Genomic DNA, 57,671 nt, shown 5'->3' with positions numbered 1-57,671 from the left:
CATAAAAAACTCCTTTGATGCTTGTTAATACATATATTACCAAGTATAACACAAAAATAAAAGGAAGGCTGAAAATAAATCATAGTATTTGAGTAGGAAAACTTGACAAGAAGGCTCAATTATTCTACTATGAAAGCCAAAGAGATTGGAGGAGAATATATGGAATCAATGATAAATACTAAAATTACAGACGCTACCAGTACGGTAGCAGCTGTTAAAGAATTACAAAAAGAATATGAAAAAGATATTATTGCTTGGCGTCGCTATTTGCATCAATATCCAGAAGTGAGTTTTGAAGAGCAAGAGACGACAAAATACTTAGCTGGTGAATTGGATAAATTAGGCATTCCGTATGAAATTAACCCTGAAAAAAATACAGGGTTAGTAGCTTGGATTGAAGGACCTAAGCCAGGTAAAACAATTATGTTGCGTGCTGATATTGACGCACTTAATGTAACGGAAGAAACTGGTTGTGATTTTACATCACAGCATGCTGGTAAAATGCATGCTTGTGGCCACGATGGTCATATGGCGATTTTATTAGGTGCGGCTAAAATGCTTAAAACATTGCAACATGAAATTGAAGGCAAGGTATATCTTGTATTCCAACCTGCAGAAGAAAGCGCTGAAGGGGCTGAATTTATGAAGAAATTTGGTACCTGGTTTGCTGAAACAGACAGCGTATTTGGCGGGCATATTTGGATTGATTTGCCAGCTGGCAAAGTATCTGTAGAAGCTGGTGAGCGCATGGCAGCAGCACTTGAGATTAATATTGAAGTAGAAGGGAAAGCCGGCCATGGTGCACAACCTCATTTAACTGTGGATGCAACGGTAGTAGCCTCTGCCATTGTTATGAATTTGCAGACTATTGTTTCTCGTCATTTTAGTCCATTAGACTCTGTAGTTGTTACAATTGGTAAAATGACAAGTGGTGATCGTTATAATGTCATTTCAGGCCGTGCTAAGTTGGAAGGAACTGCTCGTTATTTCAAACCGGCCATAGGTGAAGAGTTAAAGAAAGCCATGGGACAAATGGCTGAAGAAACCGCAAAAGCGTATGGAGCGACGGCCAAAGCTTCATTCCGTCAGATGGTACCTCCTACTATTAATGAACCTGCTTGTTCTGAATTGGCTCATCGAGTGGGCGCTGATTTATTCGGTGAAGAGAATGTAGTTCTTATGGAAAAAACTATGGGTGGCGAAGATTTTGCTTATTATTTAGAAGAAAAACCGGGTTGTTTTGCCTTCTTTGGTATTGCTAACCCTGACCTTGATGCGGTTCATTCTCACCATAGTAATTTCTTCAAAATTGATGAGTCCGCTTTGCCAATGGGGGCGGCTATGTATGCTCAGTACGCTTTGCAGTGGTTGAAAGAAAATAAATAAAGTTAGCCGATAAGTAAAAAGTTAAAAAGCAATTTAATAAAATAAATTAAATAAGATAATAAAAAAGACAAGCTATAGAAAATTATTTAGTAGTTTCTAGCTTGTCTTTTTATTTATATAATTATGTGTTATCGTTAGCTTTTGCTGTTTCGTTGGCTACTTTCTCTTTATCGCGATTTTCTTGTTCTTTCTTTTCTTCATCTTGGAGTAGCTCATCTAATTGATGGTCAATAGCTTCTTTTTTTAGGTCGCTGTCTAAATCTCTATTGCGAATAATTTCAGCACTAATAAGAATGGTTTGAACCGATAAGTTAATCCAAATAAAGAGGATCATAATGCCTACGAGAGGCCCGTAAGTGGCAGAGCCACCCGCGAAATTTGTGATGTAAAAACGATAGCCTACTGTTAATAGTAGCCATAAAACCGTAGCTAATAAGCCTCCTGCAAAGGAACGTTTCCAGCTGATAACATTTCCTTTTTTATGGCGTGGTGCATAGTGATAAAATAAGGTTAAGGACAGAGTAAAAGATACTAGTGGCAATAAGGTTGTAAAGGCAGCTGCCAAATTGATTACGTCTTTGGAGATGCCGAAGAAATTGCCAAATAATTGTAGGAAGGATTGGCCGTACACGGAGAGAATAAGGCCTAAGAAACCTGTAATAGCCCCAATCAAGGTAAAGAATAAGGCTTTGCTATACATTTTAACAATGCCTTCTTCAATATGATCCAGTCCCAGCATTGTGTTAAGGGCATTAATTAAAGATCGTGTACTGGCTGATAAAGTCCAAAAGGCAGTGATAATACCCACTGAAAAGAGGGTGGTACTTTGATTCTGTGTCAAATCATCAATTAATTCTGTTAAGGTATGTTGAGAATCCGGTGGCAATAAATCTACTAATTGATTGAGTACATCCGTGTTATGGTTGAGAAATACGGTAATACCAGTTAAGACAATGATTAGAAATGGTACTATCGATAAAATAATATAATACGTTGTTTCAGCTGATAACCGTGAAATATTGTGACGGCTATAGTCTTTTAAAATAATATTGACCCAATTAATCATAGACTTCATAGTCGAAAACTCCTTAGTTATTTGAAAACAATAAAAATGAATACAATTCTTTATATCATACTTTTGCGACTTTGTAAAAAGATGTGAAGCATGTATTCTTAAAATTTAGTCTTATTATGAGAAAATAGGTTTTGACAAAGGGGAAAAATCGTTGTTTAATAAATATAAGGAATATATAGTTGGTGTTAAATTAGAAATATTTATTAAAAAGCAAGTGTAATTTATAAATTATAGGACCTATAAAACTGATATCTTTGTAGGTGTAGTAGAAGGGTTCACAGGTTGATTTATATTGTTAGAATTTCTATAAATATTTCTAAAGTAGCAACTATGTATAAATAGGTATAATGGTATTTTGTATGAGGGGGTTCTCATGAGCGAAGACGTTAAAAAGGCTGTTCATCCCGTCGATGAAATGTTGCCTACATCGCAGTTGTTTGCCTATGGCTTGCAACATGTATTAGCCATGTATGCAGGGGCGGTGGCCGTGCCAATCATCGTAGCACAGGCTATGCATTTGTCTGCAGAGCAGCTAATTCATTTGATTAATGCAGATTTATTTACTTGTGGTATTGCTACATTAATTCAAACCCTAGGTTTTTGGAAAGTAGGGGCTAGAATTCCTATGATCCAAGGGGTCACCTTTGCTTCGGTAACACCTATGATAGTTATTGGCTCTCAAGGAGGGATGACCGCCATTTATGGTGCCATTATAGTGGCGGGGTTGTTTACCTTTTTAGTAGCTCCGTATTTTAGTCGATTGATACGCTTATTCCCACCAGTGGTAACTGGTACTATTATTACCATTATAGGGATTACCTTATTGCCAGTTTCTGTTCGTTGGATTACCGGCTATGCGAAGCCTACATCACCTGAATTTGCAAGTCCCATGAGTTTGTTTTTAGCATTTTTAACTTTGACTATGGTTATTCTGGTATATCGATTCTGTAAAGGCTTTTTAAGTAATATTTCTGTATTAGTAGGCCTAATTGGTGGTACTATTGTTGCCACTCTTCTAGGGGTAGCTGATTTTAGTGAAGTGGCGACGGCTGATTGGATTGGTTTCATTACACCATTCTCTTTTGGCTATCCTACCTTCGATGTAGGGGCCATTATTTCTATGATTATTGTAATGATTGTAGTTATGGTGGAAACTACGGGCGACTGTGTAGCGATTGGTGAAATTGTAGGTAAGCCAATGGGTCGTAAAGGTCTGGCTAAATGTTTGCGTGCCGATGGTTTATCCACTATGTTGGGCGGTATTTTTAATAGCTTCCCATACACTGCATTTGCGCAAAACGTAGGTTTGTTAGCGGTAACTCGTGTAAAAAGTCGTTTTGTAGTCGCTATGTCTGGTTTAATTCTTGTAGTATTAGGTCTTGTACCTAAAATGGCGGCCATTGTAGCGTGCATTCCAAACTCTGTATTAGGTGGGGCAGGTATTGCTATGTTTGGTATGATTATTGCTAGTGGTATTCGCGCTTTATCTAAGGTTAATTTTGAAGGTAACTACAATCTAATGTTAGTTGCTGTAAGTATTGGGATGAGTATGGTTACCTTAACAGAGCCTAATTTCTATCATAATTTCCCAAGCTGGACTTCTGTTATTTTACATAGTGGCATTACACTTGGTAGTTTGACCGCAGTTGTGCTTAATTTAATCTTCAATGGTTTCGGTAAAGAGGAGCCTGTTGAAGAAGACGATTAACATAATAAAATTGGTTACTTTTAAGGCCGCTCTCTAACTGTTTTAGTTAACAGGCGAGAGTGGCCTTTTATTTTTGATTGTAGTTTATTTGGATATATCTAAGTATATAGGGATGCATTGAAGATTTTAGAAATAGATTTTGCTTATAGTAGATTGAAATAATTAACTGTTTGTCTTATATCTTGTTTAGGGATATCATGTATGCATAAAGAGGAATTATAGCTTGGGTGAAAGGGGCTGTGTGTAGTTAATTACAAAATCTACAAATGTTTTTACGGCTGATAATTGTTCATAGGAATGGCGATAGTACATCCACGTTTTTCTTAACAAAAAGTTTCCTTCAAGATCAATTAATGGTTCCGCTATAACGTCAGGGGTATCCTGACCACAGCTTTGGGATAGGAAGGTATAGCCTAGATTTTGTTGCACTAATTTTAAAGCTGTATCCATAGCATCTACTTCAATGGCCGTTTTAGGGGGTTTTTGAAAATGAGCATACCACCAATCATCTAGGACGGATTGTAAGAGGGAGTCCGTTTGATAATGAATATAAGGTAGCTTGGGCAAATCCTCGATAGAAATAGGTGTTTTATTAAAGACACATAGTGGTTCTTGCCAAAGCAGTTTTTTATGTTCTGTCCAATTGTGATCACCACGGACGATGCAAACGTGAAGATCTCCTTCAAGAAAGTCACGATAGCGATTGTGACTGTAGCCACTTTTCATTTGAATATCTATGGCTGGATATGTTTGCTTGAATTCGTGAAGTAATTTGGGCATATGGTATTTAGAAAAAACATTGGAACAACCTATGCGAATGAGACCTTTGGCAATATGATCTTTGGAAGCTAAGAACTCCTTGGTAGCTTCATAGGAGTTAAGGGCTTTCATAAAATAATGATATAAATATTCGCCTTCGGTAGTAAACTCGATTCCGCGAGGACGACGGATTAAAATAGTGCAGTTAAATTCCTTTTCTAAACGTCGTAGCCTATCACTTAAGGCTGGTTGCGATAGGAACATTCGCCGAGCTGTATGGGTAATATTTTTTTCTTCATATAAGGTTTTTAGTAATAATAAATCTTTATCATCCATAGTTTTCTCCTATTGATATAAGTAGTTAAGTATAAGTATAACATATATCTAAGGGATAGATAATAGGTGATATAGGTATAGTTGTAAATTGGTTTTAGTGAATTATAAAATGAGTTACATTGTAAAATGGAGGGATAAACATGGTTTCGTTACAAAATGGTATGTATTTAATTAATGGTCAACTAATGACCGAAGAGATGGTACAGCAGCAGGGCCTTTCAGTGAATAAGGAAGATGCTCGTCGTGGTACCATAGCGTATTCAATTTTGGAATCCCATCAGCAGGCGGAAGGCATGAATGATTTACGCATTAAATTTGATGCATTAGCATCTCATGATATTACCTATGTGGGTATTATTCAAACGGCGATTGCCAGTGGCTTAGATAAATTTCCAATTCCGTATGTATTAACTAACTGTCATAATAGTTTAGCCGCTGTAGGTGGCACGATTAATGAAGATGATCATGTATTTGGTCTATCCGCAGTTAAACGGTTTGGTGGCATTTATGTACCACCTCATTTAGCTGTTATTCATCAATATATGCGTGAAATGATGGCCGGTGGTGGCAAAATGATTTTAGGTTCAGATAGCCACACTCGTTATGGAGCCTTAGGAACCATGGCTATTGGCGAAGGCGGTCCTGAATTAGTAAAACAATTGTTAGGGCGTACTTATGATATTAAACGACCTGAAGTTATTGCTATTTATTTAAAAGGCAAACCAAAACATGGTATAGGGCCACAAGACGTTGCCTTAGCAATTGAAAAAGCTGTATTTGCTACGGGCTTAGTTAAAAATAAAGTTATGGAATTTATCGGACCTGGGGTAGCATCCTTGTCTATGGACTTTAGAAATGGCATTGACGTTATGAGTACGGAAACTACCTGCTTGTCCACAATTTGGCAGACTGACACTGTAGTGAAAGACTTCTTAACAATCCATGGACGTCCAGAAGCATATCGTGAAATGAAACCAGCCGATGTAACGTATTATGATGGTGTTGTTATGGTTGACTTAGATGCGATTGAATCTATGATTGCTATGCCGTTCCACCCTAGTAATGTGTATACGATTAAAGAGATTAATGAAGGCGGTATTGACTTATTACGCACTATCGAAGAGAATGCGATTGCTCAATTAGATAATAAATCATTGTCTTTAGGTCTTACTAATAAATACTATGATGGTAAATTACATTCCGACCAAGGGATTATTGTAGGTTGCTCTGGTGGTTTATATGAAAACTTGGTGGCAGCGGCTAATATTGTTGGTGGTAAAAGTGTAGGTAATGGCCGCTTCGCATTTAGCGTATATCCTTCCAGTCAGCCAATTTATCTAGAACTTATGAAAAACGGGGCCTTGGTTGATTTAGTGGAAGCAGGGGCTATTGTACGTACTGCATTCTGTGGGCCTTGCTTTGGTGCAGGGGATACGCCAAATAATGAAGGTTTTAGCGTGCGCCATGCAACTCGTAACTTCCCTAGTCGTGAAGGTTCGAAACCTGGTAATGGTCAGATTTCATCTGTGGCCCTTATGGATGCTCGCTCGGTAGCCGCTACCGCAATTCATGGAGGCGCATTAACACCGGCTACTGAAATTGATTATGATGATTCTGTGCCAGAATTCCATTATGATGCTAAGCCATATGAAAATAAAGTGTATGCAGGATTTGGTGAAGGCAACAAAGAAGAACAGTTAATTTATGCACCATCCATTAAAGCTTGGCCAAAAATTGAGCCACTACAGGAAAATTTACTTCTTAAAGTAGCAGCATATATTGATGATCCAGTGACAACGACTGACGAATTAATTCCATCAGGGGAAACATCTTCCTACCGTTCAGATCCATATGCCTTATCTGAATTTGCTTTAAGTAGAAAAGTACCTGAATACGTGGGTCGTGCAAAAGCTGTTAGAGATATTGAAAAAGCTCGTCAAGATGGAGAAAATAGTCCAGAATTAGTTAAATTATATGAAGTGGTTAAAGACGCTGTTTCATACACTGGAGATGTAGCTGAGTTTGTGAATAGTACGTCAATTGGTAGTGTTATTTATGCTAATAAACCAGGTGATGGTTCGGCTCGTGAACAAGCAGCATCTTGTCAACGTGTACTTGGTGGGGCCGCTAATATTGCACAAGAATATGCGACTAAACGCTATCGTAGTAATGTAATGAACTGGGGTATGTTACCATTTTTAATTAATGAAGATGATGCTAAGAAAATTACAGTGCATGATCTTGTTTGGGTACCAAAAGTACGTGATATCCTATTGAGTGATGATACTACATTTACTGGTTATGTAATTGGTGAAAGTGGTGTACAAAAGATTACCTTAACACTTGGTGATATTGAGCAGGATGAAAAGGATATTATTGCAGCCGGTTGCTTAATTAATTATTATGCGAATAATTAATTAGCATAAAGAATAATTAATTAGCATAAAGTTTGATTAAAAAGTAAGGGTATGAATAGTAAAATAGTGAAGCACTACATTATGTGTAATTAAATACGTTGCATTATGTGTAATTACATACGCTGCACTATATTAAATCTGGCATGACTTAGAATTTAGGTCATGTCAGATTTTTTTGTAAAATTAACAAGTAAACATGTTTAAGTTACCTATATCGTGTTATAATAGCTATTATATAGAAATCAATCTATACAGTGTTGCCAGAGCAACATACAAAGTGATTGATACAGTGGCATACTAAGCGTAGTAGCATGCAGCCGTAAATTTGCTAGGTATTTGTATCATCGGAGTATTTAGGGCTATGTACAGCTAAGACTTAGTAGGTCATAGAAAGGAACTAATATATATTATGGCAAAGGTTATTGCGATCTCCATTAGCGAAAAAAAAGGACAGAAGAAACATAATATTCCAGAAGCCAAGTTAATTACTGACTTTGGCATGGAAGGGGATGCACATGCTGGTAAATGGCATCGCCAAATTAGTTTGTTAGGCATTCAAAGTATTGATTTAATGCGAGCTAAGGGGGCGGATGTAAACCCTGGTGATTTTGCTGAAAACATTACAATTGAAGGCGTTGTTTTATATGAATTACCTGTCGGTACGCGTTTATTTGTAGGTGACGATGTACTGTTAGAAGTGACTCAGATTGGCAAGGAATGTCATTCTGGCTGTGAAATCCAAAAGCAAGTGGGTTCTTGTATTATGCCAACCCAGGGAATTTTTGCTAAAGTGTTAAGCGGTGGCACGATTAAAGTTGGCGATACTGTTGTGGTAGAAGAAGTGGCTAATTAAATAGCCCATAGGAGCGTTCGGATGGTACAAGATAGTTGGCAACGAACAATTGAATATGTGCGTGTATCACTAACGGAAGCCTGCAATTTTTGCTGTCCTTACTGCCGGCCAGAAGCCATTACCCCAGAGAGTCAAACCAATTTGCTAACACCTGATGAGTGGCTTGTTATTTTAGAAGCCTTTCATGAATTGGGGATACGCGCGTTGCGTTTGACAGGGGGTGAGCCATTACTATATCCGCAACTTGATACCTTGTTAGCTAAGTTGCAAGAACGTCAATGGTTTGAGGATATATCGATGACTACGAACGGCAGTTTGTTGGCTAACCGAGCGGATAGTCTATGCAAACTTGGTTTACAGCGGGTCAATATTAGCTTAGATGCTGTCGATGAAAAAACATTTGATGAGCGTACTGGCCGTACAGGGCAGTTACAAGCCGTTATTGATGGAATTGAAGCCTCCTTGCAGGCAGGGTTTAAAACAGTAAAAATTAATACTGTATTGATGGAAACATTGTCCGATGATATGGTGCGCTCTTTATTAGCCTATATGAAAAAATGGCCTGTAATCTGGCGATTTATCGAATACATGCCATTTCAAGGCGAGAAATTTAGAGGACCTACGTTTGATATGTGGCAGCAACAGCTGGAACGATTATGTGGTGGTAAACTAGTTCCTGTAGGACCAGCGCCTAAGACGCAGGACGTGACAGGCTTTGGCCCGGCCACGTATTATCGTCTGCCACAAGGTAATTTAGTGGGCTTTATTTTCCCTATGAGCCATAGTTATTGTGACTCATGTAATCGAGTGCGTTTAACGTCTGATGGTCGTTTACGCCTTTGTTTGCTTCGTGATGATGAAGCTGATTTAGTAGGTTTAGTTCGTCAAGGTAAAACAGCGCAAGAATTGGCACAGTATATTGTTGAAGTTTTACAATTGCGTAAAGAGCAACATGATGGCGCTGATATGGATGTACCTAAACGTGCTATGTGGCGCATCGGCGGTTGATGAGGTGACACAATGAAGCGGTATGATTGGGGTAAGACAAAAAAAGGTGAGGCTGTCAAGCTATATGAATTAGAAACGGAACAATTAATAGTTCGGATTTTAAATCGTGGCGCCACTATTGTAGATTTTATTGTAAAACCTTTGAAACGAAACATTGTGCTAGGTTATGATACGTTTCGTGGCTATGAACAAGGTGATGCCTACTTAGGCGCTACTGTAGGGCGCGTAGCTAATCGCATTGGCGGTGCTCGCTGTGAAATTGATGATAAAACCTATTCGTGGACACCTAATAATGGGCCTAATTTATTGCATAGCGGTGAATGTAGTTTAAGTTTTGCTCTTTGGCAATTGGTACCTAATAGTGAACGCAAAGAAGTCAATTATGAAAAAATAGTGCTCGCTACTACCTTACGAGGTCAAGATGATGGATTTTCTGGCGATTTGCGGGTTCAGCTATTGGTGGAAGTAGATGGAGCTGAGTTACGATTAACGTATCAATACATGACTTCAGAAAATTCAGTAGTCAATATTACAGGTCATAGTTATTTTAACTTGAATGGTACAGCCGCTCTACCTCATGTCAATGGGGCTATGGTTGCCGCTGATCAAGGCTTAATAACAAACCATGAAGTTCAATTGAATGCATCCCAATATTTACCATTTGGCGATAATCAAATTCCAACTGGTGAGATTGTTTCCGTGGAAGGAAGTCCTTTTGATTTTCGTGCATGGCAATCTATAGGTGACGCCTTGCGTCAGTATCAAGCACCATTAGCGGCTTATCGTGGCTACGATCATCATTATGTGTTGCGAGCGCCCAATACATTGGCGTTGTCTGATAATGGTATGATGAGTCATTCGCCGGTGGAAGTACAACGTTGCGGTTCGTTTCGGGTAGCGGATTTGACATTACATGTTTTATCAGATGCACCGGGCTTCCAACTATATACAGGTAACTGGCTAGCTGATGAAGGTCGTCAAGGTGAAGTCTATGAACAATACAGTGGAATTTGTATTGAACCACAATTCGCACCTAATGATGTGAATATGGCGACGTTTCAGGAATCGTTGACAAAAGCCAATGAAATGTACGAACGACGTATTACATATGCTGTGGAACTTCATTAAGATAAATCATATATTGGAATAGACATACAGCTATTGAAATAGACATGCAGCGAAAGAAATATTGAGAAAAATAATAAAATGTTTCGTTGTATCTATAGCTAATTTACGTTACAATTAAGATAATAAAACAGGAACCGGTTGTGCCACGCATGACCGGTTTACTGCATATGGATATGAATATAAAGGAGGTCCCTATGGACGCATTTACTTTTTATAACCCAACGAAGATTGTATTTGGCAAAGATTGTGTAAGTCAACTTAGTGAGGAATTAGCTCGCTATGGCAAAACGGTGTTACTCACCTATGGCGGTGGTAGCATTAAAAAGAACGGTATTTATGATGCCGTTAAGGCTCAATTACAAGCTGCTGGTAAAACTGTCGTTGAATTAAGCGGTATTATGTCTAATCCTCGCATGGAAAAAGTGCAGGAAGGTGCTGATTTGTGCCGTAAACATAATGTTGACTTTGTCTTGGCTGTTGGTGGTGGTTCCGTTATTGACTGCTCTAAATTTATTGCTGGTGTAGCGAAAACAGCGCCTGATTTTGATTGGTGGGAGCATATGTTTATGAAACGTGAAAACGTAACAGAAGCTTTGCCTATTGGGGTTGTTTTAACGATGTCGGCTACAGGCAGTGAAATGAATAACCGTGGTGTAGTTACTAATTGGGAGCTACAGAAGAAAATGGGCGGTTTTGGCGATGCTCTATTCCCACAATTTTCTTATCTAGATCCTACATATACATATACAATGCCACAAGAACAGCTAGTAAATGGTATTTGTGATATGTTATCCCATTTGATGGAGCAGTATTTCTCCTTGCCTGAAACGAATAATTTAAGTGACGCTATGATTGAAGCAGCCTTTAAGAATATTATGGAAAATGCTGATATTGCAGTTAAGAATCCAACAGATTATGAAGCTCGTTCCAATTTGATGTGGGGGGCTACGATTGCTCTTAATGGTATTATGGGCTTAGGTAAAAAACAGGACTGGATGGCCCATCAGATTGAACATTCCTTATCTGCGTTCCATGATATTGCTCATGGGGCTGGCCTTGCTATTGTTCACCCTATGCTACTTCGCTACATTTATAAAGATCATGTGGCACGCTTTGTGCGCTTTGCTACCAATGTGTGGGGCTTAAAGCGGAGTGACTACGACAGTGATGAGGCATTAGCCTTAGCGGGCATTGAAGCATTACGGGCTTATTTCAAGAGCCTTGGTGCACCAACAACCTTGACTGAAGTAGGGATTCCCGCAGAAGATTTACCAGCCATTGCGGAAAAATCAAACCGCTACCCAACATCATATACAAACTTTACAACAGAAGATATTTTGAACATCTATAAGAGCGCATTGTAATTTTATTTAAAGTATTAAAGCCGTTAGGCTACACTATTTCAATCGTGCCCTTAGATTCCAAAAAATAAAAATAAGCCGTAACAAGATGAAGAACTATAACTTACATTTTGTTATGGCTTTTTAGTTTATGAGTAGTTTTTCATTTCTTTTTGACAAACTTTATTTCCGTTGATAGCCCGATTTGTTCCATTCATAGAAAATTCGTTTACCAGATGTTTAAAATAACATACAATGCTATCAGATGAAGATGAGATGACAAGGTAACTTGTGAGCGGACAATCTATCACAAGAGAATCTCAGCTTACCATTGCACTTATTTTATTTTAGGAGGTTCCTACAGATGGAAATGAACGGGCTTTATTTAGTTATTGTATCGGCCCTAGTGCTTGCGATCGCATATCGCTTGTACGGGTCCTTCATAGCTGCCAAAGTATTGACGGTTAACCAATATCGGACAACACCAGCGGTAGCTATTAATGATGGGGTTGACTATGTACCTACCAATAAATGGGTAACCTTTGGTCAACATTTTGCTGCCATTGCTGGGGCAGGTCCTTTAGTGGGACCAGTTATTGCAGCACAATTTGGTTATTTACCAGGCGTGCTTTGGATTTTGATTGGTTCCGTATTAGCTGGGGCTGTTCACGATTTCGTGTTATTATTTGCTTCCGTACGTTATAATGGTAAATCCATTGCGGATATTGCGAAATCTGAAATTTCTAGCTTAGCTGGTATGGGCACTTTACTAGCGACTCTATTCTTGCTTATTATTACCATGGCAGGGATGGCAGCAGTAGTAGCTAACTCTCTTGAAAACTCTCCTTGGGGCTTTTTTACAGTGAGTGCTACGATTCCAATTGCTGTATTCATTGGTGTGTATCTTCGTTGGATTCGCCCTGGTAAAATTCGTGAAGCCACTGTTATTGGTGTTGCTTTGATTATGGCCGCTGTTATTTATGGGCCAGACATTGCACATTCCTCATTAGCACCTTATTTCACTTGGGATCGTCATTCCATTCAAATTATGTTAGCTGTATATAGCTTCTTTGCAGCAGCATTGCCAGTTTGGTTGTTATTAGCACCTCGTGGTTATTTATCTACTTACATGAAAGTAGGGACTATCGGCGCATTAGCACTTGGTATTATTATCGTAATGCCTGTTCTTCAAATGCCAGCTTTCTCTGATTATGTATATGGTGGTGGCCCTGTACTTAGTGGCTCTGCTATTCCATTCGTATTCATTACGATTGCTTGTGGTGCCTTATCTGGGTTCCATGCTACCGTTTCCACAGGTACAACCCCTAAAATGATTACCAATGAAAAAGAAATGTTACCAATTGGTTATGGCGCTATGCTTACTGAAGCATTTATCGCTATGATGGCGTTGATTGCAGCTACTAGCTTACATCCAAGTGACTATTTCGCAATTAACTCTACAACTGAAACATTTAATGCGTTAGGACTTCAAGTTCATGAATTGCCAGCTTTATCCGCTATGGTAGGGGAAGACTTAATGCATCGTCCAGGTGGTGCAGTGTCCTTGGCTGTTGGTATGGCTCATATCTTCTCTCAAATTCCAAGCATGGCTCACCTTATGAGTTACTGGTACCATTTCTGTATCATGTTCGAAGCTTTGTTCATCTTGACATTAATCGATACTGGTACACGCGTAAGCCGTTATATGGTACAAGAATTATTAGGTATGGCATTCCCTAAAATGAAAGATGCTCATTGGTTACCAGGCGTTTATATTGCGTCATTCCTTGTATGTTTCACTTGGGGTTACCTCGTATTACAAGGCAATATCGGAACCATTTGGCCATTATTTGGTGTATCTAATCAGTTGTTAGCTACTATGGGGCTTGCCATCGGTACTACTGTTATTATGCACCTTGGTCACAAACGTTACGCTTGGGTAACATTGATTCCTTGTATCTTTATCGCAGTTATTACAGTTATGGCGGACTATGAAAATATCGTCTATAACTATATTCCAGAAGGTCAGTGGATGCTTGTCGGTGTAAGTATTCTTATGCTTATCCTCGTTGCTATCGTTATGGTTGAAGCCGTTCGCAGTTGGATTCGCTTGGCAAAACAACCACAAGACTTTAGAACCGAAGCAGATATTGAAGCGGAAGAAGTAACTAATATGGAAACAGAAAATGCATAAGTCAATACCATTTTCTGTAGCCTAACATTCATCTAACATTAGAATCTCATTACAACTACTTACAATAAAATTAGGAGACTCCTCTAGCCTAATCTGAAACGTGATGGCTACTAGAGTCTCCTCGTTTTTTTGCTATCTTTCTACCTCTCACTAAAAGAGCTTGCTAGGGATTAACCTGATATAGGTTTGAATAGAAATTACATAAAGTACAGAGGATAAGCAAAGCGAGAGGCCTCGCGTAGCGACCATTGCTATCTTTCCTAGCTGGTCGTGAGGGAGACCTCTCGCTTTACTTTTATCAATACTTTATGTAGTTTTTTTAGCCAAACTTAGTTAATCCCTAGCAACTCTTTTATCAACTTCACTTGTGCTTTACTTACAGGAATGTCTACCAGTTCTTGTCCTTTAGCCGTTTGCTGTGGCAAGCGAAGCCAATAGGTGCCTTTAAACCATGGTACGACTTCACGCACTTTGTTAAGGTTCACAATATAGCTACGGTGCACGCGGTAAAGTGAAGTGCCACGAAGGCGCTCTTGTAACTCTGTCAACGTTTTGTTAGAGCCATATTTCCCAGAATCCGTATGGACTTCTAATCGTCCTGATTCTCCTGTAATATAGGCGATACTGTCTAAGTCAATCAAGAGAATGTGTGCACCATCATCTACCGCTAGTTTATTAGTACGTACCGTTGGCGTGTTATCAGCGGAAGCGGTAGGGGGCGTGGCCGTAATTGCAATATCCTCTTGTATAGATGCATTTTTTTCACTAGGTAGACCTTGCGGATATAAAGCTTTGATTACATGTTGGATAGCCTTGGATAAGCGATTTTCTTCAATGGGTTTTACTACATAGTCTAAGGCTTGTAGCTCAAATGCTTTAAGGGCATATTCATCGTAAGCCGTGGCAAAGATAATACGACTGTCTGGCGAAATATCACGAATGACCTCTGCCAATTCTAGGCCAGATAGACCACGCATGTGAATATCTAAAAAGATTAATTGTGGTTTTTCACGAGTAATTAGTGAAATTGCAGAAGTGGCATTGTCGGCTTCTCCAATGATATCAATGGTGGTACTGTGGTTCGTAGTGAGTAGATAGCGTAGCTCGTCGCGCGCTGGTGCTTCGTCATCAATTAGAATGGTGCGAATCATAGGACCTCCTTTTCAGGTTCTGGTTGAATTTTGGGAAGGCGAATAGTTACAGTTGTGCCTTCTTCAGGAATTGAAGAAATGGTGAGACCATATGGAGCGCCATACAGCCCTTGAAGGCGATGATGTACATTGCTCAAACCAATGTGACCTTCTGGTGGTTGCTCCAAATAATAATTAGGATCTCCCTGAAAGCCGACACCATCATCGGTAACAGTTATAATAATATCTGTTTCTGTCATCGTGCCTTCAATGGCAATAGAGCCCCCCACTTCACGTGGCTGTAAGCCATGCTTAATGGAATTTTCAATAATCGGTTGTAAGGTAAGGGATGGAATGCCAAAGCTGAAAATGGCAGGAGCAATATTATGGGTCACAAAGAGTTTATCTCCATGGCGGGCCAGTGAAATTTCTAAAAAGCCACTTACTTGGTCCCATTCCTTTGCAAAGGAAATAACACGCCCTGTATATTGCAAGGTGAAACGAAACATTTGGGAAAATTTGATGAGTAAACGTCGTGCTAATTCTGGGTTAGTTCGTATTAAGGACGAAATTGTATTTAAAGTATTAAATAAGAAATGGGGATTGATTTGCGTGTGGAGCGCTTGCATTTTAGCGGCCTCTGTTAATTGACGCTGTTGATCAATCTCTGTTAATTCTAGCTGGGGAGAAAATAAATCGGCTAGCCCTTGAGCAAAGGCTACATCGGATGAATCGGGATAATGAGTTGTGTCCGTATAGTACATTTTAAGCGAGCCGATGATACGCCCGTTAATACTTAAAGGAACGACAATGGCACTGTTTAAGGTGCAATGAGGATCTGTACAGCCAATTTCATCATGTGAATAGGCAATATGGATAGTGCCCGACGTGAGAGAATGAATGGTTACATTTGTTAAATGGTCAGCTACCCCAGGGGCATGATGATTAGCTTCAGCTCCGATATAAGCTAGTACGTGCGTCGTGTCAGTAATAGAAACGGCATCATAAGAACTGTGCTTTTTGATAATTTGTACGACTGCATTAGCAGATTCAGGCGTTAAGCCTTTGCGGAAATAACGAACCGTTTCACGAGCAATAGACAAAATATTTTGACTTTGATTGGCCTTTTGCGTTTCCCGTTGGTGTAAGCCATCTTTGATGATTTTCATGAAAAGAGCAAGACCAAGAGAGTTAGCAATGGTCATAGGTACGGCAATGTCACCGACGAGAGCGGCTGCCATATGATAGGGTTCGGCTACTAATAAGATGATGAGCATTTGGATAATTTCGCCAAAGAAGCCGATACCTAGGGCTATGGGCCAAGGTATTAATTTGCGTTTATAAAACTTTTGAAACAGACCGGCTAACAGGCCTTCGGTAATAGAAGAAATGGCACAGGCCAGAGCGGTAAAACCGCCTAATGAATAGCGATGTAAGCCTGAAACAAGACCAACGGCACCGCCTAAAAAAGGGCCCCCTACTAGACCGGCCGCCATGATACCAATCATGCGAGAATTTGCTAGGGCATCATTGATGGGAATACCGCCATAAGTACCTAAAATAGCAATACTTGAAAAAATAAGAATAAAAATAAAACGATCGAACCAAGATAAACGATTAGCCATGAGCCGATCAAAGAGTTTTAAACGAGAAATGACAAGACCGAGCACAATGGCCGTGCTAATTCGCTTAATCATTTCAAATAGTAAAATATCAGTCATAGGAAAGTCCTTTCAGAGGTATAGGACTGAAATCGTCGTTAGCGTCTATTCCTATACATATAATAGAATATGGTATTGGTTTCATTATATCATATGCACAATTGGTATACATAGCATGCTTTTGAGGTTGAGAAATGAAGCTGAATTTAGTAGAATAATAACAGTTATATCTTGAAAAACTGAAAAAATTAGAGAATTATTTATCATACAGTGTGATTGGAGGTTTTGGTATGTGTTGGTGCGATATTGTTTATAAATCTGGCGTTTCTCGCCTTGGACAAGGCTTAGAAGGAACACTTCATTTTTTAGCCTTTTGGGTATTGACACTTAGCTTTATTCGCTTAGGTGTATCTTGGATTTTTGGCATTTAAAAAGTCACCCGTGTTTGACGAGTGACGGTGGAGTAGGTATAATAGAAAGAGAGATAGCTAAGTATTGCAACGCTCGGCTCATCTCGTAACTTTAACAAAGTATTTGAGAAATGGCCTTGACGTTACTTCGACGTTAAGGTTATTTTAGTATAAGCATATTTTCTTGCTAATCTGATTAAATAGTGTTAATATTAAATTAACCTTATAGGTTAATTTATTTGTGGGAGAAGGTGCAAAAAACTGGATGTTACTTATAGAACTAAGAAGTTAGAAAAAGTGTGTACAGAAGGTAAAGAGGCAAAGAAAACATATGGGGAAGAAATGTCCGCAAAAATCTTTCAGCGTATTAAAGAGTTAAAACATAGTGATAATGTTGAAACTTTAATAAAGTTTTCCGTGGGAAGATGTCATTCATTAAAAGGTCAGCTTGAAGGACATTATGCAATGGATTTAATTCACCCGTATAGATTAGTATTTAGAAAACATGAAGAAAAATTAGATGTAGTAATAATTATTAGCATAGAAGATTACCATAAATAATCAAAGGAGGGTTTACAGATGTATAGCAGTAAGAATTATATAGCAATTCCTCCAGGTGCTACCATAAAAGAACAATTAGAATATAGAGGAATGTCTCAAAAAGAATTTGCTCAAAGAATGAACTTTAGTGAAAAACATATTAGTAATTTGATTAATGGAAAAGTAGAACTTAGTGCTGATGTAGCTTTACGGTTAGAGAATGTCCTGGGCTTGCCCATGAAGTTTTGGCAGGGTTTAGAGGCCGAGTATAGAGAAGATTTGGCAAGAGTAAAAGCTGAATTGGAAATGGAACGAGAGATTGAATTAGTTAGGAAAATTCCTTATGCTAAAATAGCTAGCCTTGGATGGGTAGAGAAGACACGAGTTGCGATAAAAAAAGTTGAAAATTTACGACGTTTTTTTGAAGTTTCTAAATTAGAAATTATAGATTCTTTAAAAATACCAGGAATTGCATTTCGTGTGAATGGGGAATCAAATAAAAGTAATTATGCACTTGCGGTATGGGCGCAACAAGCAAAACTGTTGGCAAGACAACGTGTAGTTTCGGATATTAACATTGAAAAATTAAAAGAAAGTATTCCTAAAATACGAAGGCTAACGACACAAGAGCCTGACGAATTTTGTCAAACTTTGAAAGAATTATTAAGTGAGTGTGGAATTGTTATAGTTTTTTTACCTCATTTAGAGGGATCTTTTTTACATGGAGCATCATTTATTGATGGGAAAAAAATTGTATTAGCCCTTACGGTTAGAGGTAAAACGGCGGACATATTTTGGTTTAGTTTATTCCATGAAATGTATCATATTATTGAAGGTCATATTTATAATCAGCGAATGACAACTGAGTGTGAAGAAATTGAAGCTGATTCTTTTGCTGCAGAGACGCTAATCCCTAAAAATGAGTATGAAACATTTTTAAAAACATACACAGGTGATAAAGAGTCTATTTGCCAATTTGCGTATAAAATGGATATAGCTCCAGGAATTGTGTTAGGCAGATTACAGAAAGACAATATTTTAGGTTATCAATTGTATCAAGAATTGAAGGTTAAATATCAAATTGTATAGTTGCGTTATCGATGAGGCTTGTACCTAGCAAAATTACAATGCCAATTTTATTGCACTGTATTCGAGCTGTGAATCCAACAATCGACATTATTATTTTAGTGTCTATTTACAGGTAATGATACTTGAAACGCCCTAATCTGGAAAATCGGATTAGGGCGTTTTTGTATGTAAAAAAGGTCTTGCATTAGCAAGACCTTGGTATGGTGGACCACCAGGGGATCGAACCCTGGACACCCTGATTAAGAGTCAGGTGCTCTGCCAGCTGAGCTAGTGGTCCATGACAACATAGATATTATATACCCATTGATTTAAAATGTAAACTATTAATTTGAAAAAGGGAGTGAAATAATACAAGCTTCTCGAGGTGTATATTAGGCTATCAAGAGGGGTATATAAAATATAATGTCAATAATCATGAATTTACTATGAATTAATGTTTTGAAAGTTGATAAAACATAATAACCTATCAATAAAGTGTGTATTAAATGATAAATGTTATATAAGAAATATAGATTTAGATTTTTACAATATATATCAGAACTTTTTATATATGTTGCTGTAATTGATAAACTTGAAAAAGTTAGAATTTAATGAAAGGTTAGTGAAAAATATGATGAGAAAACTGTTAAAATTTATTGACAGATATAGGCCGTAAAAGATAAAATAATTAAGCAAAAGAGAGATAATAGTTTGCGTGGTGTGACGCGCCTAGCAACTTTATTAATGTGAATTAATGTGTGGGGTGATATGAGATAGTTTAAGCGTCCTTACTTTTATTGAATATGTTTTTGGTTTGGTGTAATCATATATTTTACAGTTAAAATGACTAACTAGTATTATGGGAGGTTGAGTCAATGAATAAGCATTATAAAGTTATTTGGAGCAAGGTTAAGAACAGCTATGTAGTTGTTTCTGAACTTGCTAAACAAGCTGGTAAAACAGCAACAACAAAATCTCAGACAGGTCAGCGTATTGGTGTGACTTTGGCTGTATTGGCGTTAAGCGCAGGAATTAGTGGTAGTGTTTGGGCTGCTGATGCTACTGACACGACTATTGTTGAAGGTAAAGTATCATATAATGGTTCTGAAGGAACTTTAATTTTAACAGATAGTAATGCTGAAACTATTGAAATTGCTGGGTTGAAAAATCTTGATACAACAAGTGTTACTCTAGAAGGAGACACTCTAACATTTAAGCGTAATGATGACTCTACTTATGCTGTAAGTGGGATAGCTACTACTTCTGATGTAACCAATAATAAGACACATTACTACAGTGTAAAAGGCCCTCAAACTCCAGGTGGCAACTACAACAATGATGGTGCTACAGGTGACAATGCCTTAGCTGCTGGTGTAGGGGCTAGTGCAGTAGCTCACAATAGTATTGCCATTGGTCATAAAGCTTGGATTTTGGATAGTAATGGTGGTAAAGGCAGTGGCGACATTGCTATTGGTAATGGTGCTAAAGTTGAAAATTATGCCGACCAAAGTGCTGGTATTTCTCTAGGTCAAAATGCCTACGTAGAAAACATGGCTGGTAAACAAGAAGCTATCTTTGCCCTTGGTCAAACTACATTTAGCGGTAACTTCTTATCTACGGCACGTATTCCTGCAGATCCATCCAAATTGGCAGCAGGCATAGCTATTGGTGAAAACTCTTATGTTCGTTCTGGTAGTTTAATGGTGGGCACTCATAAATACATTGGCCAATTAGGTGATGTAAAGGTAGATACGTCTACTGAAGCAGGCCGAAGAGCTACTGGTGTGGGGGTTAATGCAACTACAATTGGTACTAATAGCTTTAACCATGGTACTTTCTCTACAATTACTGGTGCCTACTCTATTGCTACTAGTAATTATGCCGGTGGTCGTGACTCTGTTGATGCAGGTAAAAACTTTGGTGCCGTTATTATGGGTTCCATGAATAGCATGGAGTCAGCTACTGCTGAAAACTCTAGTTCTGGTGTAGCTAGTAGTATTGTAGGTTTGGCCAATAAAGTAGCCAATGCAAATGGGGCTTTAATCTTTGGTGCAGGGAATGAAATTACTAACTCTGTAACAAGTATTTCTATTCCTGGTACAGGCCTATTAGCTAGTTCTTCAGCAGCAAATTCAGCTAAAGAATTGCAAGTAAAAATGCTAGACATTATACGTAATACTGATAGTGGCGGGTCTACTTTGGCTATTGGTGGCAGTAACAAAGCTGATTACACTCGTGCATCTTCTATCATTGGTGTAAAAAACACCCTAACTGGTACAGCTGCAGACATTAGTCAATATAACTCCATTATGGGTTATAACAATAAAGCAGAAAATGTAGATGATGTAACTTTAGCAGGTATTAATAATACAGTTAAAGATACTAAGACTGCCGTTGTATTTGGTGATAATCGAAAAGTAACTGGTGCTAACAATAGTATCGTACTAGGTTCTGTTGATGAAGAAACTGAGCTAACTGCAACTGATGCGGTTGTAATTGGTCATAACGCAAATGTGGAAACAGTAGGTGGCGTGGCTCTTGGTTTTGATTCTATTGCCACTGTAGATAAAGGTGTTGTTGGTTATGACCCAGTTACAGATACAGCATCCACAAAAACTAATGCTACTTGGAAATCTACACTAGCTGCTGTATCTGTTGGTGCAAACGGTAAAACGCGTCAGATTACAAATGTAGCCGCTGGTACAGCTGATACTGATGCAGTTAACGTAGCACAATTGAGAACAGTAGCATCAGCTATTGGTGATGTTAAGAACCTTGTAATAAATGGCTCAAACGTACAAGAAGGAAAAAATATTACTGTAGCAGCTGGCAATAAAGTAAATCTTAATGATAATATCACTCTAGGACATGAATCTGATACGGCTAAGCAGGTTAATATTAATGGTGAAGCTGCTAAAGTAACTGCTGGTACAGGTGAAAACCAAGTGGTGGCTGATGGTTCAAAAGGTCAAGTAACTATTGGTGTAGATAATGGTAATCCTGAAGACCAAATTATCATGGGTAACCAAGAAGTTAGTCCTATTAAGGCCCCTGATACTCCGTTAGGTACAAAAGAAAATGGTCAATTCATTACAGGACTTGATAATACAACTTGGGATCCAGAGACTAATGGCTATGTAGAGCACCGAGCAGCGACTGAAGGCCAATTACATGATTTAGCTGAAAAAATTGGCAATATTGATACAGCTGTAAAAGATTCTAGTCGTGTATTTGCTGGTGATGATGGCGTAAAAGTAACTGTTAAGAATGGTGAAACCTTAAATCTTAAAGGTGGCGCTGATGCAAGCAACTTATCAGATGGTAATATTGGCGTAGTGGCCAATGGTCAAGGCTTAGATATTAAATTATCTAAAGATATAACAGGCTTAAATTCCGTAACAACTGGCAACACAACTATTAACAATGATGGTTTAACTGTTAAAGGCGCTGAAGGAAATACAGTTGTAGTAAGTGGCGATAATGTTAGCATGGGTGACAATGTGATTCACAATGTTGGCGCAGGCGAAGCTCCAACTGATGCAGTAAATCGTGGTCAGTTAGATGCTGTAAGCGATCGTGTAGATGGTTTAGCTGGTGATTTCGGTAATTTAAATGGCCGTGTAAATAAATTGAACAATCGTGTTAACGAAGTAGGTGCTGGTGCGGCTGCATTAGCTGCATTGAGTCCATTAGACTTTAATCCAGATGACAAATGGAATTTTGCCGTAGGTTATGGTAATTACAAAAATGCCGATGCATTTGCGATTGGTGCTTACTATCAGCCAAATGAAGACACTCGTTTCAGCATTGGTAGCACCTTAGGTAATGGCGATGAAATGTTTAATGCAGGTGTAAGTATCCGCTTTGGTCAATCCAATGGTGTATCTACATCGCGTGTAGCTCTTGCTAAAGACGTAGAATCCTTGAAACGTATTGTTCAACAGTTAGTAGCTGAAAATGAACAATTACGTCGTGGTGGTAATGGTATGGCTTCTGGTTACTCAGATATTTCTACTCGGGAGTTCCCAGATGTGCCTAAGAACCATTGGGCTTATGAATATGTGGATACTATTGCTAAGAAAGGCTTCACAATTGGTTATCCTGATGGTGAATTCAAAGGCGATCGTACACTTACTCGATATGAGTTTGCTGCTGTTATATATCGTGCGCTTAAGAATGGTGCTGAAATCGATGCAGGCATGGCGCGTGCTATCGATGAATTTGGCCCTGAATTAACTCGCCTTGAAGGTCTTGATCACAGTCGTGTTGACCGCATTGCTGGTGAAGATAATGATCGTTACAAAATCGAACGTGTTCGTGTAAATAATAAAGATAACGAAGAAAAAGGTGATTACCGCGACATTTTTGGTGGTAAAATCAAAAAAGAAGAAGTAGCTCAATAATTGAATAGTGAGTTTTAAAAACGACTGCATAGAAGTAATTTCTATACAGTCGTTTTCTTTATCTATTCCTGAATGGAATAGGGATTCTTGACAACATCTAATTTTATAGAACAATGATAGAAATAATTTGTAGCTATAGGTTAAAAGTGGAGTAATATATTAAATTAATTATTACTGACAAAATTAGTCTCTTTTTGTTTCGGCAAATTTATTCATTCTTACAATCTAAATTAGTATAATATAGACTTTAAGATATTTTAAATTCATATAAAATTTATATGAAATTTATATGAAATTTATATGAGGTTGTGAAATATAGATTAAATCGATTTTTCTTATGACTGAATTAGAGGGATTTTGCATTGAGTTAATAAGTTCAGTTATGGAAAAATTTAATTAGCAGAATTGATGGAATAAAAAATATATTAAAATCTTGAAAAACACTTAATTAAAATGAAGTTAAAATGAAATTAATGCAGCCAGAATGCGTATTTTGAAATTGACAGAGTATTATTATAAGGCTAGAATGAACACAAATGAAGTCTATTTGTTTTTTGGGAGGGGGATATGCCTTACGGCTTTATTAATATGAATTAATGTGTGAGGTGATATAGGAGATTTGTAATAGCTTTATTTGTGAATATAGTTTTTATTTAGTGAAATGATAAAATTTACTGTTATTTGACTAGTTGATGTTAAGGGAGGATGGGTTAATGAATAAACAGTATAAAGTTATTTGGAGTAAGGTGAAGCATAGCTATGTAGTAGTATCAGAATTGGCTAAAAATAGTGGTAAAGCAGCATCTACTCATATTCAGTCAGGCCGGACATTAGGTGTGGCTCTATCTGTGTTGGCATTGTGTGCAGGGGGACAGTAGGGGTTCAGGCAGCTGATGGAACAACACTGGTACCATATTATAGCGCGATGCCAACACCATATGGTCCTTTTGCTAAGTGGAATGCTGACGGTCAAGGGGCTCTAGGTATAGGTACTGTTGTTGCAGGCGGAAGTCGAATTGTTAATGCTGGAGGGACTTATCTAGGTGCTATGGCAACTATTGCAGGCTCTGGTAATGAAATTAGAACGAATGCTAGTAATGCATATGATGGTGTAGCTAATGCAATTGTGGGGGCTGTTAATAGAACAGAAAATGCTAATGCAGCATTGATTTTTGGTGCAGGTAATACAGTAACTAATTCATATGGAAATATAGAAGATGTTGATCCGTTTAATTTAGCTGGGTCAGTAAAAGACAGTGGTGGTCAAGTGCTTGTCATAGGTGGGGCTAACAGTGTTGATTTTGGTAAGTACTCTTCTGTTACAGGCGTATCAAATGTGATAAAAGGTAAAGGTGCATTAGATACTAGTGACTACAACTTTATTTCAGGCGCTAGAAATAAAGTTACTACAACTGATCATGCGTATGTAATTGGTACAGATAATGAAGTAACAAATGGTACTGGTAATACTCTAATTGGTGACAATCGTATCTTAACAGGTGTTACTAATTCAGTGATTTTAGGCTCCGGTGTAAAAAGTGATAATAAATTAGGCGCTAATAATGTTTCTAATGTAGTTGTAGCTGGTTATAAGGCAAATGCTACTGCAGCTGATGGTGTAGCTATTGGCTCTAATTCTGTAGCAAGTGTAGCAGCTGGCGAGATAGGCGCATCTCCAACTAATACTACTGTAAGTGATGCTGATAAGAAAAACTCTACTTGGACATCTACCTTAGGCGCTGTATCTGTAGGGTATGCTGCAACTGGAAATGATTCTGCAGGCACTCGCCAAATTACAAATGTAGCAGCTGGTACACAAGACACTGATGCAGTTAACTTAGCACAGTTGAATAAAGTAGCTAGCTTAATAAGCAACAGTGCTGGTAGTGGTGTTGAGTATGTTTCTATAAAAGCGGCTAATGATACTGACACGAATAAAGATAATAAGGGTGCAACAGGTTATGGTAGTATTGCTATTGGCCCTAATGCACTGACTAAAGGCGCATATTCAGTAGCTCTAGGTTATAAAGCCCAGATTGATTCTAATAGCTCCAATCAAATTGCTATTGGTAGCGAGGCTACAGCGAAGAATAATGATAGTATAGCGATTGGCAATAAAGCAAATGCTACGGATGGTGTTGCTATTGGGCGTGAGGCAAATAGTAATACCTCTACAAGTGTTGCTATGGGCTTATATAGTAAGGCCAATAAACAAGGCAGTGTATCTATTGGGTATAATACGGTATCTAACGATAACGGAACTGCGCTTGGTTATCGGTCTGAATCTTATAATGGGGATTCAGCTGCTTTTGGTAGCCATGCTCGCGCGTACGAAAAACAATCTTTGGCTAGTGGCTATAAAGCAACAACATATTCTGAGCAGTCTATTGCTATTGGTAGCCAGGCAGTTGTTTATGCTGATAAAGGCGTAGCTCTTACTAAAGCGGAATATGATGCTATTACCGACGAAAAAGTGAAAGCAAATTATGCACTAGATCCATTGACTATGGACCAAGGGGGACCAAAATACTATAAAACAGGTAAATCTGGTTATGGTACGGCTATTGGCTATAATGCTGAAGTATTCGCACAAAGTGGCCTAGCGTTGGGACATCAAGCAAGTAGTTCAGAAAAAGCAGGTGTCGCTTTAGGTAAGAGTGCATCGGCTAGTGCAGAAAATGGCATTGCTTTAGGTAGTAATTCAAGAGTAACAAAAAATGATGGTGTTGCCTTAGGTTCTAATTCAAAAGCATCGAGAACGGCTGGTAATGCAGGATATGATCCTAGTACTAATAGTACAAGTAGTCAAAGTATTCCTGCTTGGAAATCTACAATGGGTGCTGTAGCAGTAGGTTATGCAGCGGATGGAAATATTCCAGCAGGAACTCGCCAAATTACAAACTTAGCTGCTGGTACATATGCTACTGATGCCGTAAACGTGGCACAGTTAAAAGCGGCTCGTGTAAAAGTGCAAGCAGCTACAGGTGATGCCAATTCTGTAACTGTAAGTTCAAGTACAGCCACTGATGGCTCTACAATTTACACAATTAGTGGCCTTAATACTGATACAGACACAAAAGTAACAGGCGGTACAGCTACATATAATCAAGCTACCGGTGCTGGTACTATTACAGTAACTGATTCTTCTGGCGATACAACTAACCCTATTACTATTGAAGGCTTACAAGATACATATGTAACGGGTGTGACTCTTGAAGATGGTACTTTAACCTTAACTCGTAATGCTGGTGCTGATTTAACGGTTAATAATATTGCAACGAAAGCTGATTTAGCAGCAATAAAACCGATTGAATATTTCTCCGTAAATTCCACTGCAACAGGTAATAAAGATAATAAAGGCGCTACAGGCACTAATGCTGTTGCTATTGGTCCTAATGCAACGGCTAATGGTGAAGGTAGTGTAGCTATTGGTAATAATGTAAGAACAAGTGGTGCTGGGACAGTTGTCATTGGTGATGGTGCTCATGTAACTGCTAATATTACATTAGATGGTCATATTGCAATTGGTAAGAATGCTCGTGTATTTGCTGGTGGTGGTGAACAGGAAGCAAAACTTGGTTTTGATCCAACTATCTGGCCTAAGGGCGGTGTTGGCGGTTATGATAAGCCAACTGACCTCAGCCGTGTAGCAACGGGGATTGCTATGGGCGTTAATTCAAACGCTCGTACAGGTTCCATCGACATTGGTGGGCGTACCTACAATGGTCTCATGGGTGGTAAACAAGTATCTGGTAATGATGCTATTGGTTTCCATGTAAATCAAACAGCCTTAGGCACCAATACCTATGCTAAAGGCTTGTTCTCCACGATGCTTGGTTCTTACTCCATTGCAACAGGCGGCTCTGATGGTTCTGGTGGAGGAAACACCATGGCCTATGGCGGTCAAAATTTTGGCGCCACTGTAGTAGGTTCTTTAAATAGTATTCGTTCAAATGAGGAGATTCAATTTATTGAACTCTTCGGAAAAGAAACTCCGGTAGGGGTTTCTTCTCAAGGGGTTGCTAATACTATTACAGGTGTAGCTAATATTACAGAAAATACTAATGGATCTCTTATTTATGGTGCTGGTAATAAGATTAGTAACTCCATTACATCAATTAATCCACCAACTACTGGTGCTGCTTCTGTAGACGCTATGGTTGACAGCTTACAAACTGCTATTAGAAATAGTAAGAGCGGTGGAGCTACTATGGCTTTTGGTGGTGGCAACGTAGCAGATTATACTCGAAAATCTGCTATCATTGGTGTTAATAATACACTAATTGGCACAGCTGCGGATCCTAAATCTGGTGCTAAAGAATATATCAGTGAATTCAATGCTATTACTGGCTTTGAAAATACAGCGACTAATGTAAGCCATGTAACCGCTACAGGTAGTAATAATAAAATTACAGACACTGATAACACAATTCTATTTGGTGATAACCGTACGTTAACAGGTGCTAATAATAGTGTTGTAATGGGCGCAGCATCTAAAGAAACTGTATTAAACGTTACTGATGCAACTGTAATTGGTTATAATGCCAATGTAACAGTAAAAGATGGCGTAGCTCTTGGCTCTGGCTCTATTGCTAATACTGCTGCTGGTAAATTAGGTTACATTCCTGCAGGAAAAGATTTGACAGATGCAGATAAGGCTACTGCGACTTGGACTTCTAAATTAGCTGCTGTATCTGTTGGTGATGTGGCTACTGGTAAAACTCGTCAAATCACAGGCGTAGCTGCTGGTACAGCTGCTACTGATGCAGTTAACGTTGCACAATTGCAGGCAGTAGCGGAAATTGCAGAAAATGCTACTACAGCAGCTGGTAAACATACAGTGGTAAGTGTTAACGGTGGCGAGAAAGCTACAAATACAACGTATGTTGGAGAGGGCAATTTACAGATTAACGTTACAAATAAAGATGGGCAAAACACATACGATATTAAGTTAAAAGATAATCTTACCATTGGTACTAAAGGTGAACCAGGTAAAGATGGACAGCCAGGCACTAAGGGTGAAGTAGGTAGTATTACTATTATTGGTGAAAATGGTAAAGATGCTGAAGGTAAAGAGCTTCCAGAAGGCAACAATACAAGTGCTAATATTTCCGTAAAAGATGGAGCAAAAGGTCTTGATGGTAAAGATGGCGTAACTCGTATTGTTTACACTGATGAAAATAAGACACCACATGAAGTAGCAACTATGGATGATGGTCTCAAGTTCGCCGGTGACGATGGTACTACCAAGGTTGTATCTAAAAAGCTTAATGAACAGTTAGATATTAAGGGTGGGGCAACTGATTTCACTGAAAATAATATTGCTGTTGTAGCTGATGTTGATGCGCAAGGTAATGCCACTGGTTTACATGTGAAATTGGCTAAGAATATTAATTTAGCTGATGGTAGTATCAAATTTAATGAAACTGTAAAAGACGCTGACGGCAATTCCTTAGTTAAAGGTGAAGATGGCAAATGGTACATCGATTTAACTGGAGCTGTATATGATAAAGACACTAATACATATACTAAGGATGGTAATACATTACAACCAGTTACACCTAGTACAAAAGGTTCTGTTGAATTATCTGAAAACGGCTTAGATAACGGTGGTAATAAAATTACTAATGTTGGTGAGGGCACAGATAAGACAGATGCTGTTAACAAAGGTCAGTTAGATAAGGCGATTGAAGATCTTGGCGATAAAGTTGGTGATGCTCACACAGCAATTACTTTAAATGGTAAAGAAGTAACACCAGGTACCGATAAGTTAGGTGCTCCAGTACAAGATAATAACTTGGAACTTGCTGCTAAAATTGTAAACGGTAAGACTACCTATGACATTAAGATGAGTAAAGATTTAGTTCTTGGTACTAAGGGTGAACCAGGCAAAGATGGTGAAGATGGTCAACCAGGAACTCCAGGTAAAGCTGGTAAACCAGGTAGTATCACTATTATTGGTGAAAATGGTAAAGATGCTCAAGGCAATGAACTTCCAGAAGGCAACAATACAAGTGCTAACATTTCTGTAAAAGATGGTGCCAAAGGTCTTGATGGTAAAGATGGCGTAACTCGTATTGTTTACACTGATGAAAATAAGACACCACATCAAGTAGCGACTATGGATGATGGTCTAAACTTTGCTGGTGATGATGCTAAACCTATTCCTAAAAAGCTTAATGAACAGTTAGATATTAAAGGTGGAGCTGACACTGAGAAATTAAGTGATAATAATATTGGTGTTGTTAGCGAAACTAAAGATGGAAAAACATATTTAAGTGTTAAATTAGCTAAAGATTTAACTGGCCTTACTAGCATCAATGTAGGTGGTATAAAAGGGGCTGACGGAAATTATACTGGTGGCATCACAATCAATAATGGTGGTATCAACATGGGTGGTAAGAAAATTACCAACGTAGGATCTGGTATTGTTGAAGGAGATAATAAGAATAACACGAATGTAGCCAATATTAATGATGTCCTTCAACTTGTAGGTAAAGAAGTTGAAGCAGCAAAGGTAACTGCTGGTGATAATATTTCTGTAGAAAATAATAAAGTATCTCTTAAAGAAGATATTACGCTTGGTAAAGATGAGACTAAACAAGTAGAAATTAAAGGTTCCGATGGTACGATTACTGCTGGCTCCGGTGCTAACCAAGTTGCAATTGATGGTAAAGATGCATCTGTTAAAGCTGGCGCGGGTGAAAATCAAGTCGCTCTTGATGGTGCGAATGGCCAAGTAACGATTGGTCAAGCTGGCGACCAAATTATCATGGGCAACCAAGAAGTAAGCCCTATTAAACCAAACGGTGATCAATTAGGTACAAAAGAAAATGGTCAATTCATTACAGGTCTTGATAATACAACTTGGGAACCTGAAACTAAAGGCTATGTTCCTGACCGTGCTGCTACTGAAGGTCAATTAAAAGATATTGCTGATAAGATCAATAATATTGATACATCAGTAAAAGAGTCTAGCCGTGTATTTGCTGGCGACGAAGGCGAAGGTAAAAAAGTAACTGTTAAGAGTGGTGAAACTTTACATCTCAATGGTGGAGCTGCTGTTGATAATTTATCAGATGGCAATATTGGTGTAGTGACACAAAAAGATGACAAGGGTAATCCTACTAATGGCTTAGATATTAAATTATCTAAAGACCTTAAAGGCTTAAACTCTGTAACGACTAAAGAATTAACTGTTACTGAAAAAGCTAATATTGGTGATGTGACCATTGAAGGCGATACTATTACAGTAGGCAAAGGTGATAGCCAAACTATCATTAATGGTGAAGGTATTAGTATTCCAGGCAAAGATGGAAAAGACGGCGTTAACATCTCTGGCGAAGGCATTGATATGGGTGGCAAGCCAATAACTAATGTTGGTGAAGCTGTAAATCCTGGCGATGCTATCAACAAAGGCCAATTTGATAAAACAATTAACGATATTGGTAATGGCATGAATCATATGTCTAACCGCATTAGCAAATTGGATCGTCGGGTAGACCGTGTTGGTGCTGGTGCTGCGGCTCTTGCTGCTTTACATCCATTAGAATTCAGCCCAGAAGCTAAGTGGGAAGTGTCTGCTGGTGTAGGTAACTACAAAGGCGCAAATGCCTTAGCACTTGGTGCATTCTATCGTCCAAATGGTGACACTATGTTTAGCATTGGTACCTCCTTAGGTGGCGGTGAAAACATGGTTAACGCTGGTGTAACATTACGTGTTGGTGATGGCGAAACTGAAAATTATCCAGCTCGTAAGGTAATGGCACAACAGATTAAAGATTTACAATACGTTGTGAATACACAAAACGAAAAGATTGAGCAATTAACTCAATTGGTTAATACTTTAGTTGGTGCTAATCAACAGATTCAGCCAATCGTAAGTGCGCCACAGGCACAAGCTGATGCTGAAACTGAAACAGCACAACAGGCTTAATAAGTGTAAATGTAAGGTGTACAAAGGGCGAATGACTTTGTATGAGCTAATTAAGCAACATAATTGCATATTTCGGTTTGTTTGTGACACACCTTCCTAACCAAGGCTGGGGCCGTTTCAGAAATGAGACGGCCTCAGTCTTTTGCTGTTTCACGGGTAGCAAAAATCACGTATTTTCGGTATAATTAATTGAAATACAGTAATAGTTTATTAAATGAGACGAATCAATCAAAGTTAGAGAATGCAAGTTCGTTTCAGATAAAAAATGTAAAAATTAACAGAAGTATGAGGGTAGAGAGATGAAATACAGAAGTACGAGAAGTGAAGAAACAGTAAATGAGATGTATGCATTATTACATGGCTTGGCCAGTGATGGGGGCCTCTATGTGCCAGCCAAATTTCCAGAACGAACGATTACCTATGATATGCTAGCAGACAAATCGTATCAGGATATTGCTTATATTGTATTAGCCCACTTTTTCCCTACATTTAGTGAGGCTGCGTTAAAGGAAATGATTAATGCGGCCTACAGTAAGGCTAATTTTAGCACTGCTGATATTGCACCGCTTCATTCCGTGTTAGAGCGGTTATCTGTACTCGAATTATTTCATGGGCGGACGCAAGCCTTTAAAGATATGGCATTATCTTTATTTCCTTATTTGTTGGTTGCGGCCAAAGAGGCTGAAGGGGAAACAGATGAAGTGCTTATTTTAACAGCTACGTCTGGTGATACGGGCAAAGCCGCTTTGGAAGGTTTTAAAGATGTAGCGGGCACACATATTCAGATTTTTTACCCTACTGATGGCGTTAGTCCTATGCAACAGGAGCAGATGCAAAAGCAAGCGGGCGACAATGTGAATGTAACCGCTATTCGTGGTAATTTTGACGATGCACAACAGTTTTTAAAACGTTTATTTGTAGATAAAGAGATGGCGGATAAGGTAGCTGCAAAAGGGGTACGCTTTTCAAGTGCTAACTCCATAAACATTGGTCGGTTAGCACCACAGGTAGTATATTATGTGGCAGCCTATGCTGAGCTTGTAAACCAAGGGGCCATTCATCGTGATGAAGCATTTAATGTGGTAGTGCCAACCGGCAACTTTGGTAATATTTTAGCAGCTTATTATGCGAAGAAAATGGGTGTACCTATTGGCAAGTTAATTTGTGCCTCCAATCGCAATAATGTGCTTACTGATTTCTTTAAAACTGGTACATATGATATGAATCGTGATTTCTATACGACGATTTCTCCTTCTATGGATATTTTAGAAAGCTCTAATTTTGAACGTTTTATTTATTATGTAAGTGGTGAGGATTATGAACTTACTAATACACGCATGAAAGATTTGAAAGCGACTGGAAAGTTATCTGTTAGTGAGGAAGAGTTAAGTCGTGTACAGCGTGATTTCAGTGGTCAGTTTGTATCTGATGAAGAAACAAAGGCTGTTATTGCGCAGGTATATAATTCGTATGGATATGTATTAGATCCTCATACGGCAGTAGCTATGGGTGCATATATGAAGGAATTGCAGGCCCATCCGGAAGATGGTAGCCGTCATACTGTTATTGCAGCCACCGCCCATCCGTTTAAATTCCCAACGCCAATTTGTGAAGCTTTGGAAATTCAACCAGGTGGTACACCATATGAAAGTTTAGAGCATATTAGTGCAGTTACGGGTGTAGCATTTCCTAAGGAATTAGCGGAATTACAGCATAAAGAGCTTCGTTTTACTCAGGTTATCGACAAAGAGTTGATGGGCAAGGAAATTTTAAGTTTTGTAGATACCTTTGGTAAATAAGTAGGGACATGATTTAGAAAGAAGTGACTGCGTGAGAAAAGCCTTTTTCTATGCTATCGCATCGGCGTTAGCATTTAGTGTAATGAATTTATTTGTTAAAATGTTAGGTCAAGCCATGCCGGCTGCGGAAATTACGTTTTTCCGTGGACTCATTGGCACTGTGGCTGTATTAGGATATATGTGGGCTAAGGGCATTGCCTTTTCCACCGAAAATAGAGGTATGTTGACCATTCGTGGTATTTTTGGTGGCGTTGGTACGTTGATGAATTTTATCGCCTTAGCCTATATGAATTTAGCGGATGCGTCCATTTTATTCCAATTATCTGGTATTTTTGTGTTTATTTTTAGTACCTTTGTATTGCGCGAATCCATTCCACAAGGGGCGGGCAAATGGCTAATTTTGATTTTTGTGGCTGTTATGATTATGATTAAGCCTTGGTCCTTTAGTGAGTTTCATTGGTATTCTTTATATGCTATAGGCGGGGCAGCCTTTGCCGCAGCAGCATATACGACAATTCGTAAAATTAGCCAGGTTGGGCATCATAGTAATTATGAGATTATGTTTTATTTCTTGGTGACCACAATGATTGTAGGGGGCGCTTTGATGTGGCCAAACTTTGTATGGCCTGATGCACGTCAATGGGGGATTATTGCTATTATTGGCGGTATTTCTGTCTTTGCCCAGTTTTTCTTAACGGGAGCCTTTGTAGCGACCAATGCTGTGGTAGCCCAGTTTTTACAATATATTGGCGTATTCTTTAATGCTATGTGGGGCTTTCTTATCTTTGGTGAAACCTTGTCATGGCTTACGGTTTGCGCCGGTTTACTCATGTTTGTAGCGTCTGTTATGATTGCTCGTTTAAAAGAACAGCACAGTGCGCAGCGTTGAGTTAATGCAGTAGGGATATAACGTATTCATTTATTTGAAAGTAGGTGCTAGCATGTATTTAGCCGCCTTAGAGATTGAAAATTTTCGCAATTTGAATCATATGCAGTTGGTTTTTCATGAACAATGTAATTATTTGATTGGTGAAAATGCTATCGGGAAGTCTAATTTGTTAGCCCTCATTACGCTTATTACGTCAGGCCAAGCGTTGGCTGCGTCTGATTTCTTTGATGTGACTAAACCAGTGAAAGTGCGTCTAACATTGACGGTCGATCCCCATGAAACGCTACCTAAGCGTTTTGTAGGGGCTGTCAATGAGGGGCGCATTTTGCTTGAGTGGGAGCAAGTATCTGTTGTGGCTAAACCTCAGTTATATGAGGTCTTAGCGGTAGCTAAACGGCGCCAAGTACCGTTGCGAGTGCTTCGGTATATTCCGTATTTAGCGCTTCGTGACATTGGCTTATATAAATTTGATACATTCACTGAGTTGACGTCTGGCGAGGCCGATAAGGATGCAAAAGGGGTAGACGCTTTTAAGCAGACGAATACGAAGGTCTCTACTGTAGTTGCTGAGTCCTATGAAGCCCTTCGTGACCGTTTAGGCCATGCATTAGAGACTGTATTGATTAAGGAAAATGGTAGTACGCCTAAATCCATGTCTCGTATAGCGTTGCGTATTCGCCAATTTCAGATGGTTATGCCTCATTTGCCGAATTATATGATTATTGTGTTAGCACAGCTGACACAATGGCCATTACTTGCCAGGGGCTCTATGACGGATAAAAAGGCGTTGAAGGCAGGCATTACTTCAGGTGTATATGCAGGATTTTATACGCCTGATGCGTTGCGTTTAATTACGATGGTAGTGCTTCGCGTTGTGAAGCAAATCTTTGCCCTAGTAGAAGGGGGTAAGTTTGAATCCCACGTGATTATGAAAAAAGGAAAGCGTTATTTGCCGCTGATAGTGAGTCTTGATGAAGTGGAGGCTCATTTAAATCCCTTGATGCAGCGGGCCATGGTAGATTATTTCAAAGAGATTTTAGCTAATGAAAATATTGGCTTTTTGCGAATTTTAAAAGATGTGTTTGGTGTGGATGGTCTATTAGGACAGCTTTTTATTGTCACCCATTCCGCAGAAGTTCTCGCCGATGATTATCGGCAAATTATTCGTTTTTACCGCCAACCGTCTGGTTCGGTTAAAATTGCTTGTGGTGTTACTTTTGAGGTTTCCTCAGAGGCGGAGGAGCATTTAATTGCTTATTTTTCAGCAGTGAAAGAAGCTCTGTATACACGTTGCGTAATGATTGTAGAAGGGGAGACGGAGTACAGTAGTTTTAGACAATTTGCTAAAACTTTAGGCATTCCTTTTGACTTCTATGGCATTGGCCTTATTAATGCACGTGGTCAAGGCTCGATTAGTCGTTTGGTTGAACTTTTCAATCGCTTTGATATTCCTGTCATTGCCCTTTATGATCGAGATGTGCGTACCGAAGCAAAAGCAGCAAAAAAGCAAGTGTATTTTACGGATACGATTTGTTTTGAGTTTGATTTAGTTAATCATTTGATTAGGCGTAATCGCCGTGTTATTTTAGATGATATTGTGCGCATGGTCATCAATCTTGAAGGTGGTTCTTCGTTAGTCAGTAAGAAGGCCATTACACAAGGAGTAGATAAGCTAGTAAAATATGCAAAATCTCAAAATGAATCTCTTCAAGGGCTAGTGAATCGGTCGTTTCAGGAACGAAAATTGAGTTCTATTCCTAATCGAGAGCTTCATTTATTAGAAATTTATTATTTTAGCTGGCTTTTTTTTCAAAAAGGTATTACTATAGGTAAATGTATTGCGTATAATATAAAGGAACGGGAAGATATTCCGCCAGCCTTTGTAAAAGTTATAAAAAAAGCACAGCAATTGGCGCAACAACAGGATGCGTGGCTTGCTGTGGAAGAGGAGACGAAATATGGAAAACAAAACATATGAATTTGGTTTAGTTGGCTTGGCTGTTATGGGACAGAACTTGGCTCGTAATGTGGCTCATAAAGGTTTCAGCATTGCTGTATATAATCGTACGCCACAGAAGACAGATGAATTTGTGGCAAAATTTGGTCATGAAGGCACTATCGGGGGTGCCCATAGTCCTGAGGAATTAGTGAACATGTTAGTGAAGCCTCGTAAAATTATGTTCTTAGTAAAAGCTGGTCAGCCTGTAGATGATATGATTGAGGCCTTTTTACCATATCTTGATAAAGGAGATATCTTGATTGATGGAGGTAACTCTCATTTTAGCGATACGCGCCGTCGTAGCAAAGAATTAGAAGCGAAAGGGTTCCGCTTCTTGGGCGTAGGTGTATCTGGTGGTGAAGAAGGGGCGTTAAATGGTCCTAGCTTGATGCCAGGTGGCAATGAAGCATCGTATAAAGAAGTGGCTCCTATTTTTACCGCTATTGCAGCACAAGTAGCAGATGGTCCTTGCTGTAGCTATGTAGGTGACGATGGGGCAGGTCACTATGTAAAAATGGTACATAATGGTATTGAATACGGTGATATGCAGCTTATTTCTGAAGCTTATTTCATGATGAAAGAATTGCTTCACATGAGCGATGATGAAATGGGTGATGTGTTCGCTGAATGGAATAAAGGACTATTAGATTCGTATTTAATCGAAATTACTTCTAAAATCTTAAAAGTGAGCGATAAAGAAATTGGTAAACCTTTATTGGAATTAATTTTGGATAAAGCAGGCCAAAAAGGGACTGGTAAATGGACAAGTCAAGAAGGTCTTGAATTGGGCGTGCCAATTCCAACTATTGCAGAAGCTGTATTTGCTCGTGGTATGTCCGCGTATAAATCAGAACGTGTAGAAGCGGCTAAACAGCTTAAAGGGCCAGAAGGCGAATATAAAGGTGATAAGAAAGCTTTTATCGATGCTATTCATTCCGCTTTATATGCTTCTAAAATTTGCTCCTATGCGCAAGGTTTTGCGTTGATTAAAGCGGCGGCAAAGGAATATAATTGGAATATTAACTTTGGTGACATGGCGCTTCTATGGCGGGGTGGTTGCATTATTCGTGCCGTATTCTTAGAAGACATTAAGAAAGCTTTTGAACGCAATCCACAGTTGAATAACTTGTTGCTAGATCCATTCTTCATGGAAGCGATTGAAAAACATCAAGCAAAATGGCGTGAAGCAATCATTGAGGCAAAACGTTTTGGTATTCCTACACCAGCGTTCTCCGCCTCTTTAGATTACTATGACAGCTATCGTCGTGAAAGCTTGCCAGCTAACATGATTCAAGCACAACGTGACTTCTTTGGTGCTCATACATATGAGCGTGTAGACAAAGAAGGGATTTTCCATACGGAGTGGGATAATTAAATAAAAAAGACCGTTCCCTATTTTTGCTTCCTACGAGTCAAGCTCTGAAGGTCGCTTCAAATAGGGAACGGTCTTTTTTTTCGAGGGTGGGAGAAGATGATAAAAGGCTGCTCTCTATTCTTGATTTCTACGAGTCAAGCTCTGAAGGTCGCTTCAAATAGGGAACGGTCTTTTTTTGTCGAGATAGGAGAAGGCTGATTTATATTTAATAAGTTTAAAAATAATAAAGACATTAATAGGATACTAATAAAGAAATTGAATCAATACTAGCAAAGAAAATGATTTATAACTAGTAAAGAAGTTAGTTTGTAACTAGTAAAGAAATGTATTTATCAATAATGAAATATAGGGTTTTACGGATATTTTTAAGGGTTTGCAGGGAGTGTGTTATTTCATATTTAGGATTGATTTTTTTATATTTCTTTTATAGAATAAATAAAAGAGGATTTGTTTTCTAGTAAAGAAATGTATTTGTACTAGTAAAGAAAGTGTCGAAACTGATAAATAAATTTAAGTATTACTGAAAATGACTTAAATTAGTAAAATTAGTTTGAAGGGAGGGACACTCGTGCAAATATCCGATATTAAGCGAATGGCATATGATATTTTAACGAATCGGAGTGTAGAGAGTAGTTATATTGAATATAAAAAGTCGGCGCAATTTAAGGATAAAATTTTAAAAACGGCTTGTGCTTTTGCTAATAATTATATGAATAATGAAATTGGGTTAATTTTTATTGGCGTGGAGGAAGTAAATGATATTTCAAGTGGGGAAAAAGCAATTCCTAAACGGCCTATTTGTGGCATTAAGGAGTCTTTGCTAGAAAGCACCGAGAATGATTTGAAATCGTTATTAGCTCATATTCACCCCAAGATTACGTATCATTTGATTCAAGATAGGCTTGATGATGCGAATTATTTAATTATTGCTATTGAGCCAGGCTCTAATGGACCATATCAGACTAGTGAAAAGGCAGAGCGTAGTTCAGCAATTAAGCTTAAGTCAGGGCGATATATTAGAATACAGAGGGACAGTAAATTACCTAATTTTACTGAAGAGTTTGAACTTTTGAAAAAGTTTGCGAACTTTTCTTTCAGTTCTAATCTTAATGAAACGGCTACGTTAGATGATTTAAATTACGAATATATGAAAGAGTATTTGGTTCAGACTGGTGCCAAAGAAGATATTCGTAATTTATCTAAATTAGATATGGCTAAGAGTATGGGATTAATTAGTGAAAGTGAATATGGTGGCTATCGGGCTAAAAATTTTGCTGTATTGATGTTTGCTAATCGTCCTAATCAATTTATTCCTAATGCGCATGTTGAAGTTATTAGGGAAATTAAGGGAACCGATCGGATGGAAGCTAAACGTTTTGACGGTCCTATTTGGATTCAAGCACAACAGTTGAGTCGTTATTTTCAAGACATGGTAATGACTTCGTATACGATTCGTACAGATGATAAAATTGAGCATGAAGTTATTTATAATTACCCTTTAATTGCATTTGAAGAACTAGCTACTAATGCAATATTACATAAAGAGTATGATACGCCTGAATATGTAGGTATTTATGTGTACCAAGATTGTATTTCGATTGTTAACCATAATCGACCTTTGCCACCGGTCACGATTGAAACATTAAATACGAGTAGACGCTTTGATAAACGACAATATGTGAACCCTCAAATTAAAGATATGTTTTATTCATTGAATTTAATTGAGTCTTATGGTTCAGGTATTCGGCGGGCCAAGGATGCGTTGTTAAATAATGGTTCACCAGAACTTCTTTTTTTACCAGACAATGATGTTGATAATTATACTAATGTGATAATGCGTATCCAGTCAGAGTTTTTAGAAGAGATTGCATATGCATATAAAAAGGTGAAACGCCATACGCCTACAGTGAATGAAAAATTAGCAATTCCTATAAAAAAAGAGATGTCTCGTAAAAAGACATCTTCAGTGGTTGATGAGATATTACATTTAATGAAATCAAATCCTCAAATTACAGCCGTTCAAATTGCGGATACCTTAGGGAGCATTACCGCGGCCGGTGTACGCTATAATATTGCCAATTTAAAAGCGAAAGGCGTTATTGAACGAGCCGGCTCTACCAAGGCTGGTACATGGGTTGTATTGAAAGACTTGTAAATTAAATAGTAATTTTTATATTATTCTTTTTTAGTACATAAAACGATCTTAGTACATAAAATACAATATGCGCATTAGGGTAATGCATTGTCTATTATTCTATTGTTCGCGGTATATAAAAAGCCCGTTCCTTATTTGAAGCGACCTTCAGAGCTTGACTCGTAGCGAGCAAGAATAAGGAACGGGCTTTTAATTAGTCTACTTAACGTATAATTTGTGGAAATCAGAAGTAGAGTGCCTATCGTTTTATGTCGCTTTCTCCTTCAGAGCTTGACTCGTAGGAAGCAAAAATAGGGAACGGTCTATATTTTAATATTCTTCTTCGTACTCTTCGTATTCTAATTTTGGTGCTTCTGGTTGTACGGTGTTAGTCAAAGTGCCGATACCAGGGATGGTAATGGATACTACATCATCTTCTTGAAGGAAGCGTGGTGGATTAAAGCCAACGCCCACACCAGAAGGTGTGCCAGTAGCGATAATATCGCCCGGTTCTAATGTAAGGCCACGACTTAAAGTACTGATTAAGGTTGGAATGGAGAAGATTAGATCTTCTGTCGTGCCAGACTGGCGAAGTTCGCTATTTACATAGGTGCGAATTTCAAAGTCTTTAGGTTGTTTATCATTGATTAAAATAGCAGGTCCCATAGGGCAGAATCCATCAAGGCTTTTACCTAAGAACCATTGGGAATGACGGCGTTGCAAATCGCGGGCTGTTACATCATTGATAATGGTATAACCGAAGATATAATCATTCACTTCGTCTTCGGTTATATTGGTGCCACGCTTTCCTATAATAATAGCTAGTTCGCCTTCGTAATCGACTTCAGACGTAGCTTGCGGATGTAGTGGAATGACACCATTTGGTGGTGTTATTGTATTCGGTAGTTTAGTAAAGAAAATAGGATGCTCTGGTTCGCCACCAGTTTTATCAAATTCTGCAATGTGTTCACGATAATTTTTACCAACACAGAAAATATTGCGGTGAGGTCTGAAAGGGGCTTCTAATACAACTTCAGATAGATTATAAGGCACAGCAATAGGGGTTTCACGATGTTTTTCTAAAGCCGTGGCTAATATTAAAACCCCCTCACTCCCTAAATTGATTAAATCTTCAATGGTTTCTGGTAAATAGGAGAAGTAGGCATCTTCTAAATCAGCGCTACCTAAAATAGTTTGATGTTCTTCGTCAATAACGCCCCACTGGCGAACTCCGCTAGGGGATATAAATGTAGCTATTTTCATAGGACCTCCTGAATGGATTATTTTTCAAGCAGTTTAATTTTTTTGTTGAGCCATTTTTCACAACTTTCACGATCGTTAAAAAAGCGTAAATCTCGTACCCCATCAAAGTCTACATAAAGACCATAGACGAATGGGATTGGTGTATTTTCGGCAATATTAAAGGTGTCGACGGCAATATAGGTGCCAGGCTCTTTAGGTGCTTCCAGTGTTTCAAAAGGGATTTCCTTAATGGTGAAAGCTTCTCCGTTAGAACGACGGCGTGTACGTTTAGGCACTAATGAAAATGTGCGTGATTTACCAGCTTCATCAATTGTAATAGTAACGGGGTGATTTGGATCGTAATTGGTCATGAGTCGATTTAATACTGTTTTAAAGTCACGTAGTGTTACTTCCGTGTCAGTTAATGAGTCAATATACGCCATGGGAAATTCCTCTTTTCAAATAAACAGAAAACAACAAATTGATACATCCGAAACATATAAAGGATTGAACGTAATAATACATATACAAACATATAAAAAATTAAATATACAAATAATCAGTATGGTTTCTAAAATTGAGCTTTAATAAGCCCTAACTGATTGGATTCATTTATATGTTTAACTATATCATATATCGATGAATTGATAAAGTAATTTAATAAGGTGTGAGTGGAAATATGAGTGAAAACATGAGCGTTAACGATATATTTAGAGTAAATATGAGTTGTAAAAATCATTCGCAATAATAAAAGTTTAAAATATCAGAAATTTTCAATGTTTTTATTTTATCTAATGGCTCAAATTGTATATAATGAAAAGAAGGAAGATAGTTTGTAATTGTAGTTTATAGTATACAGTAATTATTTAATGGATAGATTGATTACTAGGAGGTTGATAGTATGAGTAAACCTGTTGTAGTAGTACCAGGCTTAGTGCGTAAGGATGCATTAGCTTATTTAGGCGAACATGTAACAATTAAACAATGGACTGAAAAGACACCTATGCCACGGGAAACGTTAAAAGAGTGGCTTAAAGAGGCAGATGGTCTTTGGAGTATTAATAATGTAAAAGTTGATGCTGATTTAATTGCGGATGCCCCTAATTTGAAGGTAATTGCGCAGGCTTCAGTGGGCTATGATAATGTTGTTATTGATGATTTGTCAGCTCGCCATATTCCGTATGGCAATACGCCTGATGTGTTAACGGAGTCTGTGGCAGAATTAGCGTTTACTTTGGTTGCGGCCGCGAGTCGTCGCGTTATGGAAAATGCTGATTTTGTAAAAAGTGGTCAGTGGGAACAGCGCCCTTCGAATATTAAGGGTAAAGATTTAAGTCGCGCCACATTAGGGATTATTGGCATGGGTAATATTGGCGTTTCCATTTCAAGGCGGGCCCGTGCATTTGGGATGACGGTTATCTATAATAATCGCAAACCTCGTCCGGATGAAAAGTTATATATGGTAGAATATCGTGACCGCGATGCTTTATATGCTGAAAGTGATGTGGTTTTAGTAGTGACTCCATTGACTCCTGAAACATACCATATGATTGATAAAGAAGCATTTAAAAAGATGAAAAAAGATGCCTTATTTGTTAATGTGGGGCGTGGTAAAATTGTTGATACTGATGCTTTAGTATGGGCTCTTAATGAAGGTGAAATTGATTATGCGGCTCTTGATGTAACAGATCCAGAACCACTACCAGGAGATCATCCATTGCTGAAAACTGGTAAAGTGTTAGTGGTGCCACATATTGCTTCTTTTACAGATCGTACACGGCGTGATATGGCTATGCTTACAGCAGATAATTTAATTCGTGGGGTACAAGGGAAGGCTTTAAAAACTTGTGTCAATAAAGATGTGAATTATAGCGAATAAAGTATGCCTAAGTATAAGCTATTCGTGGCAGGACGAGGGGATTTGTGATACAATAAAAAGATATCATAAGAACCTTAGAATGTTGGTTCAACGTAGAGAGGATGGTTATTGTTGGAAACGCCAAATACGGAAGCAGTAAATTTTATTGAAGCAATTATTAATAAAGATAACGAAGAAGGGACATATGGAAAACGCGTACATACTCGTTTTCCACCAGAGCCAAATGGGTATTTACATATTGGTCATGCTAAGTCCATTTGCTTAAACTTTGGTTTAGGCGAAAGCTATAAGGGGCTTACTAATCTTCGTTTTGATGATACAAATCCTGTAAAAGAAGATGTTGAGTATGTTAAGTCCATTGAAGCCGATGTAAAATGGTTAGGTTTTGATTGGGCTGATCGTGAGTATTTTGCGTCTGATTATTTTGATCAAATGTATGAATATGCCAAAGAGTTGATTAAAAAAGGCCGTGCTTATGTAGATGATCAAACGCCTGAAGAAATTAAAAATACACGAGGCGATTTTGCAACACCAGGTACCAATAGTCCATACCGTGATCGTTCGGTGGAAGAAAATTTACGTCTTTTTGAAGAAATGAAAGATGGCAAATACAAAGATGGTGAAAAAGTATTGCGTGCTAAGATTGATATGGCATCACCTAATATTGTTATGCGTGATCCTGTATTGTATCGTATTTTGCATGCGGATCATCATCGTACGGGGAGCAAATGGTGCATTTATCCAATGTATGACTATGCGCATCCTGTAGAAGATGCTATTGAACGTATTACTCACTCCGTTTGTACCCTTGAATTTGAAGTGCATCGTCCACTATATAATTGGGTGCTTGAAGAATGGCCTGATACAGAAAAGCCAAAACAGATTGAATTTGCTCGTTTGAATGTTACTAACATGGTAATGAGTAAACGTAAATTGCGCCAATTGGTGGAAAAGAATTTGGTAAGTGGTTGGGATGATCCTCGTATGCCAACTATTTCAGGCTTACGTCGTCGTGGTTATACGCCAGAAGCAATTCGTGACTTCTGTCAGCGTATCGGCGTAGCTAAAGCGGATAGTGTGGTAGACATTGCTTTATTGGAATTCTGTATTCGTGAAGATTTAAAAATGAAAGCTCCTCGTCAAATGGCGGTTATCAAGCCTGTGAAGGTAGTGATTACAAATTACCTAGAAGGGCAAACTGAAATGGTAACTATCGAAAATAATCCTGAAAATGAAGCTATGGGAACTCGTGAAGTGCCATTTGGTCGTGAAATTTATATTGAGCAAGATGATTTCATGGAAGTACCAGTGAAAAAATTCTTCCGTATGACACCAGGTAAAGAAGTACGTTTAAAAGGTGCTTATATTGTTATGTGTGATGAAGTGATTAAGAATGAAGATGGTTCTATCAAAGAAATTCATTGTACATATGACCCTGAAAGTCGCAGTGGCAGTGGTTGTCAACGTAAAGTTAAAGGGACGCTTCATTGGGTAGAAGCATCAACGGCTGTGGATATGGAAATTCGTTTATATGAGTATCTATTAAAAGCTGATGATGAAACAACAGCGGATAAAGATTTTTTAGAACAGTTGAATCCAGATTCCTTGACAGTTTGTCAGGGCAAAGGGGAACCTGCTTTTAAAACGACGCAAGTGGGTGACCATTTCCAATTCCTTCGTCAAGGGTATTTCGTAACAGATACGGATAGTACCGCTGATCATATTGTAATGAATCGTATTGTAGGCCTTCGTGATAGCTGGGCAAAAGCACAGAAAAAAGGCTAAGTTTTTATAGAGGAGATGTCCATGAAAGCAACCACTTGGTGTGCTACTTTGGCGTTAGCTTTGTCCGTTAGTGTTACTAGTTTAGCAAGTGCAGCTACGCCTACGACGGTAGCGATTAAAGATATTAAAGTGCCAAATAATGTAACAATATTAGCTGGTTCACAAAAAGCCTTGTTTACAGATAGTCAGGATTTTAAACAATTCTTATTGGATAAAGGCTTATTAAGTGCTGATGTATATCAGTTGCGTTATAAGGTAGACAATGTATTTTCTTATGGATTAGTAGCGGATGTACGGTTTGGTGAACAGGGGTTACGTAATTTAGGAATTGAAAGTAAAATGCCTGTGATTTCTTTGAAGAAGAAAAAAGAACAGGACTCTTCTTCATTGCCTGAGTTAGCTGCTGCCATTAATGCAGGCACTATGAATACAGTGCAAGCGTATCGTGTAGTAGAACCATTAACAGAACAAAAAAATGGCACATACACTGGTACATTGCGTTTTGATAATCCAGTAGGCGATGTTATTTACTCTGAAACCTTGCACATTGTATTGTATGATAATGTGTATTTTGGTCCTTCAGCACGCATTATTGCTTTAAATAGTGCTGATGATGATATGTTGTGGCCTTTGGTAAAAGGATTTGCCAAAGTTGTTAAATAATGGGCACTATATAATTTCATATTAATTGAGGAGATTGGCGATCATATATGAATTTTTTGTTTCATAATTTATTTCGCTATCAAGATTTAGGCTTACTATTTTATCGTGTAGTATTCGGCCTATCTATGATGGCACATGGTTATTTTAAATTTGCTGGCGGTGAGCAAACCTTATATAACATTGGCTATACTATGGCTCAGTTTGGTGTGCCTGATGGCTTTTTGTTATTAGGTATGGGTGCTGCGGCTGCTGAATTATTAGGTGGTTTTTTAATCATTTTAGGATTTTTAACTCGTTTAGGTGCATTGCTTATTGCTTTTACTTTGCTAATTGCGACGTATGCAGCCTTTGGGGGTGGGTTCTTTAAGTGGGATTATCCATCTCAAATGATGTTTGGTTCGATTATGTTATTTATTGCCGGACCAGGCCGTTATAGTGTAGATAGCGCTTTCGCACGGCGGTAAAAACACTTTTAAGAACTGTCAGTTGGCAGACAACAGAAAAATTAATCAATAAAGAGGCCGTATAGTGTCGCGACACTATACGGTTTTTTATTTGTAAGGGATACTTTTATTTAAAGGTGATTAAGAAAAAATAATTAGGCAAATTTGTGAAATTTATGGAAAAAAGTTTTCATTTGTCACTAGAAATGGTAAGATTAAGTATATACTTAGAACTAGTAGAAAGAAGACTATCTCATGAATATGACATATTTAAAAACAATCCACGGGGAAGAAACAACTCATTGCCCTGTATGGTTTATGCGACAAGCTGGTCGCAGTCAAGCTGAATATCGCCGTATTAAGGAAAAATACTCCTTGTTCGAGATTACCCAACAACCGGAATTATGTGCTTATATTACACGCTTACCGGTAGAAGAATATGATGTAGATGCCGCTATTTTATACAAAGATATTATGACTCCATTGGTGCCTATTGGAGTTGATGTAGAATTAAAAGCTGGCATTGGTCCTGTAATTGGCAACCCGATTCGTACTGCTGAAGATATTGAAGCTTTGCAGGAATTAAATGTGGCAGCTTCATTGCCGCATGTAGTAGAAACAATTCGCATTTTGACACAAGAGCAATTAGAAGTGCCACTTATTGGATTTGGTGGCGCTCCCTTTACGTTAGCCAGTTATATGCTAGAAGGTGGTCCTTCTAAAACGTATCAAAAAACACGACAAATGTTAGTGGCTCGTCCTGATTTATGGGATGCGTTGATGGCTAAATTAACGGCCATGAGTATTGTTTATTTAGGGGCACAGATTGAAGCAGGTGCGAGTGCTGTACAAATTTTTGATTCTTGGGTTGGCGCTGTAAGTGCTAGTGAATATGCCACTCGAATTTATCCATTTATGGAAGAGTTGATTGCCTCATTAAAAGCTAAATATCCGACAACGCCGATTACTATGTTTGGGGTAGGTACATATCATTTATTACCTCAATGGCGAACATTGCCTGTCGACGTAATTGGTCTTGATTGGCGTTGTTCCATTGAAGAAGCGCAGGCTATGGGTATTACACAGGCTGTACAAGGTAATCTAGATCCGGCCTATTTATTTGCTGATTGGCCGATTATTCAGCGTGAAATTGATTGCATTTTAGCAGCTGGTAAGGCTCATGGTAAGCACATTTTCAATCTAGGCCATGGGGTGGTACCAGAAGCGAATCCGGAAGTGCTCAAACGGATTGTAACGTATGTGCATGAAGTATCGAGTTGCTAACGGGGGCGAGATGAAACAAAAGATAGGTTTATTAGTGATGGCGTATGGTACGCCCGAAACAGAAGCGGATTTAATGCCGTATTATACAAGTATTCGTCGAGGTTATGCCCCGACGGAGGCTGAGGTAGCCGTTTTAAAAAGCCGTTATGAGGCTATTGGAGGCTTGTCACCATTAGCAGCTATTACAAAGGGACAAGCGGAGTTATTAGCAAAACAGCTCAATGAAACAAGTGAAACTGTAGAGTACGAATTATTTATTGGTCATAAGCATATGGCACCATTTATTGAAGATGCTGTATCTGCTATGGGTGAGGCTGGTTTGACGGAGGCAGTTGCCATTGTTATGGCTCCGTATTTCTCCATGTTTGCTACAGCTTCATATTTTGAACGGGCTAAACGTCGAGCAGCTCGCTATGGTCTATCTATTGGTGAGGTAACGGCTTGGAATGAGGAGCCCGAATTCTTAGTGTACTGGAGCAAGGCTTTAGCTCAGACATTGGCTAAGGTGAAGGCGCAGCATGTGGCGGTTATTTTTACAGCGCATAGCTTGCCTTATCATGTAATTCATATGGGGGATACATATCCTCAAATGGTAGAGGCTACGGCTCAACGTATTGCTGAACAAGTGGGGCTTACGAAGTATGAGATGGCTTGGCAAAGTGCAGGTGTGCGTGGTGACTGGTTAACGCCTGATGTAATGGAAGTGACACGAAAAGTAGCACAAGAAGCTGACGCTATTGTGTATGTGCCTATAGGTTTTGTATGTGATCATTTAGAGATACTCTATGATAATGATATAGCGTGTAAGGCGCTTTGTGATGAATTAAATGTGTCCTATTGGCGTGTGTCCATGCCAAATACAGATGAAACCTTTGTAAAGGCTATGGCACAGGCAGTGCGACATTTACCGATAAAAGACGAGGTGAAAGAATGAGTCGAGTAGCTGTGATTGGTGGCGGTTTGACAGGGCTAAGTGCAGCCTATTATTTAAGTCAAGCCAAACCAGACTGGCAAATTGATGTATTTGAAGAAGATAACCGCTTTGGTGGTAAAATAAAGACAAAACGTGTAGACGGTTATGTTGTAGAAGTAGGGCCTGACTCCTATTTAGCGCGTAAGCAAGCGATGACTGACTTAATTAATGAATTAGGTCTAGGTGATACGATTGTAACAAATGCGACTGGTCAGGCATTTATTTATGACCGTGGCGCTATGTATCCTTTGCCTGGTGGTGCTATTGTGGGCATTCCTACAGAATTTGTACCCTTTGCTAAGTCGACCTTGTTATCCTGGCCTGGTAAAATTCGGGCTATGCAAGACTTTTTCAAAAGCCCATACCCTACGGATGGGGATGTGTCCATTGGTGATTTTTTCAAATACCATTTGGGCCAAGAGATGATGGATAAATTGATAGAGCCTCTGTTATCAGGTATTTATGGGGGCGATATTTATGAACTTAGCCTAGATGCTACTTTTCCAGAGTTTCATAGCTTAGAGCGAAAACATGGGAATATGGTTAAAGGTATGCTGGCTGCGCGTAAGCAACGGGCGAATAGTCATATTAAACCGAGTGGTCAATTCCGTCAACTCACAGGAGGCTTAGAATCTATTATTGATGCCTTAGTTGGGCAAATGCCAGCTAATGTTACGCTTCATAAGAGTACGCCTGTGACATCCATTGAAAAGGTATCCCAAGGTTACGTGCTTGGTGGTACGGTTAAAAGTCCATACAATGATGTTATCATTACTACGCCACCACAGAGTTATAAAGCGTGGTTTGCTGAAGATAAACATTTTGAACAGTTAATGAATATGGACTTATCATCTTGTGCAATTGCCGTGATGGGCTTTGATCGTGCTAGCTTTGATGCTCCGCTAGATGGCACGGGCTTTGTAATTACGCGTAAGAGTGAAACGCCGTTAACGGCTTGTACATATATTACCGCTAAATGGCCACAGACAACGCCACAAGATAAAGTTGTATTGCGGGTATTTATGGGTAAGCCTGGTGATGATACAGTACAACGTCTTGATGAGGAGGCTCTTAAAGAATTAGCTATCCGTGAAATCCAGCGTATTATGAAATTTAAAGCAACGCCGATTTGGGTGGAATTAACACGACTTAATAAAAGTATGCCACAATATAAGGTGGGACATCGTGAATTGGTAGGGCGTTTAAAAGATTATGCGGCTAAAGCCTATCCAGGGTTACATATGATTGGTACTCCTTTTGATGGAGTGGGCATGCCTGATGGCGTGCGTCAAGCTCAGGAATTAGTACAGCATATGGTTAATGAACGTTAATTTGTAATAAAATATAAAAATAGATATGTTTAAGGAGGAATTTATAATGAGTGAACAACATATGGGCCATCCAGGTCACGTTGGACATAGTGATGCTGCAAGTGTTGATGAAAAAGCGGTTCTTACTTATGAAGGCTGGTTTAGTATTCATGCAACATATAAAATTAATTTTGAAAAATGGCAGTCCTGGGATACTGAACGCCAGATAAAAGCTTTAGCACAGTTTAAAGCCTTTATTGCAGAGTTAGAAGCAGAACATCAAGCGGAAACATCAAGTTATGCTTTATATAATGTAGCCGGTGGTAAAGGGGACATTATGATTTGGTTCTTACAGCCAACTTTAGAAGCTGTAACAGCCAAAGAAATCGCCCTTCGTAAATTGGCAATTGGTGCTGTGTTAGAGCCAACCGCTTCCTTTGTGTCGGTTATTGAAGTAAGCAATTATATGAGAACGGATATTAATCATCCAAAAGTGCAGGCTCGTTTATATCCACATATTCCTCGCTTACAATATATGTGCTTCTATCCTATGAGTAAACGACGTAATTTAGAGGATAACTGGTATATGACTGATCGTGCTGAACGTGGTCGTATGATGCGTTCCCATGGCCAAATTGGTAAGAAGTACGAAGAAACGATTAAAGAATTTACAACGGGGGCTTGCGGTCTTGACGATTGGGAATGGGGTATTACCCTTATGTCTGATGATGCAGTACAGTTTAAGAAAATTGTTAATGAAATGCGTTTTGATGAAGTAAGTGCTCGTTTTGGTTTGTTTGGTCCATTTACAGTAGGGACTATATTAGATGAAGCGGGTTTAGACGCACTATTTGCATAATTCAATGCTAGTTATGTTTACTGATATGAAGTCGAGTGTTTAACAATACAATATAATAAGTGTAAGGAAAGAGGCGTATGAATTTTTTTAAAGAGTATAAGTCGATTATAGGCTTAATTATACTTAGTGGTTTAGTTTTATTATTTACAATCAAATTTGACTCTGTATTGGAATCCTTCCGTATGGCGATGAATGCGATTATGCCGCTTATCTGGGGAGTTCTAATTGCGTTTATCTTAAATATTATTGTAAAACGATTTGAGCGTATTTATTTCCCTACGAAAGTGAGTGGTTGGCAACATGCCACAAGACGGCCGGTATGCGTAGTTTTAGCCATTTTAGCAGTATTGTTAGCTATTTTCCTCGTAGGTCGTATGGCGATTCCACAGCTAGTTCATTCGTTAGGGATTATCGTACAGGCTTTGCCAGATTTGTATAAAGAATCGTCTAAATGGGTAAATCAGTTTATTAATAATACACCATATTTATCAACGGCTGATGTGATGAATTCCATTTCAACCGAGAATATTGTAGAACAATTGCGACAAATTGGGGCTGATAGTGGACGATATATTGTGCAGACTATGAGCGATGCCTTTGAAATGGTGTTTAACTTAGTCATTGGTCTTATTTTTGCAATTTATGTATTGTTGGATAAAGAAGCCTTACGCCGTCAGTTTGGACGATTAGCGCGCGCTTATGGTAAAGAAAAACATATACGTGGGGTTGTTCATGTATGGCGTGTAGCTAGCCAAGTATTTAGTAGCTTCTTTGTAGGACAATTTCTAGATGCGGTTATTCTTGGTGTCATGGTGGGGATTGGCTTATGGTGTCTTTCCGTACCATATGCTATGACCATTGGCTGCGTTATTGGTTTAACCGCATTAATACCTTTATTAGGTGCTTATATAGGCGGATTTATGGGACTCGTTATGCTGTTATCCGTAAGTATGATGGATGCATTAATCTTTATTATTGTTCTTGTGGTTATGCAACAAATTGAAGGTAATGTTATTTATCCCCGTTTGGTTGGTGGTTCTGTAGGGCTTCCAGGTATTTGGGTATTTGCAGCGATTACAATTGGTGGCACTTTATATGGTGTACCAGGTATTTTATTAAGTGTGCCATTGGCAGCAACTATTTACAAATTGCTTAAAGAAGATGTAGATAAACGTTTGGAAGAGGCATAAAATTTAAACTTAGATTCAAAATTGAGTTTTCATAAGTCTCTATGGTATACTTAAAGAATAACAACGTATACATATGTCCAGGAGGTTAGTATATGAAAAAGAAATCTTTCGCTAGCGTGCTAGCTTGCGCATTTGCTGTAGGCATAGCGTCTATAGCAGTACCACAACCAGTGGCAGCGGCGGATATGAATCCTACAATAATTGTTGAAGGTCCGAATCAGTCTATGATTTTGACAATGCGCCAAGTGGCAGGAATCTTTCTAGCAAAATATCCAAATTCGGCAGTTCATTCTATTGCTTTGAAACCAGATCGTGGCCGTTTTGCTTATGAAGTAACTGGCTATACATTAAAAAATACGTATAAAATTTCCGTAGATGTTATTACTTCTAAAATATTAAAAGAAGAAGTTGATGGCAAAGAAAAAGATATTCCAAATAAAGTATTCAATCCATTGAACGTGATTGAACCTAAGAAAGCTGAAGCCGTAGCTGTTGCTAATATTGGTGGCGATGCGCTTAGCAAAGGTTGGAAACTTGAAGCTGAAGAAGGCAATGTTAAATATGAAGTGACAATTTATCATACAGATGATAAATTAGGCCTTGTCCAGCAAGATGTATTGATTAATGCATCCACTGGTGATGTTATTACGAAAACATTACCTAAAAAAGTTGAAATTCCTGATGAAGATGATGACGGCTTTGTGCTTTGGGGCGATTAATTAGGAATTAATTGCTAATAAACTGCTAATGAGCAGTGATTAATGACATAATGAGTTTGTGTATTATAAATGATACGCATTATGTAAGAGTTAGGAAATGCACATCGTAACATGTGCATTTCCTTTTTTATAGTAGGAGGCTTCTGTGATAGTCAAAACCGCTCGTGAAGAGTTACTTCGGTTTAAGGGAAAGGCTATAGGTTTAGGGATTTTTAGTTTGCTAGGAACATTGGGCATTGTAGGGCAAGCCTGGTTCTTTGCAGTATTGATTGAAAAAACGTTTTTTGAAGGTCAGTCGCTCGAGGCTGTGTGGGGAACAATCCTTTGTCTTATTGGTGCTATTATAGTACGGATGGTTGCCACGTATTGCCAAGAACGGACCGCAGGGCATTTAGCTGTTTTGGCTAAGCAAGATTTACGACAAAAAATATGGTATCATTTATTAGATTTGGGGCCTTTTACTGGCGAACGACATGGTGATGTGGTCCATTTAATGACCGATGGCTTAGAAAATGTAGAGGCTTATATCGCTCGCTATGTACCGCAGATGCTCTACGCTATGATGATACCTTTGGTCATGGCGATTGCTATCATTGATGCTGCGCCTTGGGTTGCTATTATTTTATTAATTACATTTCCATTAATCCCTTTCTTTATGATTTTGATTGGCAAAAAAGCTGAATCTATGAATAAGGAACAATGGGAGCGCATGAGCTTTTTAAGCGGCCATTTCCTTGATGTGCTTCAAGGGATTGCTACACTTAAGTTATTTGGCCGTTCGGAAGAACAAGTAGAGGTTATTGCTCGTTTATCAGCCGAATTTAGAGACTCTACGCTACGCGTGTTGCGGGTGGCTTTTTTGTCGGCTTTAGTTCTTGAATTAGTTAGCACAATTAGTACGGCCCTTATTGCTGTCTATATGGGGATGGCCTTATTGTATGGACATGAAACTTTTTTACCAGCTTTCTTTGTCCTTTTATTAGCACCTGAGTTTTATGCACCTTTGCGCCAATTGGGGGCAGCCTTCCATACAGGGATGGCGGGGCAAGTGAGTTTAGCTAAAATTGATGACTTTTTAGCACTGCCTATTGAAGAACCAACTACAGGTTCCTTGCAGCCAGCTACTCATATAGAGTCGATTTCATTTAATAATGTTTCATATGCTTATGGGCAAGGTCATAAGGTAGGGGATTCCGCTCGATCCAATAGTAATATGGCTTGGGCTGTAGAAAATATTAATTTCACGTTGCGTCGTGGTGAAGTGACGATGTTAGTTGGTGGTAGCGGAGCTGGTAAAAGTACATTAGCTCATTTATTATTGCGCCTCATGCAACCAACGGCTGGTGAAATTTTAGTAGATGGCACAAACTTATTGGAGCTAGCAAGTGAGTCATGGCGTGATGCGGTTACTTTTGTACCTCAGCAGCCTCATTTGTTCCGAGGGACTTTGCGTGAAAATATTGCATTTGGGCAAACTGTTTCAGAAGAAGCCATTCAGCAAGCGGTAGTGGCAGCAGAAGCAGAGTCTTTTGTCAATTCATTGCCTCAAGGTCTTGATACATTAATTGGTGAAGGTGGCTTAGGTCTTTCAGGGGGCCAACGGCAGCGTATTGCCATAGCGCGGGCCTTTTTAAAACAATCACCTATTTTGGTGCTTGATGAAGTAACTGCCCATTTGGATGTGGCGACTGAACAAAGTTTGGCTACCGCTTTACAGCGGTTGATGCAAGATAAAATTGTATTACTCATTGGTCATCGTTTGCAAACTATGCGTTGGGCTGATCGTTTATTAGTGCTTAAAGAAGGTGCTTTGGTAGAGCAAGGGCCTTTTGAAACATTAGTGAATAATCAAGGGTATTTTAGTGAATTAGTTAAAGCAGGCCTAGGTGGAGGCATAATTCCTCCTGTTGAAGTAGAGGATACTACTTATGATGAGGCTAGTATAGCTATTACTTCTGGTGAGGCTAGTATAGGGACTACTTCTGGCGATTCCTCAGCAGAGGTTAGCGGCTTTAGTACAGATACTGAAACAAAGAATGCGAAAGTTGAAGTTAATAAAGACATATCTGCGTTTGATTCTTTACGTCGCTTGTTTGCCGTATTAGGGCCAGCACGTAATTCTTTATGGCTAAGCTTACTCTTTTCCTTTTTAACCGTATTTATGAATGTAGGACTTTTAACTACGTCAGCTTGGTTGATAACATCAGCGGCTTTACGCCCTGAATTAGCGGCATTGAGTTTATCCATTGTAGGCGTTCGTTTCTTTGGTATTAGCCGTGCTGTTTGTCGCTATGTAGAACGTTATGTATCGCATCATATGGCATTTCAAGGGCTTTATGGCTTACGTGTATGGTTCTATCAAAAGTTAGAACCATTGATGCCAGCTGCATTAAATCGTCTTGGTTCAGGAGATATCTTGGGACGTATTATGGCAGATATTGAAACTTTGCAATTCTTCTATTTACGTGTCATTATTCCACCAGTAGGGGCTGTTTTATTAACGGCCTTGGGTTTTTATTTTTTGAGTTTCTTTAGCTATTCTTTAGTCTGGTTACTAGCTTTGGCGTTCTTTTTAGGGGCTATAGTTATTCCTTTCTTGGTGTATCGTCATAATCAGATGGCAACGGAAGCTGTATTAGCGCAGCGCAGTACAATTAAAGAAACGATTGTAGAAAGCTTAGCTGGCATTATGGATATTATTACGTACAAGCAAGAAACTCGTGTTACTCAGTTAGTTAGTCAGCAATTTGAGAAACTGACTGCCGCACAAAGTCGAGTTCATAGTGGTACTAATTTAGGCGATACATTATTCCTTGGTCTTACTCAATTTACTATGGTTGCTGGGGCTATTATTATGATTCCTTTGGCTCATGGCAGTCAGCAGACGGGGATTTTTATTGCTGTAGTGGCGATTTCTTTGCAGTCTTACTTTGAAGCTTTAGGGCCATTGACAATTGCTTGGTATCATGGGCGTGAAAGTTTAGCCGCTATGAAACGCTTAGTTCAATTAGCCGAGCAACCACCAGCAGTTGTTGATGTGGCAGCTAGTCATAATTTATCCAAATCAGTAGTTGGTGAAGATGCTAGTGAGAAAGTAGGACGACCAATCGGCATCCGCTTAGACAAGGTGAGTTTTGCTTATGATAGAGAATATGTGTATCGTCACATGTCCCTTCATATTAAGGCGGGGGAAAAAGTCGCCATTGTAGGGCCGAGTGGTTCTGGTAAGACTACTTTATTAACGATGCTAGAACGTTTTTATGAATATGAAGGCCATATTTATTTAAATAATCAAGAATTGCGAGACATGCCGATTGCTACCGCTCGAGCTTGTTATGGCGCTTTAACTCAGGATACCTATTTATTCCATGCTACAGTAGAGGATAATATTCGCTTAGCTAAACCGACAGCTACCGACGAAGAATTGGCGAAAGCACTAGAATTTGCGGCCCTTACACAGTGGGTGACATCTTTACCACAAGGCCTAAAGACTATCATTGGGAGTGGCGGCGCTGGCGTAAGTGGTGGTCAAAGACAGCGTATTGCCTTGGCTCGCTTATGGCTTCGTAATAGTCCTGTATTATTATTGGATGAACCATTGGAAGGTCTTGATCAAGTTGTCCGTCAGGAATTACAGGCTTCCTTATATACTCTTATGAAAGATAAAACGGTGCTTTATATTACGCATCATTTAGGTGGCTTAGAAAAGATGGATCGCATCTTATTTATTGAAGCTGGTCGGGTTGTAGAAGATGGTTCTTATGATGAGTTGATGGCAAAACGAGGTGCTTTTTATGCATACCGTAGACTATCAATGGAAACGGTATAGTTTTAAAAGGTTCAAAAAAAGGACGTTTCATGGTATAATTGGAATGTTAACAATGTGCTAAATCCATAGGAGGCGTTATGAATAATCTAGTCACGCGATTATTGGAGATAGCAGAATCGATGACAGCTAGATCACGCAAGCAGCCAGTTGAAACTGCTACGCCCGTGCCAGTTGAGTCAACGCCGTCGACACCGAGTGAGGTCGATTTATATGATCATCGCATTATTAATGTAGAAGAAGATGCGATCAATCGTATCCTCAAAGCACAATTGCGCAATCATTGGTTGTTTTATTCTGTTACATTTGAATTTGAAGCAAATAATAAAGTGTATCTAGGGATTATTACTACCTTAGGTAACGTAATTACCATAGAATTTACCATTGAAGATTTGTGGTTTGATGATTATGCATCAAGCTTTTCTGTGAAACTTAATATGTCCGATGTCGATATGGGCGGCTTTATTTTAAATACGATTGTTCATTTAATGGGCAATTGGAGTTTAAGCCTTTTAGGTACATTCTTTAATCCGTTTGAAATTGGCGAAGATAGTTCTACAGTTCGTTTTGAAAAGAAGGGGATTATTCGTTTTGATTTAGCCCCAGATAGTCCGATTCGTCGCTTAATTTCTTGGCCTAATCGTTGCCCTGAAGCAAAAGGACCAGCCATTTTAATTAATGCGCGCACAGAGCAGTCTGTTTTACGGTTAGAATATTATGCCTTTCGTGATGAAGTAGAAACTTACAATGTGCCAGAGGTACCCGTCAAAACGAGTTGGGTTCGTTCCATTGATATGGCAGCAGCTTTACTATTGCCTATCGGGGTTTGGATAAGTTTTGTCATCTTACATCACTATTTACCAACAGAAACGATTGAATTTTCTTTTTCAACATACTTCTTAATTTCCTTAGGTATTCTGTGTATTAGTTTTATTGTGATGAACATTCCAAGGTATATTTATATGTACTTTGATTCGCGAAAAAAATGGCAAAGTGTGTTTGTCCATAATAATATTAAGATACAGATGCGTAAACTACAGCGCCGCATTCTAATTCAACAACAAGCTTTGAAAAAGAATGGCAAAGAGGTCGATGAAAAAAGTCAAGCTAGTATTCGTGACTTATTACTTCAAATTCGAGATAAACGCTTTTTGGCACAACGCTTAAAAATTGCTGATGAAGATCGTGATCGTAAACAAAAAATTAAATTTATTATTGCCTATATCGTCTGTACTTTATTAGAATGGATGTTGCTTATTAGGTAATCTTTACAACACCTCCTCACTGGAATGTATAACAGTGAGGAGGTGTTTTTATGGAAGCCATCTTAACAGCTACGGCGAATTATGGATTTCCAATGGTTGTAGCCGCTTATCTACTGATTCGGCTGGAACATAAAATGGATTCTTTAAGTGCGTCTATTAATGAATTAGTGTTTACATTAAAAACTTACGAACGAAGGTAAAAAGAAAGAGCGATAGTCTCACTCGTAATCTATATTGTTTAGCAATAATGATTACTACATAAGACTATCGCTCTTTTTGCATTCGTACACGTTTTTGTGGCCAAATCGCAGGCATTCCATAGCGATTTGGTTTACCACTACCAGGGATAACGAGTAATACAAAATTAACAAGCCAAATAATGACCATAAACGCGGCACTAGTTGATTTTATAGGTAAATAGGGATAGGTAAAGGCGATAAAGATACACCAACAAATCCCGATAATACCATGAAGTGAGAAATCTTGTAAGCGCCGAGCATAGAGTACATAATAGAGGGACAAAATTACAGCATGACCCAAAAAGCTTAATATGCGAACCCCCCAATAGGAAATTAATATAACTACATTGGCCATCATAGTATTGATTAAATTATTAAATAGACTTACTGCAAATGTTAAGGCTATAAGACCTAATAAGAATTGTAGTCGATTAAGTCTACCGTGG

40 protein-coding genes and 1 tRNA gene (2 of these 41 running past the window's edge) are annotated in these 57,671 nt (G+C 38.7%); 32 read left to right on the top strand and 9 right to left on the bottom strand.

Translation table 11 applies throughout. The annotated features are described in order from the left end of the window. Positions 1-3, bottom strand: partial view of a LysE family translocator gene (locus NFR44_RS08485; protein ID WP_251443767.1) — the 5' portion only. It extends 753 nt beyond the left edge of the window; 3 of the gene's 756 nt are visible here — the first part of the coding sequence; the start codon lies at positions 1-3; the stop codon falls past the left edge of the window. 156 nt (positions 4-159) lie between these two features. Here NFR44_RS08485 and NFR44_RS08480 point away from each other — a divergent pair, with 156 nt between their 5' ends. After that, entirely contained in the window at positions 160-1,386 is a 1,227-nt protein-coding gene (locus NFR44_RS08480) for a M20 metallopeptidase family protein (RefSeq protein ID WP_251443764.1), read from the top strand. A gap of 121 nt (positions 1,387-1,507) precedes the next feature. Here the strand turns inward: NFR44_RS08480 and NFR44_RS08475 are convergent, their stop codons facing one another. Next, positions 1,508-2,461 (bottom strand): YihY/virulence factor BrkB family protein, encoded by a 954-nt coding sequence (locus tag NFR44_RS08475; protein WP_251443760.1) that lies wholly within the window; start codon positions 2,459-2,461, stop codon positions 1,508-1,510. A gap of 373 nt (positions 2,462-2,834) precedes the next feature. On the opposite strand from NFR44_RS08475, the gene NFR44_RS08470 reads away from it, so the two are divergent. Continuing rightward, complete coding sequence (locus tag NFR44_RS08470; protein WP_251443757.1) at positions 2,835-4,169, top strand: nucleobase:cation symporter-2 family protein; 1,335 nt, start codon at positions 2,835-2,837, stop codon at positions 4,167-4,169. Positions 4,170-4,385: 216 nt separating this feature from the next. Here the strand turns inward: NFR44_RS08470 and NFR44_RS08465 are convergent, their stop codons facing one another. Continuing rightward, entirely contained in the window at positions 4,386-5,264 is an 879-nt protein-coding gene (locus NFR44_RS08465; RefSeq protein ID WP_251443754.1) for a LysR family transcriptional regulator, read from the bottom strand. Positions 5,265-5,404: 140 nt separating this feature from the next. Between NFR44_RS08465 and NFR44_RS08460 the strand changes: the two genes are divergently transcribed. The 6 genes from NFR44_RS08460 (at position 5,405) to NFR44_RS08435 (ending at position 14,204) form a co-directional block, all read left to right on the top strand. Beyond that, positions 5,405-7,681 (top strand): hydratase, encoded by a 2,277-nt coding sequence (locus NFR44_RS08460; RefSeq protein WP_251443750.1) that lies wholly within the window; start codon positions 5,405-5,407, stop codon positions 7,679-7,681. Between the two features lie 409 nt (positions 7,682-8,090). Further along, complete coding sequence (locus NFR44_RS08455) at positions 8,091-8,534, top strand: MOSC domain-containing protein (protein ID WP_251443747.1); 444 nt, start codon at positions 8,091-8,093, stop codon at positions 8,532-8,534. 21 nt (positions 8,535-8,555) lie between these two features. Further along, on the top strand, positions 8,556-9,542 hold the full coding sequence (moaA, locus tag NFR44_RS08450) for a GTP 3',8-cyclase MoaA (RefSeq protein ID WP_251443744.1): 987 nt from the start codon (positions 8,556-8,558) through the stop codon (positions 9,540-9,542). A gap of 12 nt (positions 9,543-9,554) precedes the next feature. Next, positions 9,555-10,670: an aldose epimerase family protein gene (locus NFR44_RS08445; RefSeq protein WP_251443741.1), complete on the top strand. Its 1,116-nt coding sequence runs from the start codon at positions 9,555-9,557 to the stop codon at positions 10,668-10,670. Positions 10,671-10,864: 194 nt separating this feature from the next. Further along, positions 10,865-12,034 carry an iron-containing alcohol dehydrogenase gene (locus NFR44_RS08440; protein ID WP_251443738.1) on the top strand — a complete coding sequence of 390 codons (1,170 nt, stop codon included), beginning with the start codon at positions 10,865-10,867 and terminating at the stop codon, positions 12,032-12,034. A 340-nt stretch (positions 12,035-12,374) separates the two neighbouring features. Further along, positions 12,375-14,204, top strand: a complete 1,830-nt coding sequence (locus tag NFR44_RS08435) for a carbon starvation CstA family protein (protein WP_277612545.1) — start codon at positions 12,375-12,377, stop codon at positions 14,202-14,204. 329 nt (positions 14,205-14,533) lie between these two features. Here NFR44_RS08435 and NFR44_RS08430 read toward each other — a convergent pair whose 3' ends face one another. After that, the gene (locus tag NFR44_RS08430) at positions 14,534-15,355 is read right to left on the bottom strand and encodes a LytR/AlgR family response regulator transcription factor (protein WP_251443735.1); all 822 of its coding nucleotides are present in this window, start codon (positions 15,353-15,355) and stop codon (positions 14,534-14,536) included. Then, positions 15,352-17,055: a sensor histidine kinase gene (locus NFR44_RS08425; protein ID WP_251443732.1), complete on the bottom strand. Its 1,704-nt coding sequence runs from the start codon at positions 17,053-17,055 to the stop codon at positions 15,352-15,354. Before NFR44_RS08425 ends, NFR44_RS08430 begins: the two co-directional genes overlap by 4 nt. A 230-nt stretch (positions 17,056-17,285) precedes the next feature. Here NFR44_RS08425 and NFR44_RS08420 point away from each other — a divergent pair, with 230 nt between their 5' ends. From NFR44_RS08420 to NFR44_RS08410, 3 genes are all read left to right on the top strand, one after another. Continuing rightward, the gene (locus NFR44_RS08420; RefSeq protein WP_172460559.1) at positions 17,286-17,426 is read left to right on the top strand and encodes a hypothetical protein; all 141 of its coding nucleotides are present in this window, start codon (positions 17,286-17,288) and stop codon (positions 17,424-17,426) included. Positions 17,427-17,702: 276 nt separating this feature from the next. Beyond that, positions 17,703-17,966: a type II toxin-antitoxin system RelE/ParE family toxin gene (locus NFR44_RS08415; RefSeq protein ID WP_251443729.1), complete on the top strand. Its 264-nt coding sequence runs from the start codon at positions 17,703-17,705 to the stop codon at positions 17,964-17,966. A gap of 18 nt (positions 17,967-17,984) precedes the next feature. Further along, positions 17,985-19,034 (top strand): HigA family addiction module antitoxin, encoded by a 1,050-nt coding sequence (locus NFR44_RS08410; RefSeq protein WP_251443709.1) that lies wholly within the window; start codon positions 17,985-17,987, stop codon positions 19,032-19,034. A gap of 201 nt (positions 19,035-19,235) precedes the next feature. Here the strand turns inward: NFR44_RS08410 and NFR44_RS08405 are convergent. After that, positions 19,236-19,311: transfer RNA gene (locus NFR44_RS08405), tRNA-Lys, on the bottom strand. Between the two features lie 577 nt (positions 19,312-19,888). Between NFR44_RS08405 and NFR44_RS08400 the strand changes: the two genes are divergently transcribed. From NFR44_RS08400 to NFR44_RS08365, 8 genes are all read left to right on the top strand, one after another. Further along, positions 19,889-23,416, top strand: a complete 3,528-nt coding sequence (locus NFR44_RS08400) for an ESPR-type extended signal peptide-containing protein (protein ID WP_251443692.1) — start codon at positions 19,889-19,891, stop codon at positions 23,414-23,416. A 713-nt stretch (positions 23,417-24,129) separates the two neighbouring features. Then, entirely contained in the window at positions 24,130-24,294 is a 165-nt protein-coding gene (locus NFR44_RS08395) for an ESPR domain-containing protein (protein ID WP_251443689.1), read from the top strand. After that, positions 24,276-31,352 (top strand): YadA-like family protein, encoded by a 7,077-nt coding sequence (locus NFR44_RS08390; protein ID WP_251443686.1) that lies wholly within the window; start codon positions 24,276-24,278, stop codon positions 31,350-31,352. The genes NFR44_RS08395 and NFR44_RS08390 overlap by 19 nt, the downstream gene beginning before the upstream one ends. A 299-nt stretch (positions 31,353-31,651) precedes the next feature. Continuing rightward, the gene (gene thrC, locus NFR44_RS08385) at positions 31,652-33,151 is read left to right on the top strand and encodes a threonine synthase (protein ID WP_251443667.1); all 1,500 of its coding nucleotides are present in this window, start codon (positions 31,652-31,654) and stop codon (positions 33,149-33,151) included. 31 nt (positions 33,152-33,182) lie between these two features. Continuing rightward, the gene (locus tag NFR44_RS08380; protein ID WP_251443664.1) at positions 33,183-34,040 is read left to right on the top strand and encodes a DMT family transporter; all 858 of its coding nucleotides are present in this window, start codon (positions 33,183-33,185) and stop codon (positions 34,038-34,040) included. A gap of 34 nt (positions 34,041-34,074) precedes the next feature. Then, positions 34,075-36,018: an ATP-dependent nuclease gene (locus NFR44_RS08375; protein ID WP_251443662.1), complete on the top strand. Its 1,944-nt coding sequence runs from the start codon at positions 34,075-34,077 to the stop codon at positions 36,016-36,018. Further along, a complete protein-coding gene (gene gnd, locus NFR44_RS08370; protein ID WP_251443659.1) occupies positions 35,999-37,414 on the top strand; it encodes a decarboxylating NADP(+)-dependent phosphogluconate dehydrogenase in 1,416 nt (471 codons plus the stop codon). The genes NFR44_RS08375 and gnd overlap by 20 nt, the downstream gene beginning before the upstream one ends. 568 nt (positions 37,415-37,982) lie before the next feature. After that, entirely contained in the window at positions 37,983-39,569 is a 1,587-nt protein-coding gene (locus tag NFR44_RS08365; protein WP_251443656.1) for an AlbA family DNA-binding domain-containing protein, read from the top strand. A 309-nt stretch (positions 39,570-39,878) separates the two neighbouring features. On the opposite strand, the gene NFR44_RS08360 is transcribed toward NFR44_RS08365, so the two are convergent. Then, positions 39,879-40,811 (bottom strand): fumarylacetoacetate hydrolase family protein, encoded by a 933-nt coding sequence (locus tag NFR44_RS08360; protein WP_251443641.1) that lies wholly within the window; start codon positions 40,809-40,811, stop codon positions 39,879-39,881. Positions 40,812-40,828: 17 nt separating this feature from the next. Then, on the bottom strand, positions 40,829-41,233 hold the full coding sequence (locus NFR44_RS08355; protein WP_251443638.1) for a hypothetical protein: 405 nt from the start codon (positions 41,231-41,233) through the stop codon (positions 40,829-40,831). Between the two features lie 458 nt (positions 41,234-41,691). On the opposite strand from NFR44_RS08355, the gene NFR44_RS08350 reads away from it, so the two are divergent. From NFR44_RS08350 to NFR44_RS08290, 13 genes are all read left to right on the top strand, one after another. Beyond that, positions 41,692-42,669: a 2-hydroxyacid dehydrogenase gene (locus NFR44_RS08350; RefSeq protein ID WP_251443635.1), complete on the top strand. Its 978-nt coding sequence runs from the start codon at positions 41,692-41,694 to the stop codon at positions 42,667-42,669. A gap of 111 nt (positions 42,670-42,780) precedes the next feature. Next, positions 42,781-44,454, top strand: a complete 1,674-nt coding sequence (locus NFR44_RS08345; protein WP_251443633.1) for a glutamine--tRNA ligase/YqeY domain fusion protein — start codon at positions 42,781-42,783, stop codon at positions 44,452-44,454. Positions 44,455-44,475: 21 nt separating this feature from the next. Beyond that, on the top strand, positions 44,476-45,117 hold the full coding sequence (locus NFR44_RS08340; RefSeq protein ID WP_251443630.1) for a hypothetical protein: 642 nt from the start codon (positions 44,476-44,478) through the stop codon (positions 45,115-45,117). A gap of 47 nt (positions 45,118-45,164) precedes the next feature. Beyond that, positions 45,165-45,581 carry a DoxX family protein gene (locus NFR44_RS08335; RefSeq protein ID WP_251443628.1) on the top strand — a complete coding sequence of 139 codons (417 nt, stop codon included), beginning with the start codon at positions 45,165-45,167 and terminating at the stop codon, positions 45,579-45,581. Between the two features lie 234 nt (positions 45,582-45,815). Next, positions 45,816-46,844, top strand: coding sequence for a uroporphyrinogen decarboxylase (gene hemE / locus NFR44_RS08330; RefSeq protein ID WP_251443625.1), 1,029 nt, complete (start codon positions 45,816-45,818; stop codon positions 46,842-46,844). Continuing rightward, positions 46,825-47,778, top strand: coding sequence for a ferrochelatase (hemH, locus tag NFR44_RS08325; RefSeq protein ID WP_251443622.1), 954 nt, complete (start codon positions 46,825-46,827; stop codon positions 47,776-47,778). The genes hemE and hemH overlap by 20 nt, the downstream gene beginning before the upstream one ends. Next, the gene (hemG, locus tag NFR44_RS08320) at positions 47,775-49,148 is read left to right on the top strand and encodes a protoporphyrinogen oxidase (RefSeq protein ID WP_251443619.1); all 1,374 of its coding nucleotides are present in this window, start codon (positions 47,775-47,777) and stop codon (positions 49,146-49,148) included. Before hemH ends, hemG begins: the two co-directional genes overlap by 4 nt. Before the next feature lie 46 nt (positions 49,149-49,194). Next, positions 49,195-49,986: a hydrogen peroxide-dependent heme synthase gene (gene hemQ / locus NFR44_RS08315; protein WP_251443615.1), complete on the top strand. Its 792-nt coding sequence runs from the start codon at positions 49,195-49,197 to the stop codon at positions 49,984-49,986. A gap of 77 nt (positions 49,987-50,063) precedes the next feature. After that, complete coding sequence (locus NFR44_RS08310; RefSeq protein ID WP_251443612.1) at positions 50,064-51,176, top strand: AI-2E family transporter; 1,113 nt, start codon at positions 50,064-50,066, stop codon at positions 51,174-51,176. Positions 51,177-51,268: 92 nt separating this feature from the next. After that, positions 51,269-51,895: a PepSY domain-containing protein gene (locus NFR44_RS08305; protein WP_251443610.1), complete on the top strand. Its 627-nt coding sequence runs from the start codon at positions 51,269-51,271 to the stop codon at positions 51,893-51,895. A 145-nt stretch (positions 51,896-52,040) separates the two neighbouring features. Then, on the top strand, positions 52,041-55,724 hold the full coding sequence (gene cydD / locus NFR44_RS08300) for a thiol reductant ABC exporter subunit CydD (protein ID WP_251443607.1): 3,684 nt from the start codon (positions 52,041-52,043) through the stop codon (positions 55,722-55,724). 77 nt (positions 55,725-55,801) lie between these two features. After that, on the top strand, positions 55,802-56,986 hold the full coding sequence (locus tag NFR44_RS08295; protein ID WP_251443604.1) for a hypothetical protein: 1,185 nt from the start codon (positions 55,802-55,804) through the stop codon (positions 56,984-56,986). 50 nt (positions 56,987-57,036) lie between these two features. Beyond that, complete coding sequence (locus tag NFR44_RS08290; protein WP_251443601.1) at positions 57,037-57,186, top strand: YvrJ family protein; 150 nt, start codon at positions 57,037-57,039, stop codon at positions 57,184-57,186. A 64-nt stretch (positions 57,187-57,250) separates the two neighbouring features. Here NFR44_RS08290 and NFR44_RS08285 read toward each other — a convergent pair whose 3' ends face one another. Further along, positions 57,251-57,671, bottom strand: the 3' portion of a protein-coding gene (locus NFR44_RS08285; RefSeq protein ID WP_251443598.1) for a DUF805 domain-containing protein. 101 nt of this gene lie beyond the right edge of the window; 421 of the gene's 522 nt are visible here — the last part of the coding sequence; the start codon falls outside the window, past its right edge; its stop codon occupies positions 57,251-57,253.

Origin of the sequence: Veillonella intestinalis, assembly GCF_943193155.1 — a bacterium.
GTDB classification, from domain to species: domain Bacteria; phylum Bacillota; class Negativicutes; order Veillonellales; family Veillonellaceae; genus Veillonella_A; species Veillonella_A intestinalis.
The sequence above is the reverse complement of the archived record's forward strand: the minus strand, read 5'-3'. Positions and strand labels throughout refer to the sequence as shown.

Excerpts from the sequence above, each read along its gene's own strand:
- NFR44_RS08425 (WP_251443732.1), bottom strand. The coding sequence starts at position 17,055 with ATGACTGATATTTTACTATTTGAAATGATTAAGCGAATTAGCACGGCC.
- NFR44_RS08475 (WP_251443760.1), bottom strand. The coding sequence starts at position 2,461 with ATGAAGTCTATGATTAATTGGGTCAATATTATTTTAAAAGACTATAGC.
- NFR44_RS08470 (WP_251443757.1), top strand. The coding sequence starts at position 2,835 with ATGAGCGAAGACGTTAAAAAGGCTGTTCATCCCGTCGATGAAATGTTG.
- NFR44_RS08355 (WP_251443638.1), bottom strand. The coding sequence starts at position 41,233 with ATGGCGTATATTGACTCATTAACTGACACGGAAGTAACACTACGTGAC.
- NFR44_RS08400 (WP_251443692.1), top strand. The coding sequence starts at position 19,889 with ATGAATAAGCATTATAAAGTTATTTGGAGCAAGGTTAAGAACAGCTAT.
- NFR44_RS08445 (WP_251443741.1), top strand. The coding sequence starts at position 9,555 with ATGAAGCGGTATGATTGGGGTAAGACAAAAAAAGGTGAGGCTGTCAAG.
- NFR44_RS08350 (WP_251443635.1), top strand. The coding sequence starts at position 41,692 with ATGAGTAAACCTGTTGTAGTAGTACCAGGCTTAGTGCGTAAGGATGCA.
- hemE (WP_251443625.1), top strand. The coding sequence starts at position 45,816 with ATGAATATGACATATTTAAAAACAATCCACGGGGAAGAAACAACTCAT.
- NFR44_RS08420 (WP_172460559.1), top strand. The coding sequence starts at position 17,286 with ATGTGTTGGTGCGATATTGTTTATAAATCTGGCGTTTCTCGCCTTGGA.
- NFR44_RS08295 (WP_251443604.1), top strand. The coding sequence starts at position 55,802 with ATGAATAATCTAGTCACGCGATTATTGGAGATAGCAGAATCGATGACA.
- NFR44_RS08335 (WP_251443628.1), top strand. The coding sequence starts at position 45,165 with ATGAATTTTTTGTTTCATAATTTATTTCGCTATCAAGATTTAGGCTTA.
- NFR44_RS08305 (WP_251443610.1), top strand. The coding sequence starts at position 51,269 with ATGAAAAAGAAATCTTTCGCTAGCGTGCTAGCTTGCGCATTTGCTGTA.
- NFR44_RS08460 (WP_251443750.1), top strand. The coding sequence starts at position 5,405 with ATGGTTTCGTTACAAAATGGTATGTATTTAATTAATGGTCAACTAATG.
- moaA (WP_251443744.1), top strand. The coding sequence starts at position 8,556 with ATGGTACAAGATAGTTGGCAACGAACAATTGAATATGTGCGTGTATCA.
- hemQ (WP_251443615.1), top strand. The coding sequence starts at position 49,195 with ATGAGTGAACAACATATGGGCCATCCAGGTCACGTTGGACATAGTGAT.
- NFR44_RS08290 (WP_251443601.1), top strand. The coding sequence starts at position 57,037 with ATGGAAGCCATCTTAACAGCTACGGCGAATTATGGATTTCCAATGGTT.
- NFR44_RS08395 (WP_251443689.1), top strand. The coding sequence starts at position 24,130 with ATGAATAAACAGTATAAAGTTATTTGGAGTAAGGTGAAGCATAGCTAT.
- NFR44_RS08310 (WP_251443612.1), top strand. The coding sequence starts at position 50,064 with ATGAATTTTTTTAAAGAGTATAAGTCGATTATAGGCTTAATTATACTT.
- thrC (WP_251443667.1), top strand. The coding sequence starts at position 31,652 with ATGAAATACAGAAGTACGAGAAGTGAAGAAACAGTAAATGAGATGTAT.
- NFR44_RS08340 (WP_251443630.1), top strand. The coding sequence starts at position 44,476 with ATGAAAGCAACCACTTGGTGTGCTACTTTGGCGTTAGCTTTGTCCGTT.
- hemG (WP_251443619.1), top strand. The coding sequence starts at position 47,775 with ATGAGTCGAGTAGCTGTGATTGGTGGCGGTTTGACAGGGCTAAGTGCA.
- hemH (WP_251443622.1), top strand. The coding sequence starts at position 46,825 with ATGAAGTATCGAGTTGCTAACGGGGGCGAGATGAAACAAAAGATAGGT.
- NFR44_RS08430 (WP_251443735.1), bottom strand. The coding sequence starts at position 15,355 with ATGATTCGCACCATTCTAATTGATGACGAAGCACCAGCGCGCGACGAG.
- NFR44_RS08360 (WP_251443641.1), bottom strand. The coding sequence starts at position 40,811 with ATGAAAATAGCTACATTTATATCCCCTAGCGGAGTTCGCCAGTGGGGC.
- NFR44_RS08435 (WP_277612545.1), top strand. The coding sequence starts at position 12,375 with ATGGAAATGAACGGGCTTTATTTAGTTATTGTATCGGCCCTAGTGCTT.
- NFR44_RS08440 (WP_251443738.1), top strand. The coding sequence starts at position 10,865 with ATGGACGCATTTACTTTTTATAACCCAACGAAGATTGTATTTGGCAAA.
- NFR44_RS08480 (WP_251443764.1), top strand. The coding sequence starts at position 160 with ATGGAATCAATGATAAATACTAAAATTACAGACGCTACCAGTACGGTA.
- NFR44_RS08455 (WP_251443747.1), top strand. The coding sequence starts at position 8,091 with ATGGCAAAGGTTATTGCGATCTCCATTAGCGAAAAAAAAGGACAGAAG.
- NFR44_RS08465 (WP_251443754.1), bottom strand. The coding sequence starts at position 5,264 with ATGGATGATAAAGATTTATTATTACTAAAAACCTTATATGAAGAAAAA.
- gnd (WP_251443659.1), top strand. The coding sequence starts at position 35,999 with ATGGAAAACAAAACATATGAATTTGGTTTAGTTGGCTTGGCTGTTATG.
- NFR44_RS08410 (WP_251443709.1), top strand. The coding sequence starts at position 17,985 with ATGTATAGCAGTAAGAATTATATAGCAATTCCTCCAGGTGCTACCATA.